This window comes from Streptomyces sp. NPDC005805 (genome assembly GCF_040630445.1).
Lineage (GTDB): Bacteria > Actinomycetota > Actinomycetes > Streptomycetales > Streptomycetaceae > Streptomyces.
This window is the reverse complement of record NZ_JBEXXN010000008.1, coordinates 55,482-113,152: the sequence shown is the minus strand read 5'-3', so window position 1 is coordinate 113,152 and position 57,671 is coordinate 55,482. Positions and strand designations below refer to the sequence as shown.

44 protein-coding genes and 2 tRNA genes (2 of these 46 cut by a window edge) are annotated in these 57,671 nt (G+C 74.6%); 9 read left to right on the top strand and 37 right to left on the bottom strand.

The features are described from left to right. Window positions 1–1,162, bottom strand: the 5' portion of a protein-coding gene (xylA, locus tag ABZ457_RS07350; RefSeq protein WP_359154878.1) for a xylose isomerase. 11 nt of this gene lie to the left of the window's left edge; only the first 1,162 of its 1,173 coding nucleotides appear in the window; its start codon is at window positions 1,160–1,162; its stop codon lies off the left edge, out of view. 181 nt (window positions 1,163–1,343) lie between these two features. On the opposite strand from xylA, the gene xylB reads away from it, so the two are divergent. Then, window positions 1,344–2,846, top strand: coding sequence for a xylulokinase (xylB, locus tag ABZ457_RS07345; protein WP_359154876.1), 1,503 nt, complete (start codon window positions 1,344–1,346; stop codon window positions 2,844–2,846). Window positions 2,847–3,473: 627 nt separating this feature from the next. Here xylB and ABZ457_RS07340 read toward each other — a convergent pair. Continuing rightward, window positions 3,474–4,118 carry an ATP-binding protein gene (locus ABZ457_RS07340; RefSeq protein WP_359154874.1) on the bottom strand — a complete coding sequence of 215 codons (645 nt, stop codon included), beginning with the start codon at window positions 4,116–4,118 and terminating at the stop codon, window positions 3,474–3,476. A gap of 463 nt (window positions 4,119–4,581) precedes the next feature. Between ABZ457_RS07340 and ABZ457_RS07335 the strand changes: the two genes are divergently transcribed. Further along, complete coding sequence (locus ABZ457_RS07335) at window positions 4,582–7,959, top strand: LuxR C-terminal-related transcriptional regulator (RefSeq protein WP_359154872.1); 3,378 nt, start codon at window positions 4,582–4,584, stop codon at window positions 7,957–7,959. Window positions 7,960–8,318: 359 nt separating this feature from the next. Then, complete coding sequence (locus ABZ457_RS07330) at window positions 8,319–8,711, top strand: hypothetical protein (RefSeq protein ID WP_359154870.1); 393 nt, start codon at window positions 8,319–8,321, stop codon at window positions 8,709–8,711. Between the two features lie 34 nt (window positions 8,712–8,745). On the opposite strand, the gene ABZ457_RS07325 is transcribed toward ABZ457_RS07330, so the two are convergent. From ABZ457_RS07325 to ABZ457_RS07310, 4 genes are all read right to left on the bottom strand, one after another. Then, window positions 8,746–9,819, bottom strand: coding sequence for a putative sulfate exporter family transporter (locus ABZ457_RS07325; RefSeq protein WP_359154868.1), 1,074 nt, complete (start codon window positions 9,817–9,819; stop codon window positions 8,746–8,748). Continuing rightward, a complete protein-coding gene (locus ABZ457_RS07320) occupies window positions 9,819–10,391 on the bottom strand; it encodes a cysteine dioxygenase family protein (protein ID WP_359154866.1) in 573 nt (190 codons plus the stop codon). The genes ABZ457_RS07325 and ABZ457_RS07320 overlap by 1 nt, the downstream gene beginning before the upstream one ends. Window positions 10,392–10,545: 154 nt before the next feature. Then, a complete protein-coding gene (locus ABZ457_RS07315; protein ID WP_359154864.1) occupies window positions 10,546–11,451 on the bottom strand; it encodes a LysR family transcriptional regulator in 906 nt (301 codons plus the stop codon). A 95-nt stretch (window positions 11,452–11,546) separates the two neighbouring features. Beyond that, a complete protein-coding gene (locus tag ABZ457_RS07310) occupies window positions 11,547–12,362 on the bottom strand; it encodes an SAM-dependent methyltransferase (protein WP_359154862.1) in 816 nt (271 codons plus the stop codon). A gap of 172 nt (window positions 12,363–12,534) precedes the next feature. On the opposite strand from ABZ457_RS07310, the gene ABZ457_RS07305 reads away from it, so the two are divergent. Together ABZ457_RS07305 and ABZ457_RS07300 are read left to right on the top strand one after the other, a co-directional pair. After that, window positions 12,535–13,779 (top strand): SGNH/GDSL hydrolase family protein, encoded by a 1,245-nt coding sequence (locus ABZ457_RS07305; protein ID WP_359154860.1) that lies wholly within the window; start codon window positions 12,535–12,537, stop codon window positions 13,777–13,779. Window positions 13,780–13,793: 14 nt separating this feature from the next. Then, on the top strand, window positions 13,794–14,195 hold the full coding sequence (locus ABZ457_RS07300; protein WP_359154857.1) for a hypothetical protein: 402 nt from the start codon (window positions 13,794–13,796) through the stop codon (window positions 14,193–14,195). Between the two features lie 19 nt (window positions 14,196–14,214). On the opposite strand, the gene ABZ457_RS07295 is transcribed toward ABZ457_RS07300, so the two are convergent. The 6 genes from ABZ457_RS07295 to ABZ457_RS07270 all read right to left on the bottom strand — a co-directional run bounded on the left by ABZ457_RS07295 (window position 14,215) and on the right by ABZ457_RS07270 (window position 20,521). Next, window positions 14,215–14,640: a hypothetical protein gene (locus tag ABZ457_RS07295; protein WP_359154855.1), complete on the bottom strand. Its 426-nt coding sequence runs from the start codon at window positions 14,638–14,640 to the stop codon at window positions 14,215–14,217. A 96-nt stretch (window positions 14,641–14,736) separates the two neighbouring features. Then, complete coding sequence (locus ABZ457_RS07290; protein WP_359154853.1) at window positions 14,737–14,964, bottom strand: ATP-binding protein; 228 nt, start codon at window positions 14,962–14,964, stop codon at window positions 14,737–14,739. Between the two features lie 6 nt (window positions 14,965–14,970). Then, window positions 14,971–16,605: an alpha-amylase family glycosyl hydrolase gene (locus ABZ457_RS07285; protein ID WP_359154851.1), complete on the bottom strand. Its 1,635-nt coding sequence runs from the start codon at window positions 16,603–16,605 to the stop codon at window positions 14,971–14,973. Window positions 16,606–16,728: 123 nt separating this feature from the next. Further along, entirely contained in the window at window positions 16,729–17,979 is a 1,251-nt protein-coding gene (gene metX / locus ABZ457_RS07280; RefSeq protein ID WP_359154848.1) for a homoserine O-acetyltransferase, read from the bottom strand. After that, window positions 17,980–19,341, bottom strand: a complete 1,362-nt coding sequence (locus tag ABZ457_RS07275) for a bifunctional o-acetylhomoserine/o-acetylserine sulfhydrylase (protein WP_359154845.1) — start codon at window positions 19,339–19,341, stop codon at window positions 17,980–17,982. Window positions 19,342–19,843: 502 nt separating this feature from the next. Beyond that, the gene (locus ABZ457_RS07270) at window positions 19,844–20,521 is read right to left on the bottom strand and encodes a hypothetical protein (protein ID WP_359154843.1); all 678 of its coding nucleotides are present in this window, start codon (window positions 20,519–20,521) and stop codon (window positions 19,844–19,846) included. Between the two features lie 282 nt (window positions 20,522–20,803). On the opposite strand from ABZ457_RS07270, the gene ABZ457_RS07265 reads away from it, so the two are divergent. The 3 genes from ABZ457_RS07265 to ABZ457_RS07255 all read left to right on the top strand — a co-directional run bounded on the left by ABZ457_RS07265 (window position 20,804) and on the right by ABZ457_RS07255 (window position 24,647). Beyond that, window positions 20,804–21,613: an N-formylglutamate amidohydrolase gene (locus tag ABZ457_RS07265; RefSeq protein WP_359154841.1), complete on the top strand. Its 810-nt coding sequence runs from the start codon at window positions 20,804–20,806 to the stop codon at window positions 21,611–21,613. Window positions 21,614–21,901: 288 nt separating this feature from the next. Continuing rightward, window positions 21,902–23,752, top strand: a complete 1,851-nt coding sequence (locus ABZ457_RS07260) for a S8 family serine peptidase (RefSeq protein ID WP_359154839.1) — start codon at window positions 21,902–21,904, stop codon at window positions 23,750–23,752. Window positions 23,753–24,131: 379 nt separating this feature from the next. Continuing rightward, window positions 24,132–24,647: an NUDIX domain-containing protein gene (locus ABZ457_RS07255; protein WP_359154837.1), complete on the top strand. Its 516-nt coding sequence runs from the start codon at window positions 24,132–24,134 to the stop codon at window positions 24,645–24,647. On the opposite strand, the gene ABZ457_RS07250 is transcribed toward ABZ457_RS07255, so the two are convergent. The 9 genes from ABZ457_RS07250 to ABZ457_RS07210 form a co-directional block, all read right to left on the bottom strand. Next, window positions 24,648–26,714 (bottom strand): iron ABC transporter permease, encoded by a 2,067-nt coding sequence (locus ABZ457_RS07250; protein ID WP_359154835.1) that lies wholly within the window; start codon window positions 26,712–26,714, stop codon window positions 24,648–24,650. 4 nt (window positions 26,715–26,718) lie between these two features. Continuing rightward, window positions 26,719–27,699 carry an iron-siderophore ABC transporter substrate-binding protein gene (locus ABZ457_RS07245; RefSeq protein WP_359154833.1) on the bottom strand — a complete coding sequence of 327 codons (981 nt, stop codon included), beginning with the start codon at window positions 27,697–27,699 and terminating at the stop codon, window positions 26,719–26,721. Then, window positions 27,696–28,559, bottom strand: a complete 864-nt coding sequence (locus tag ABZ457_RS07240) for an ABC transporter ATP-binding protein (RefSeq protein WP_359154831.1) — start codon at window positions 28,557–28,559, stop codon at window positions 27,696–27,698. The genes ABZ457_RS07245 and ABZ457_RS07240 overlap by 4 nt, the downstream gene beginning before the upstream one ends. 181 nt (window positions 28,560–28,740) lie before the next feature. After that, window positions 28,741–28,857 (bottom strand) — tRNA-OTHER (locus ABZ457_RS07235). 515 nt (window positions 28,858–29,372) lie between these two features. Continuing rightward, window positions 29,373–30,362, bottom strand: coding sequence for a ribokinase (locus ABZ457_RS07230; protein ID WP_359154829.1), 990 nt, complete (start codon window positions 30,360–30,362; stop codon window positions 29,373–29,375). Beyond that, window positions 30,359–32,320 (bottom strand): substrate-binding domain-containing protein, encoded by a 1,962-nt coding sequence (locus tag ABZ457_RS07225; protein ID WP_359154827.1) that lies wholly within the window; start codon window positions 32,318–32,320, stop codon window positions 30,359–30,361. The genes ABZ457_RS07230 and ABZ457_RS07225 overlap by 4 nt, the downstream gene beginning before the upstream one ends. Then, complete coding sequence (locus ABZ457_RS07220) at window positions 32,310–33,920, bottom strand: sugar ABC transporter ATP-binding protein (RefSeq protein WP_359154825.1); 1,611 nt, start codon at window positions 33,918–33,920, stop codon at window positions 32,310–32,312. The genes ABZ457_RS07225 and ABZ457_RS07220 overlap by 11 nt, the downstream gene beginning before the upstream one ends. After that, complete coding sequence (locus ABZ457_RS07215) at window positions 33,917–34,966, bottom strand: LacI family DNA-binding transcriptional regulator (RefSeq protein ID WP_359154823.1); 1,050 nt, start codon at window positions 34,964–34,966, stop codon at window positions 33,917–33,919. The genes ABZ457_RS07220 and ABZ457_RS07215 overlap by 4 nt, the downstream gene beginning before the upstream one ends. 185 nt (window positions 34,967–35,151) lie before the next feature. Continuing rightward, window positions 35,152–35,239 (bottom strand) — tRNA-Leu (locus ABZ457_RS07210). Window positions 35,240–35,404: 165 nt separating this feature from the next. Here ABZ457_RS07210 and ABZ457_RS07205 point away from each other — a divergent pair. Then, window positions 35,405–36,715, top strand: a complete 1,311-nt coding sequence (locus tag ABZ457_RS07205) for a DUF2254 domain-containing protein (RefSeq protein WP_359154821.1) — start codon at window positions 35,405–35,407, stop codon at window positions 36,713–36,715. Between the two features lie 69 nt (window positions 36,716–36,784). Here ABZ457_RS07205 and ABZ457_RS07200 read toward each other — a convergent pair whose 3' ends face one another. From ABZ457_RS07200 to ABZ457_RS07125, 16 genes are all read right to left on the bottom strand, one after another. Beyond that, window positions 36,785–37,438, bottom strand: a complete 654-nt coding sequence (locus ABZ457_RS07200) for an HAD family acid phosphatase (RefSeq protein ID WP_359154819.1) — start codon at window positions 37,436–37,438, stop codon at window positions 36,785–36,787. 249 nt (window positions 37,439–37,687) lie between these two features. Continuing rightward, window positions 37,688–38,725, bottom strand: a complete 1,038-nt coding sequence (locus ABZ457_RS07195) for a sugar phosphate isomerase/epimerase (RefSeq protein WP_359154817.1) — start codon at window positions 38,723–38,725, stop codon at window positions 37,688–37,690. A gap of 34 nt (window positions 38,726–38,759) precedes the next feature. Then, window positions 38,760–40,148, bottom strand: coding sequence for a nucleotide pyrophosphatase/phosphodiesterase family protein (locus ABZ457_RS07190; RefSeq protein WP_359154815.1), 1,389 nt, complete (start codon window positions 40,146–40,148; stop codon window positions 38,760–38,762). Further along, the gene (gene eboE, locus ABZ457_RS07185; RefSeq protein WP_359154813.1) at window positions 40,145–41,347 is read right to left on the bottom strand and encodes a metabolite traffic protein EboE; all 1,203 of its coding nucleotides are present in this window, start codon (window positions 41,345–41,347) and stop codon (window positions 40,145–40,147) included. Before eboE ends, ABZ457_RS07190 begins: the two co-directional genes overlap by 4 nt. A gap of 12 nt (window positions 41,348–41,359) precedes the next feature. Further along, window positions 41,360–42,208, bottom strand: a complete 849-nt coding sequence (locus ABZ457_RS07180) for a TatD family hydrolase (protein WP_359154811.1) — start codon at window positions 42,206–42,208, stop codon at window positions 41,360–41,362. Further along, window positions 42,209–42,865, bottom strand: a complete 657-nt coding sequence (locus tag ABZ457_RS07175; RefSeq protein ID WP_359154809.1) for an EboA domain-containing protein — start codon at window positions 42,863–42,865, stop codon at window positions 42,209–42,211. Continuing rightward, window positions 42,862–43,758: a sugar phosphate isomerase/epimerase family protein gene (locus ABZ457_RS07170; RefSeq protein ID WP_359154807.1), complete on the bottom strand. Its 897-nt coding sequence runs from the start codon at window positions 43,756–43,758 to the stop codon at window positions 42,862–42,864. Before ABZ457_RS07170 ends, ABZ457_RS07175 begins: the two co-directional genes overlap by 4 nt. Next, the gene (locus tag ABZ457_RS07165) at window positions 43,755–44,888 is read right to left on the bottom strand and encodes an SCO3242 family prenyltransferase (protein WP_359154931.1); all 1,134 of its coding nucleotides are present in this window, start codon (window positions 44,886–44,888) and stop codon (window positions 43,755–43,757) included. The genes ABZ457_RS07170 and ABZ457_RS07165 overlap by 4 nt, the downstream gene beginning before the upstream one ends. A gap of 989 nt (window positions 44,889–45,877) precedes the next feature. Continuing rightward, on the bottom strand, window positions 45,878–47,017 hold the full coding sequence (locus ABZ457_RS07160) for an inositol-3-phosphate synthase (RefSeq protein WP_359154929.1): 1,140 nt from the start codon (window positions 47,015–47,017) through the stop codon (window positions 45,878–45,880). Window positions 47,018–47,237: 220 nt separating this feature from the next. Then, a complete protein-coding gene (locus ABZ457_RS07155; protein WP_359154805.1) occupies window positions 47,238–50,933 on the bottom strand; it encodes a ThuA domain-containing protein in 3,696 nt (1,231 codons plus the stop codon). Window positions 50,934–51,272: 339 nt separating this feature from the next. Continuing rightward, window positions 51,273–52,280: a sugar phosphate isomerase/epimerase family protein gene (locus ABZ457_RS07150; RefSeq protein ID WP_359154803.1), complete on the bottom strand. Its 1,008-nt coding sequence runs from the start codon at window positions 52,278–52,280 to the stop codon at window positions 51,273–51,275. Between the two features lie 12 nt (window positions 52,281–52,292). After that, complete coding sequence (locus tag ABZ457_RS07145) at window positions 52,293–53,537, bottom strand: Gfo/Idh/MocA family oxidoreductase (protein WP_359154801.1); 1,245 nt, start codon at window positions 53,535–53,537, stop codon at window positions 52,293–52,295. Window positions 53,538–53,639: 102 nt separating this feature from the next. Beyond that, window positions 53,640–54,689: a substrate-binding domain-containing protein gene (locus tag ABZ457_RS07140; RefSeq protein WP_359154799.1), complete on the bottom strand. Its 1,050-nt coding sequence runs from the start codon at window positions 54,687–54,689 to the stop codon at window positions 53,640–53,642. A gap of 84 nt (window positions 54,690–54,773) precedes the next feature. Beyond that, entirely contained in the window at window positions 54,774–55,808 is a 1,035-nt protein-coding gene (locus ABZ457_RS07135; protein ID WP_359154797.1) for an ABC transporter permease, read from the bottom strand. Continuing rightward, complete coding sequence (locus tag ABZ457_RS07130; RefSeq protein ID WP_359154795.1) at window positions 55,805–57,331, bottom strand: sugar ABC transporter ATP-binding protein; 1,527 nt, start codon at window positions 57,329–57,331, stop codon at window positions 55,805–55,807. Before ABZ457_RS07130 ends, ABZ457_RS07135 begins: the two co-directional genes overlap by 4 nt. A 310-nt stretch (window positions 57,332–57,641) precedes the next feature. After that, window positions 57,642–57,671, bottom strand: partial view of an ROK family transcriptional regulator gene (locus ABZ457_RS07125; protein WP_359154793.1) — the final stretch only. It continues 1,152 nt past the right edge of the window; only the last 30 of its 1,182 coding nucleotides appear in the window; its start codon lies beyond the right edge, outside the window — the gene reads right to left on this strand; its stop codon occupies window positions 57,642–57,644.

The following is a 57,671-nucleotide window of genomic DNA, read 5'->3' as shown; positions in this document are numbered from 1 at the left end:
TGCCGAGGAGGTGGTCCAGGGCGAGCTGGTCCAGCCGTTCGAAGGCCATGCCGCGCGCGGCCGCCGCGTCCGCGTCGAAGTCCTCGAACGCGCCCCGGTCCGCGAGGAGTCCGGAGAGCCCGTCCTCGGCGGTGGGCCGCGCCAGCTCGTCGAGGCGGGCCGCACGCAGCGCCTCGGTCACCTCCGGGTCGGCCCGGAAGGCGGCGGCGCGCTCCCTGAGGATCAGGTAGTTGCGCATACAGCCCGCCGCGGACTCCCACACCCCCGGCGCGTCCTCGGTGCGCGGCGGCTTGAAGTCGAAGTGGCGCGGCCCCGCGTACCCCGCCGTCTCCAGCAGGTCGACCAGCCAGAACGCGGACCGCAGATCCCCCGCGCCGAAGCGCAGGTCCTGGTCGTACTTGATGCCGTTCTGGCCGTTGAGGTCGATGTGGAAGAGCTTGCCGGCCCACAGCGCCTGGGCGATGGAGTGCGGGAAGTTGAGGCCCGCCATCTGCTCGTGGCCGACCTCCGGGTTCACCCCGTACAGCTCGGGCCGCTCCAGGCGCTCGATGAAGGCGAGGGCGTGGCCGACGGTGGGCAGCAGGATGTCGCCGCGCGGCTCGTTGGGCTTGGGCTCGATGGCGAAGCGGAGCTCGTAGCCCTGCTCGGTGACGTACTCGCCGAGCAGGTCGAACGCCTCCTTCATCCGGTCCAGGGCGAGGCGCACGTCCTTCGCGGCGCCCGACTCGGCGCCCTCCCGGCCGCCCCAGGCGACATACGTCCGCGCGCCCAGTTCGGCGGCGAGGTCGATGTTGCGGAGGGTCTTGCGGAGCGCGTAACGGCGCACATCACGGTCGTTCGCGGTGAAGCCGCCGTCCTTGAAGACAGGGTGGGTGAAGAGGTTGGTGGTCGCCATCGGCACCACGAGCCCGGTCTCGTCGAGGGCCCGCCGGAAGCGCTTGACGTGGGCGTCGCGTGCGGCCTCGTCCGCGCCGAAGGGGATCAGGTCGTCGTCGTGGAAGGTGACGCCGTACGCGCCCAGCCCGGCGAGGTGGCGGACCGACTCGGCCGGGTCCAGCGGGGGCCGGGTCGCGTCGCCGAAGGGGTCCCGCCCCTGCCAGCCGACGGTCCACAGACCGAAGCTGAACTTGTCGTCGGGGGTGGGGGTGAAGCGTTCCGTCATGACCGTGTCCGCCCTTGGCTCGGGTTTTGTTTGCTGACATTACTAATGATGCATGCCGGGGGCATCGGACAGAAGAGGTCCGGAGCCTGTTCTCGCCGGTGGCCGTGGCGTAATTTGTTCTCGATCCGGCCAAATATCGGCCCGCGGGACGGGCCGTGCCCCAGGAGCGAAAGGCGGAGCCATGCCGACGAACCCGGTCGTCATCGGGGTGGACAGTTCGACGCAGTCCACGAAGGCGGCGTTCACGGACGCCGTCACGGGCCGTCCGCTCGCCGTGGGCCGCGCCCCGCACCGGGTCTCCGGCGAGGGCGGGGCGCGCGAGAGCGACCCCGAGACCTGGTGGGCGGCCCTGCGGGAGGCCGTCGCCGGGGGGCTGCGGGAACTGGCCGCGTCGGGCGCGGGCCCGTCGGACGTCATCGGGATCGCGGTCGCCGGCCAGCAGCACGGTCTGGTCGTCCTGGACGGCAAGGGCGTCCCGCTGCGGCCCGCGCTGCTGTGGAACGACACCCGCTCCGCGCCGCAGGCCGCCGCCCTCACCGAGGCACTGGGCGGCCCGGACGCGTGGACGGCACGGACGGGGTCGGTGCCGGTCGCCTCCATGACCGCGGCCAAGTGGCAGTGGCTGCGGGAGAACGACCCGGCCGCGGCCGAGGCGGCGGCCGCCGTACGGCTCCCGCACGACTTCCTCACCGAACGTCTCGCGGGGGTGGCCGCCACGGACCCCGGGGACGCGTCCGGGACCTGCTGGTACTCGACGGCCGAGGGCGCCTGGGACGGCGGACTCCTCGATCTCACCGGCCTGGACGCGCGGCTGCTGCCGACCGTGGCGGAGACCGGCGGCACCCGGGTCGGCACCCTCACCCCGGCCGCGGCGGCCGAGCTGGGGTTGCCGGACGGGGTGGCCGTGGCGGCGGGCACGGGGGACAACATGGCCGCGGCGGTGGGGCTGGGGCTCGGCGGGGCGGGTCTGCTGAACCATCCGGCGCTCAGCCTCGGCACCTCGGGGACGGTCTTCGCGGCGACCCGCACCCGGCCCGCGTCGCCCGCGCTGGCGGGGTTCGCGGCGGCCGACGGCACCTACCTCCCGCTGGCCTGCACCCTCAACTGCACGCAGGCCGTGGACAAGGTCGCCGCGCTGCTGGGCCTGGACCGGGAGGCGGCCGAGGCGGGCGGCGAGCTGGTGGTCCTGCCGTACCTGGACGGCGAGCGCACCCCGGACCTGCCGGGCGCCGCCGGCCTGCTCACGGGCCTGCGGCACACCACGACCCGCCAGCAGATCCTGGGCGCGGCGTACGAGGGCGCGGTGGTGACGGTGCTGCGCGTGCTCGACGAGGTGCTGCGCGCCTGCGGCGAGGACCCGGCCGGCACGGACACGGCCGGTCGGCCGCTGCGGCTGGTGGGCGGGGGCGCGCGGGGCCGCCACTGGGTGGAGACGGTCCGCCGCCTCTCGGGCCGCCCGCTGATCCTCCCGTCGACCACGGAACTCGTCGCCCTGGGCGCGGCGGCGCTGGCGGCCTCGGCGGCGACGGGCGAGGACGCGGTGGGGCTGGCGGCGGGCTGGGGCGACAGCGGCCACGGGGGTCCGGGCGGCGCCACGGAACTGCCCGCCGTCCCGAGGGACACGGCGGCCTGGGACCGGATCTCGTCGGTCCTGGACCGGGCGACGGGGACGCTGCTGGGGTGAGACGAGCGGGTCGTGCGCCGGGCCCGGCGGGGGGCGCGGCCGGCGAGTCGGCGGGGGCGGAACGGGCCCGGGCCGAGCGTGTGCCGTCGGCAGCGGACTCGCGTCGGGGACGGGAGCGCAAAGCGCGGGCAGGGGCCGCGACCGGTGCGCGGCGCGGGCGGCCGTGCGCGTCAGGCGCGGGGCCCAGCGGGGGCGGGGCTGCGTATGCGGGCGGGGGCGAGGCGCGGGGCCCGGCGGGGGTTCCACCGCCGCCGGCCGGGCCCATGCCCTCGTGATCGGACGGGTGCGCCACCCGGTCGGTCACGAGGGTGCGCGGTCGGTCCTCCGCCCCGCCCCGGCGCCGGTCACGCGCGAGTGCCGCACGGCTCACCCCGTGCGGCGCGCCGCACGCACCGGCACCGGTCGGGGCGGAGGCTTTCGGTCCGCGCCCGGCTGCCGAGGCAGGGCGCGCACGCGGCGGCCCGACGGTCCCGAGCGGGGCGTCCGCCGGGCCGCCGCCGGGCGGCGGGGTCCGGCACGGGTCGCGGCCGGGGCCGCGTCACTCCGTGCCGAGGGGGCCGGGCGGGCTGTCACGTGATCGGGCCGCACGCGCGGGCCCCGGCGGGACCGGAGCCGCGGGGGCCGTTGTCACGGGCGCATTCCCAGGTCCAGATCCATGTCCATGTCCCGGTCGAGCTCCTCAAGCTCCAGCTCCGCCTCCACGTCGACGTCCACCAGGCCCTCGAACTCGTCGGGGGAGAGGTCGTCGTCCGTCTCCAGCGTCTCCGCCATCTCCAGATCCAGGTCGGGATCGAGGGCGGGGTCGAGCCCCAGGTCCGGATCGACCGGGCCGTCACCCTCGGGGTCGTCCGCGACCGCCGTCGCGGAGGAGTACCCGGAGCGGGACGCGCCCTCGGGCCGGCCGGGGCGGATCGGGATCTCGGCGAGGACCACGCTGCCCGTGTCGGTGCGGTGCGCGACTGTGCGGTGCGCGTACGCGTCGACCAGGCGGAGGCCCCTGCCGCAGGGCACATTGGCGTCCAGGGGCTCCTGGCGCCGGTCCAGACGGTCCTTCCAGCAGCCGCCGTCCATGACCTCGACCGTCACGGAGTCCTCCCGGACGGTGATCACGGTGGAGACCCAGGGGCTGCCGCTGTGCATGACCACGTTCGTCACCAGTTCGGTGACGATCACCGACAACGCCTCGTCCAGGTGGTCGGACAGTCGCCACCGGCGCGCGACCGCCCGGGCGAGGCGCCGTAGTTGCCGCGCGGCCTCCGGCGAGGCGGGCATCGCGCAGTGGGCCAGGCCCCGGAGACCCGAGGCTGGACCCGCCCGTTGCCGGGCCGGGTCCGAGGCACGTTCTATGGCAATCACTTGGGCTCCTGTTCGGTCGGGCGTCGTCGCCTCGACCAAGGTCCAGCGGCCGGGAGGCGGGGTACGTCTCACCGAGGGCCTGTTCTGTGGATCCTGCCGGGCTCGCGTGCCCTGGCACGCGAGCTCGCCGCGTTGTCGTCGGTCGCCTACGCTCCGCGTGGACTCCCTCCTCCGCCTTGCGATCACACGCGCCAGACCCCGCTCACTGATCCGGCCCGACCCACAGAACAGGCCCGGCCGTCGACAGCCATGCAGATCTTCTGCGGCAGCTCAACATTGCTGTCCGCGCCGTATCCCTTCAATCAGGGACACTGAAACCCGTATACGTAAAGAATCGAAATGCCCCGGAACCTCCCAGGAGAGTGATTCGGTGGACACGGTGAGTGATGCCGAAGGAGACCGCTGGCTGTCCCAGGTGCTCGCGCGGGACGCCCCCGGCGCCGACGACGCGGACGACGCGTACCGCGCCGACGAGGCCGCGCTGCTGCTCGTCGAGGGCGCGGCCGGCACGGGACGGTCGCGGCTGGCGCGACGGCTGCTGGCGGCGGCCGAGGCGGGGGGCGCGCGGACGGTGACGGTGACGTGCACGCCGTTCGGCGCGTCGGTCACCGCAGGGCCCGGGCCCGGCCCGCGGGCCCTGCCGACCGGGCGCGCGCCGCAGGGGGGCGGGGCGGCGGCCGGGGGCCGCCCACCGGCGCCCGGGGGCGGCGCTTCCGCCCGGGCCGGCTCCGGGGCCCGTTCCGTACCGGCCGCGGCAGGTACGGGCGACGGTCAGGGCGTCCGCGCCACGGTGCCGGACCGGGGTGCCGGTGGGGCCGGAGCCCCGCCGTCCGCAGCCACCGGTACGGGCCAGGCGCCCGGCGCGGGGGGACGCGAGACCCGGACCGCCGGCGGCGCGTCCGCTCCGCCCTCGGCCGGGGGCACCGCCACCGGCGCGCCCCCGCCCGCCGACCGGCCGGACACCCGGGCCGCTCCCGGCGCTCCCCCGGCGGGCTCCCCCGGCCACTCCGACACCGGACCCGCCCCCGGAACCCCTGGCCCCCGGCCCACCACCGGGACCACCCCCTCCCCTGCCGCCCGGCCCGCCCCCGGCACCGCCGCGACCCTGCCCGCCGGGCGGCCCGACACCCGGCCCGTCCCCGCCGAGGACCGGGCCGACGCCCCCGCCGGGGCCCATGAACCCGCCGCACCCCCCGCGCTCGCCGCGGACACCCCGCCCCCGCTCACCGGTGCCGCCCTGCGCGAGGCCCTTGCCGTGCGGCTCGCGGCCGCCCGGGAGGGCCGGGGCGGGGGCGGGACGGACGCCGCGCTCCTCGTCGTCGAGGACGTGCACCTCGCCGACCGCGCCGCGCTGGACCTGCTGCGCCGGCTGCTCGCCGACCCGCCCGCCCGGCTCGCCGTCGTCCTGACCTACCGTCCCGAGGAACTCCGCGAGCCCGGGCTCGCCCTGGGCAGGGGGGCCGCCCTGCCCGCCGGGCTAGCGGTACGGCGACTGCGGCTCGCGCCGTTCGACGCCGGGCAGGTGCGGGCCCTCGTCGAGGAGGAGCTGGGCCCCGACTGCGGCCCGGCCGACCTCTTCACCCGCATCGCCCACGGCTCGGGCGGCGTCCCGCAGATCGTCGTCGATCTGGTGCGGCTGCTGCGGGAGACCGGCGAGCCCCGGGAGCGGTACACGGCCCGGGACCTGGAGGCGGTCGGCGTGCCGCCGCGTCTGGCGCAGCTGGCCCTCGCCCGCACCGCCGCCCTGTCCGCGCAGGTCCGCCCGGTCGCGTGGGCGGCGGCGGTGCTGGGCGAGCCCGTGGAGGCCGAGGAGCTGACGGCGGTCGCCGGGCTGAGCGGCGAGTCCGGCACCCGGGCCCTGGTGTCGGCGCTGCGCACGGGCGTGCTGACGGAGGACGCGTCCGGCCGGTACGGGTTCTTCGTACCGCTGGCCGCGACGGCGGTGTACGACGAGGTGCCCGGACCGGTGCGACGGCAGCTGCACCGCAGTGCCGCGCACGTCCTCGGGCACCGGCGTCCGGTGCCGTGGCCCGCCCTCGCCCGGCACCGGCGGCACGGCGGCGAGGTGCGCGGCTGGCTCCACGCGGTGGAGCAGGCCGCCCAGGAGAGCGCCGCGGCGGGCGATCACCAGGCGGCGGTCGATCTGCTGGAGCAGACCCTGTCCCGGCCGACCGTCCCGCTGAGCGCCCGGGCCCGGCTCGCGCCGCTGCTGGCGCACAGCGCGGTGCTCGGGCTGCGCTCGGAGCAGACGGTGACCGTGCTGCGGCAGATCCTCGACGAGCAGTCCCTGCCCGCCGCCGTGCGCGGCCAGATCCGGCTGGACCTCGGGCTGCTGCTCTGCAACCAGGCCGTGGCCGGGGTGCAGGGCTGGCTGGAGCTCCAGCGGGCCGTGGAGGAACTCCAGGAGAAGCCGGTGATGGCCGCGCGGGCCATGGCGGCGCTCGCCATGCCGCTGCTGTCGACCGTGCCGCTGGAGCGCAACCTCCACTGGCTGGAGCGAGCGGAGAAGGCGGGCGCGGACAGCGGCGACGAGGAGGCGCGCACGGCCGTGGCCGCCAACCGGGTCGGCACGCTGATGTACGTGGGCGATCCGGCGGCCTGGCAGGCGCTGGAGGCCCTGCCGCGGGACACCACCGACCCGACGTACCAGCAGCATGTGGCCCGTGGGCTGTGCAACGCGGCGGACGGCGCGCTGTGGCTGGGCGAGCTGGGCCCCGCCCGTGAACTCCTCGCCGAGGGGCTTGAGTTGGCGACCCGCAGCGGTGCCGCCTATGTGGAGGAGGGCGCGCGCGGCACGCGCCTGCTGCTGGACTGGGCCGAGGGCGAATGGGCCGATCTGCCGTCCCGGGCACGGGCGTTCACCGCCGAAGCGGAGACCATGCCGGGCATGGCGGTGGACGGCCGGATCGTCCTCGGCATGCTCGCCCTCTCCAAGGGCGAGTGGCAGCAGGCGACGGCCTGGCTCACGGGCGAGGGCCCGCGCGACGCGAACGGCTCCGCGGTGCCCCATCTGGCCGCCGCCTCCGGCGCGTTGATCCGGATGGCCCTGGTCCGCGACGACGTCGAGTCCGCCGTGGGCGAGGCGTCCGGCGCCTGGGACCGGGTGCGGGACAAGGGCGTATGGGTGTGGGCTGCGGAACTCGCGCCGTGGGCCGTGGAGGCGACCCTGCGCGCGGGCCGGCACGCCACGGCGCGGAACATGATCGGCGAGTACGCGGCCGGGCTGGAGGGCCGCCAGGCCCCGGCCTCCGACGCGGCGCTGCTGTGGTGCCGGGCCCTGCTCGCCGAGGCGGAGGGCGAGCACACGCGGGCGGCCGAGCTGTTCCGGAAGTCGGCCCTCGTCTACGCGGGGCTGCCGCGCCCGTACGCGGTCGTCCTGGCCACGGAGGGCGCGGCCCGGTGCCTGCTCGCCGCGGGCGGGGACACCGGGACGGCGGTGGCCGAACTGACCTCCTGCGTCGAGCGGTTGACCGAACTGGGCGCGGTCTGGGACGCGGCCCGGGTGCGGGCCCTGCTGCGCGCGCATCAGCCGGCCGCCGAGGGCCACCGCCCGCGCGGGCGCCCCAGTTACGGGGACCGGCTGTCGCCGCGCGAGCAGGAGGTGGCGGACCTGGCGGCGACCGGCCTCACCAACAAGGAGATCGCCGCCACGCTGCATCTCTCGCCGCGCACGGTGGAGCAGCATGTCGCCCGGGCGCGGCGCAAGCTGGAGTCGCAGTCCGGGCAGACGCTGCCGCGCGGGCGGGGCAGGCGGTAGGCACCGAAGTCCCCTGCGCGGCGGCCGGGTTGGGCCCCTTGGGCGGGCCCGGGTTTGTTTGCGTATCCGTAAACGCGGACCACGGATAGGCAGGCGTGGCCCCGGGCCCCTACCGTCCTGCCGGTGCCCGGGGTTCCGGCCCCGGCGGCCGCCGTGTCGGACCCCCCACACCGACGGCGACACGGCCGCCCTCCGCCACTCCGGCGGCGCGGTGGTACGGCCGCGGGGGGCCGGTCTCCGGGCACGCGCCGAGGCACCCGGCGGGCGCTCCCCCGCCCGCCGGGGCGCGGGCCCCGAGTTCTCCCGCGCGGGCAGCCCCGTGGATCGTGCGGCCCGGTGCGCTGATAGGTTCATCGGCCATGCGATCACGCGAGTACGACCTGGACTTCCGCGACCGGGCCACCCGCAGACGCTCCTGGGGTGCCGGTCTGCTCGCCCTGGCGGGCCTGCTGTGGGTGTGGTGCGCCGTCCTGCTGCTCACGCCGTACCAGGCCGAGGAGCCGGGGGACGACGATCCGGTGTCCTGCGAGTCGCGGCTGCTGACGGACGGCGGTACGGCCAACCAGGGCGTGCGGAGCGGCACCTACTGCGCGGCCGAACGCGACTGGCCGGAGGCCCTGTTCGTGCTCGGGTTGTCGTTCCCGGTGGCGCTCGCCGGCACGGGCCTGTTCACGGCCGGGACGGTGGCCCGCCAGATGAGCGCCCACGCCGAGGCGATGCGCGAACTGGACACCCTGGCCGACCGTTCCTGAGCCCCCTGCCGCCGCCGGTGCCGGGTCTGGGCCGTCAGCCACCCAGCAGCACCACGCCCCCGTACGACAGCCCGGCCACGACCACCCACGCGCACAGGCCGAGCAGGGCCACCCGGCCGCCGGTGCGGGCCAGGACGGGCAGGCGCACGGCGCTGCCGAGGGCGAACAGGGCCGCCGCCAGGAGCAGTTCCCGGGCCACGTCCGCGACGCCGAGGGCCGCGGCGGGCAGCAGCCCGCTGCTGCGGACGGCCACCGCGCACAGGAATCCGGCGACGAACAGCGGCACCAGCGGAACCCGCCGCCGGCCGGCCCCGGTTCCGCCCGGACCGGCCGGGGTGGTCGCCCGGCGGCGTACCGACAGGGCGACGGCCGCGACCACCGGTGCCAGCAGCGCGACCCGCATCAGCTTCACCATGACGGCCTCGTCGAGCGCGTCCGCACCGGCGGTACGGGCCGTGGCGACGACCTGGCCGACGTCGTGCACGCTCGCGCCGACCCAGCGCCCGAACGCCGCGTCCCCGAGCCCCAACGGCCCCTGGAGCAGCGGGAGTACGGTGATGGCGAGGGTGCCGCACAGGGTCACCAGGGCGACGGCGGTCGCGGCGTCGCGTTCGTCGCTGTCGCGGGACTCGGCGACGGCGCCGATCGCGGAGGCGCCGCAGATCGCGTACCCGACGCCGATCAGCAGCGGCTGGTCGCCGGGCAGCCCGAGCCGGCGGCCGAGCCACCAGGTCCCGAGCAGGGTCGCGCCGACGACGACGGGCACGACCACGGCGGTCTCCCAGCCCAGACCGAGGATGTCGTCCAGGCCGAGACCGAGCCCGAGGAGCACGATCCCGATGCGCATCAGGCGCCGGGCGGCGAACGACAGACCCGGGCGGCCCGGTCCGGCCAGCGCGTGGCGCAGCCGCGGCAGATGGGCGGCCGTGATGCCGAGGACGACGGCGGCGGTGAGCAGCGGCACGGCGGGCAGGGCCCGGTGCACCAGCCAGGCGGCCGCCACTCCGCAGACGGCGAGCCCGAGCCCGGGCAGGAGGCCGCCACGCGGCGGGCGGGGGCGGGTGGACGGTGGGGTTCCGGTGGCGGCGGGTGCCGTCAGGAAGCCCATCAGCAGTCGGTCGGCAGGGCGTAGACGCGCCGGACGCTGGTGCCGAGGCGGGATATGTCCGCGCCGTACACATGCAGGGATATCGCCGTACCCGGCCCGGCGTTGCGCACCGCGTGGATGTCGCCGGGCGGCGCGAAGCCGCACACCTCGCCCCGGCCGTTGACGACGTCGGCGGTGGCGACGAGTCGGGCCGGGGAGTCGGGCCCGCCCGCGGGGACGAGCCGGTAGCGGCGTTCGTGCTCGGCCCCCTGGTGAACGCCGGTGGTGCACCAGGCGATGTGGTCGTGCACGGAGGTGGCCTGGCCGGGCAGCCACACCAGGGCGACCACGGAGAAGCTGCCGTCGTACTCGGCGTGCAGCAGGTGCTGGCGGTAGCGCTCGGGGTCGCCCTGGCACTGCTCGTCGGTCAGCAGGTCGGCGGCGCCGAGGTGTGGGGCGAGGGCCTCGCCGACGAGATGGGCGGTCGGGTCCGGGGGCAGTCCCCGGCCCACGGCCCGGCGGACGCCGTCGAGCAGCGCGGCGAGCCGGTCCGTGACGCGGGGCGCGGTGAAGGCGGTGGGGGCGATGGTCATAGGGGCAGCGTCGGGGCGGCCGTCCATCACGTCCAACGACGGTTTCTTTCCCGTTCCCAAGCCGCGCTTATAGTGCCGCCGGGCTGCCGGGCCGGTCCTCGCACCGCTCCCCGCGCCGGTCCTCGGCCGGGGTCTCGCCCCGGCCGCCCCCCGGCTAGCAGCCGGTCTTGTGGGCCGCCACCGTGCGCAGTTCCTCCAGCAGGAGCGCGGTGGCGGGGATGCGCAGATGCTCGCGGAGGACATAGGCGACGATCCGGCGGCGGGTGACCGGCTGGATGGGCCGTCCGACGACCTCGGGGTGGCGCAGGAAGTTCAGCACCAGCGAGGGGATCATCGACACGCCGAGACCCTCGGCGACGAGGCTCTGCACGGCCAGGTTGTCGTCGGTCATGAAGGCGATGTCGGGGACGAAGCCGGACTCGGCGCACTCATGGAGCAGATTGGCGCGGCAGCGCGGGCATCCGGCGATCCAGCGTTCGTCCGCCAGATCGGTGAGCCGCACCGCCCGCCGCCGGGCGAGCGGGTGCCGGGCGGGCAGCAGGACGACGAGCTGGTCCTCCAGCAGCGGTGTGCCGACCAGTTCCTCGGGCACCTCCTCGCGCAGCCCCGGGTAGCTGAACGCCAGGGAGAGGTCGCACTCGCCGCGTGCCAGCCGCCGCAGCGAGGCGGGCGGCTCGTCCTCCAGCAGGTCGACGCGTATGCCGGGGTGGGAGGCGGCGAGCCGGGCGAGGGCCTCGGGAACCAGGGTGGACACCGCACTCGGGAACGCGCACAGACGCACCCGTCCGGAGCGCAGCCGGGTGATCGCGTTGAGCTGCTCGCGGGCGGCCGCCATGGAGTCGAGGATGCTGCCCGCGTGCCGGGACAGCGCCTCGCCCGCCTCGGTGAGGCGCATCCCCCGTCCGACCCGCACGAACAGCGCCGAGCCGACGTCTCGTTCGAGGGCCTTCATCTGCTGGGTGACGGCGGGCTGGGTGTACCCGAGGGCGCGGGCGGCGGCCGAGTAGGACCCGGTCCTGACCACCTCGTGGAACGTCCTGATGTGCCGTGAATCGAACACCGGCGCATCATAGGCGCGTGCGGACCATAAGCGGACTTTGGGGGACGGGGGTGCTCGCCGTATACCCCCGCTGCGGGCCGGGCCCCGGGGCCGGGCTACGGCTTGCGGCCGACCGCCCCGTACAGCGAGATGACCGCGTGCGGGTCGACGACCTCGTCCACCGCCAGCTCCGGGTGCCAGCGCGTCAGCTGGACGACGCCGGGGTCGACCACGTCCAGCCCGTCGAAGAACCGGGTGACCTCGGCGTGGGTGCGCGGGGCGAGGGTGACACCGCCGGCGGCGTACATCTGCACCCCGCGCGTCACGGCCGCCGGGTCCAGGTCGGCGGTGAGCTGCGACAGGACGAGGTAGCTGCCGGACGGCAGGGCGGAGACGAGTTCGGCGACCAGGTCGTAGGGCCGGTCGTCGTCGCCGAGGAAGTGCGTGAGGGCGACGAGGGAGAGCGAGACGGGTGCGCCGAAGTCCAGTGTCTTACGGGCCTGTTCGAGGATGCGGCCCGGCTCGCGCACATCGGCCTGGACGTAGTCCGTGACCCCTTCGGGGGTGCTGCGGAGCAGGGCCTCGGCGTGGGTGAGGACGATGGGGTCGTTGTCGGTGTAGACGATCCGCGCCTCGGGGGCGACGGACTGGGCGATCTGGTGGAGGTTCGGCTCGGTGGGGATGCCGGTGCCGATGTCGAGGTACTGGAGGATGCCGGCCTCGCGGGCGAGCCAGCGGGTGACCCGCTGCATGAACCAGCGGTTGGTCCGGGCGACGTGCCGGGCGGTCCCGTCCACGCCCATGATCTTGCGGCCGAGTTCCTCGTCGACGGGGTAGTTGTCCTTCCCGCCGAGATACCAGTCGTACACGCGCGCCGGATGCGGCCTGCTGGTGTCGATCCGCGCGGAGGCGGCCGGCTCGGTCCCGGTCATGGTCCCACTCCCTCACTGCTGGACGCACTCACTGATGGACGCACCGCGCCGGACACCGGCGTGGTGACGCCGCTCGTACCGTCGGCACCGTTCGCACGGTGATCCTTTCAGCCCGGGCCGCGCCCGGCAACCAACTGCCGCTCCACCGGCCCCACTTACCCGAAGGCTGGCCATGCCCGGACCCTGCTTCCGCCGTCTGTTCCCTCCCCTGTCCGGCGCGCTGGCCGCCGTCCTCGTCCTGGCGGGCGCGGGCGCCTCGGCCGGGACCGGCGTCCCGGCGGCCCAGGTCGTGACCTGGGCGGCGAGCCCGGACCGCCTCGCCGCCTCGTCCGTGCCGGACCTGACCCACCGCCTGATCGTCCGGGTGAGCGCGGGCGGCAGCGCGCTGCGGGTGCGCGTCACCAACGCGTTCGGGGAGGCGGCGCTGACCCTGGGCAGCGCGTACGCAGGCGAACGGGCCGACGGCGCCGCGCTCGTCCCCGGCACCAACCGCCCGCTGACCTTCGCGGGCCTGCGCTCGGTGACCGTGCCGCCGGGCCGGTGGGTGTACAGCGACCCGGTGCCGATGACCGTCCGGCCGGGCGCGGACCTCGCGGTCAGCCTCCATGTCCGGGACACGCCGGGCACGGTGACGGGCCACCGGCGGGCCCTCCAGACCTCGTACACCGCGCCCGCGGGCGACCACGCGGCCGAGGAGTCGGCCGCGCCCTTCACCCACATCCTCGGCACCTGGCCCCATCTGGACGCGGTCGTGGTCGACGCCCCCACCGGGACCGGCGCGGTCGCGGCCCTGGGCGACTCCATCACCGACGGCCTCTCCTCAACCCCGGACACCAACCGCCGCTGGCCCGACCTCCTCGCGGCCCGCCTCCGCGCCGAGGGCGCCACTTCGGTCAAGGGCGTGGCGAACGCGGGGATCTCGGGCAACCGGGTCCTGGCCGACGGCACGGGCGAGAGCGCGGTGAAGCGGCTGGACCGGGACGTCCTCGGCCACCGCGGCCTGCGGTCGCTGATCCTCTTCGAGGGCGTCAACGACATCAAGTCGGCCGCCCCGCCCACGGCGGACCAACTGATGGCGGGCTACCGGGACATCGTGACCCGCGCCCACGCGGCCGGCGTGTGCGTCATCGGCGCGACGATCCTGCCGTACGAGGGCTGGCCCGCCTGGACCCCGGCGGGCGAGGCCCTCCGCCAGGAGGTCAACACCCGCATCCGCGAGGACGCCCTCTTCGACGCGGTCGCCGACTTCGACGCGTCCCTCCGCGACCCCGCCCACCCCACCCGCCTGCACCCGTCCTTCGACGCGGGCGACCACCTCCACCCCAACGACACGGGGATGCGGGCGACGGCCGACGCGGTGGACGTGGGTGCGCTGGAGTGCGCGCGGGGGCCGGGCGGGGCCATGGCGCTTCGCTGATAGGTTCGCTGGTCGTGCAACCGAACCAACTCGACAACGAACTCAGCAACGGACTCGACATCGACTTCCGCATGCGCGCCCTGAAGATCCGCTCCTGGGGCATCGCCCTGCTGCTCGCCGCCGGAGCCCTCCTGACCTGGTGCGCCCTGATCCTGCTCACGCCGTACAGCCCGGGGTCCGGTTCAAGCCGCGACTGCGAGGCTCGGCTCTTCACCGACGAGGGCTCCACCCGCGACGACCTCCTGAACGGCGACCGGTGCGCGGACATACGCGACTGGCCGGAGGCCGTGGCCCTGCTGGGCCTCTCCGTCCCGGCCGCCACGGCCGGGGCGGCGATGTTCGCGTCGGGCACGGCGAACTTCCGTATGAGCCTGCACCTCCAGGCGATCCGCGAACGGGACGCGGCGGCGCGCTGACGTCGTCCGTGACCGGCCGTCACCGGCCGTGGAGGAAGTACCGCGCCGGTACGAAGACCTCGTGCCCGGTGGCGAACCGGACGCGCACCCCGTCGGCCGTCCAGGTCGTCGCCTCGACCCCCTCGGCGGCCGTGGTGCTGTCGACGCCGACCCAGTGGCCGTAGGACAGCCCGGGGTCCCTACCGATCACCAGCCGGTAGGAGCTGCGCCCGGACAGGGTGTGCTCGTGTACCAGCCCCAGGTGGTGCGCCGACTCGTCCTCGTACGCCACCGACGCCGGGGCGCTGTTCCGGAACGTCACCTCGGACCGCGGCCACCACAGGACGGCCGTGCACACGACCGTCAGCAGGATTCCGACGCCCACCCCGAACAGCACCGGCCCGGTCCGGCCCGCCCGCCGGGTGCGGGGGTCTCGGCCGGTCGGAGCGGGCTCGGGCGTGCTCATGCGGTTCTCCTGCGGACGTCGGTGACGGGCCGCCGTGCGGGCCCGCCGCCGAGGAGGACGCAGGACCGGGCCGCGCGGTTGGTCGGCCGTCCTCCCCTACAACACCCGCACCGGCCGGATCACCGCCCACACGGTCTTGCGGGCGGGCGGCTGCGGGCCGACGTCCACGCCCCAGTCGTCCGCGAGGGCGCCCACGATCATCAGCCCGCGCCCGCCCTCCTTCGTCCCGGCGTCCTCCGGGTCGGGTGCCGACGCCGGGAGTCGTCCGGCGCGGGCGTCGGTGACCGGCAGGTCGGCCAGGGCTTCGTGCGGTACGCCGCCCACGGCTGATCAGGCTTCGAGGGCGAAGACGCCCCAGCCGTGCCCCGCGGCCCGCACGCGGCCGTCCGGGGCGACGTGGACGCCGGACGACTCGACCGGGTGGGCATCGGTCGCGCCCGGCAGGGTCGTTTCGGCCTCGGTGCGGCGCGGGTTGACGACCACGAGGTAGCGCTCGCCGCGGACGTAGGCCAGCGGGTAGCCGTCGTGGAGGACGCGGACCGTGCCGCCCGGGCCCAGTTCGGGGATGGCCTTGCGCAGCGCGATCAGGCGGCGGACCAGGTGGAGGAGGGAGTCCGGGTCGCGGCGCTGGGCGGCGACCGTCGGGCGGTCCGGGGACGGGTCGACGGGGAGGTAGAGGTCGGCGGGCGGGGCGGTGGAGAAGCCCGCGTTGGGGCCGTCGTCCCACTGCATCGGCGTGCGGGAACCGGCCCGGTTGTAGCGGGGGCCGAGGACGCTGCCCTCGTGGTCCGGGAGGCCGGGGACGTAGCGCATGCCGATCTCGTCGCCGTAGTAGACCGCCGGGAGGGTCGGCCAGGTGAGCTGGAAGGCGAAGGCGGCCGGGAGCTGTTCGGCCGTGCGGGGGCCGGAGGCGAGGCGGGTGAAGTCGTGGTTGGCGGTCGGCAGGGAGATGTAGCCGGTGCGGCCGGAGGCGGCGATCGCGTCGGCGGCCGCCCGCCAGCCCGCGAGGAAGGTGCGCGCGTCGCCCGCCCCCTCGGCGCCGAAGTAGGGCTCCAGCGGGGACCACTGCTCGTTGACGGTGCCGGAGTTGTTGTTCCAGAGGGAGCGCAGCGCGAGGCCGTCGTCGTCGCTGCCGAACTGGAGGAGGAAGTCGGCGTGGAAGCCGGCCGGGACGGACACCGCCGGGTCGCCCCACTCCGACAACAGGGCGGCCCGGGGGTGCGCGGTGTCCAGCCAGGCGCGCAGCTCGCGCCAGAGCCGGGTGGTCTCCGTGTGGCCGGGGTCGTCCTTGACGAGGGAGGCGGCCATGTCGACGCGGAAGCCGCTGAGGCCGAGGCCGAGCCAGTGGTCCATGATCGCGCGCAGCGCCCGGCGGTTGGCGCGCGGGCCCTCCGCGTCGACGGGCTGCCGCCAGGGTTCGGTCGGATCGGTGCGCGCGTAGCCGAAGTTGAGGGCGGGCTGGCTGGGGAAGAAGTTGGGCCGGTACCAGCCGGGCCGGGTACCGGGGGACGGTTCGAAGCCGTGGGGGCGGGTCCCGGTGCCGGCCCAGATGTAGCGCTGGTCGCCGGGGTCGTCGGCGGACCGGAGGAACCAGGGGTGCCGGTCGGAGGTGTGGCCCGCGACCAGGTCGAGCAGGACACGGATGCCCCGGCGGCGGGCGCTGTCCACGAGCCGGACGAGGTCCTCGTCGGTGCCGTAGCGCGGGGCGACGGTGTAGTAGTCGGAGACGTCGTAGCCGGCGTCCCGGAAGGGTGAGGCGAAGCAGGGGTTGAGCCAGACGGTGTTGACGCCGAGCCAGACGAGGTGGTCGAGGCGGGCCTCGATCCCGGCGAAGTCGCCGATGCCGTCGCCGTTCCCGTCGGCGAAGGACTGCGGGTAGATCTGGTACAGGACGGCGTCCGCGAGCCAGGCGGTGGCGGGCCGGTCGTCGTCGGCGGCGGGCTCGGGGCGGGGCGCCTGGGTCATGGGGGCCGTTCCTTCCGGGTGACGGGGGCGGGGACCGGGGCGGGCGGTCCGGGCGGGTGCCGAACGATGCCTTCCCGCCGCGCCGCCGGTCCACCCCGGTCCACCCCGGTCCACCCCGACGCCCTACCCCGTGCCCGGGCCCAGCAGCTCCCGCACCAGCTCCCCGACCTGCTCCGTCTCGATCAGGAAGCCGTCGTGGCCGTACGGGGAGGCGAGGATGCGGGCGCGGTCCGCCGAGGGGATGCCGGCGGCGAGTTCCGTCTGCTGGGCGGGCGGGTAGAGGCGGTCGGTGTCGATGCCCGCGACCAGGGTGCGGGCGCGGACCCGGCGCAGCGCGGCCCGGACGCCGCCCCGGCCGCGCCCCACGTCATGGGTGTTCATCGCCTCCGCGAGGGTGACATAGCTGCCCGCGTCGAAGCGCCGTACCAGCTTGGCGGCCTGGTGGTCGAGGTAGGACTCGACGCCGTAGCGGCCGCCGCGCCAGGGGTCCTCGCCGCCCTGTGGCTCCCGGCCGAAGCGGGCCTGGAGTTCGGGCTCGCTGCGGTAGGTGACATGGGCGATCCGGCGGGCGAGGCCCAGGCCGGTGTGCGGTCCGCCGCCCGGTCCGGCGTCGTGGTAGTCGCCGCCGCGCCAGTGCGGGTCGGACCGGATCGCGTGGACCTGGGCGGAGGCCCAGGCGATCTGCTCGGCGCTCGCGGCGGCCGGGCAGGCGAGGAGGAGCAGGGCGTCCAGCCGCTCGGGGAGGGTCACCGCCCACTCCAGGGCGCGCATCCCGCCCATGGACCCGCCGACGACCAACGCCCAGCGGTCGACGCCGAGTTCATCGGCGAGTCCGGCCTCGGCCAGGACCTGGTCGCGCTGGGTGAGGAAGGGGAACGCGCTTCCCCAGGACCGCCCGCCGGGCCCGGGCGCCGTGGCGGAACCGGCGGCCGCGCCCGGCCCGGGCACCGCCCGCACGCCCGGGACCGAGCCGGGGAGCGGCGCCGCGCCGAGCCTCGGGGAAGACGGCCCGGTGCTGCCCTGGCAGCCGCCGAGGACGTTGGGCGCGACGACGAACCAGCGGTCGGTGTCCAGCGCGCGGCCGGGCCCGATCAGCGCGTCCCACCAGCCGGGGGTGGGGTGGCCGGGCCCGGCGGGGCCGGCCGCGTGGCTGTCGCCGGTGAGAGCGTGCAGGACGAGCACCGCGTTGGACCGGTCGGGCGCGAGGTGCCCCCAGGTCTCGAACACCAGCCGGACGCCCGGCAGTTCACCGCCCGCCTCCAGCGGCAGCGCCGCCGCGCGGTGGTGCCACCGCCGGCGCCCGGGCGGGTCGCCCTCCCGCCAGGCGCCGGTGGCCGGTGGCGGGAGGGCGACCCGGGAGATGGCCGGCTGCACTCAGGCCGCCGCCTTCGCGGCCCGGAAACCCGCCTCCAGGTCGGCCTTCAGGTCGGCGAGGTTCTCCAGCCCGACCGACAGCCGCACCAGCCCGGGCGCGGTGCCCGTCGCCGCCAGCTGGTCCTCGTCGAGCTGGCTGTGGGTGGTGGACGCGGGGTGGATGATCAGGCTCCGCACATCGCCGATGTTCGCGAGGTGGCTGAACAGCTCCACCGCGTCCACGAACCGCTTGCCCGCCTCGACGCCGTCGCGCAGCTCGAAGGAGAGGACCGCGCCCGCGCCGTGCGGGAGGTAGCGCTGTGCGGTCTCGTGCCAGCGGCTGGAGGCGAGGCCCGGGTAGTGGACGGCGGCGACCTCGTCGCGCTGCTCCAGCCACTCGGCGAGGGCCCGCGCGTTCGCCGAGTGGCGCTCGATCCGCAGGCTCAGCGTCTCGACGCCCTGGAGCAGCAGGAACGCGGAGTGCGGGGCGATGGCGGGGCCGAGGTCGCGCAGCAGCTGGACCCGGAGCTTGATCGCGAAGGCGCCGGGGCCGAGGTCGGGCCAGTAGCGCAGGCCGTGGTAGCTCGGGTCCGGCTCGTGGAAGTCGGGGAAGCGGTCGGCGTGCGCGCCGAAGTCGAAGGTGCCGGCGTCCACGACGACACCGCCGATGGTGGTGCCGTGCCCGCCGAGGAACTTGGTCGCCGAGTGCACCACGATGTCGGCCCCGTGCTCGATGGGCCGCAGCAGGTACGGGGTGGGCACGGTGTTGTCCACGATCAGCGGGACACCGGCCTCGTGGGCGGCGTCGGCGACCGCGCGGACGTCGAGGACGTTGCCGCGCGGGTTGCCGAGGGTCTCGGCGAACAGGGCCTTGGTGTGGGGCCGGATCGCGGCCCGCCAGGCGTCGGGGTCGTCCGGGTCGTCGACGAAGGACACCTCGATGCCGAACCTGGGGAGGGTGTGGCGGAAGAGGTTGTAGGTGCCGCCGTAGATGGAGGCGCTGGAGACGATGTGGTCCCCGGCGCTCGCCAGGGTCAGCAGGGCCAGGGTCTCGGCGGCCTGGCCGGAGGCGAGGGCGACGGCGGCGGCCCCGCCCTCCAGGGCGGCGATCCGCTGCTCGAAGGCGTCCTGGGTGGGGTTGTGGATGCGGGTGTAGATATTGCCGGGTTCGGCGAGCGAGAACAGGTCGGCGGCGTGCGCGGTGTCGCGGAAGACGAAGGACGTCGTCTGGTAGATCGGCACGGCCCGGGCCCCGGTGGTGGGGTCGGGGGTGGTGCCGGCGTGGATCTGCTTGGTCTCGAAGGACCAGGCGGAGGTGTCGGGTCCGGTGGGCTCGTCCTCCGGGGTGTGGCCGGCGGTGACGGCGTCGAGGGGCTGGCTCATGGTTCTCCGTAAGTTGTCAGGCGGCCCGGCGGCGCGCGGGGGCGGCCGGGCGGTGCGCGGTGCTGCGGGTACGGGGGTGCGGGGGTGCGGGGCGGCGGCCCCGTGGAAGGGGGCTCGCGGCGGGGCAGGAGCGGGGCGACGACGCCGTCCGGGACCGCGCCGGGGTGCGTGAAGTCGCGCTCGGGCGGAGGTGGTTCCGTCGCGGAGGGCGGTTCCGTCAGGAGAGGGTGGCCGACCGGATCAACCGGTCCGGCCGGCCGACATCGGCGGGCGTCGCGTCAGCTCGCGCCGGTACAACCCGTGGTGGTCACGCGCACGTAGTCGACGTGGCGGCGGATCACGAGGACGGTCATGGGGCCACCAAACCACACGACGGAGGCCACGCACCAGAGCCACCCGCACGGTTCCCCCCGCCGGGTGGCAAGGTCAACGCGGGGGCAACACGGTGGCCATGCGGGGTCACCCCGGCGCAACGCGGCGGCCATGCGACGTCAGCACGGCATCAGCGCGGGGCCGCCGTCGTCTTGACGGTGAACAGCGGCCGCTCCAGCCCGTCGGAGAACTCCAGGAGGCCGTCCTGCTCGTCGGACACCGCGAAGAGGACCGTGCCCTCGACGAACTCCCCCGGGCGCGGGTGGGGTTCACTGATCAGGTTCTCCTCCGTGAACCCGAGGTCCACGCAGTTGCCGCTGGTCTCCAGGTCCGCCTGCTTGGTCTCGCCGTCCTGCCCGGTCCAGCGCGCGCGGCTCAGCGGGCCGGTGTCGAACTCGGCGTCGCCCGTGTTCCGCACGCGGAACTCCAGGCAGACGAAGGTCGTGCCGGGGTCTGCCACGATCGGTTCCAGGTACTCGCCCTGGGCGATGCGGTCCGCCTGCCGCAGGCGGTTGAGCGTGACCTCGGCCGAGGTGGCGGGTTCGTCGAGGACGTCGTTGGCCGGGACCGAGACGGGCAGGGTCTTCGTCTCCCTCAGCTCCGGGACCTCCCCGGCCGGGGTGCTCGCCACCGCCGGCGCCGCGCGCTCCCGTTCGGCCGCCGCGCTCACACTCTGTGACGGCGGGCCGTCGCCGCCGGCGCCCGCGCCGCAGCCCGCGAGAAGCACCGCCGACGCGACGGCCACGGACGCGACCACCGCACGCCCCCTGGGATACGGGGCTGCGCCCCCGCTGACACGACCGCTCATGGCGCGACTCCTTCGGAAGGGTCTGCTCACCAGCTTCCGCCCGGGCGGCCCGGTCCGCAGGTCGGTGACCCTCCGTGCCCGGGACGCGGCCGGTCAGCCGGACCGTCCCGCGCGCCCCGGAACCGGCCCCCGGCCGGAGGACCACCCAGCAGTCCAGGCGCAGCGCGGTGTGGGCGGTGCCCCGGACGCAGATCGGCGATCCAGGTGATTACCTGTCACCGCCGTGTGCCGCCCGGCTACCGTTGCACGTCCCGAGTACGCGCCACCGGGAGGACACCTCGTATGGCCGACGACACCCCCGCCTTCCGGCTGCTCCCCGGGGCCGCCCGCTCCCCCGTGATCCTTCATGTGCCGCACGCCTCACGGGAGATACCGCCGGACGTGCGGCGCGGCATCGTGCTGGACGACGAGGCGCTGGAGCGGGAGCTGGACCACATCACGGACGCGCACACGGACCGGATCGCCGCCGGGGCCGCGGCGCACGCGATCGTCACGCCCTGGCGGTTCGTCAACGGGCGCTCGCGGCTGGTCGTGGACCCGGAGCGGTTCCCCGACGAGCGGGAGGAGATGCTCGCCGCCGGCATGGGCGCGGTGTACACGCGCTCCACGCACAAGGAGCGGCTGCGGGCCGAGGGCTTCGACCCGAAGGAGCTGATCGCGCGCTGCTTCGAGCCGTACGCGCAGGCGGTGGCGGAGGCGGTCGACGCGCGGCTGGAGGCGGTCGGGCGGTGCGTGGTGATCGACGTCCACTCGTATCCGACCGGGGCGCTGCCGTACGAGCTGCACGGGGACGGGCCCCGGCCGCCGGTCTGCCTGGGCACGGACCCGTTCCACACCCCGCCGGAGCTGGCGGACGCGGCCCGGCGGGCGTTCGCAAGCTTCGGCGGGACGGGGCTGGACAGCCCGTTCGCGGGGACGTACGTCCCGCTGCGGCACTACGGGCGGGACCGGCGGGTCTCCGCGCTGATGGTGGAGATCCGGCGGGACGTCTACATGTCCGAGCCGGGCGGTCCCGCGGGGCCGGGGCGGGAGGCCCTGGCCGAGGCGCTGGGCGGACTGGTCGACGCGGCGGGGCGGGCGGCGGCCGGCTGACGCTGCGCGGGGCGGGGCGGGGCGGGGCGGCTGACGGTGCGCGGGGCGGGCGGTGCGCGGGGCGGGCGGACGGCTGACGGTGCGCGGGGCGGCGGCGGTGTATCCGGATGCCCACCGGCCCCGGCACCACCCCACAAATCCGGAGGGCCGTCCCCCACTTGCCCCTGCCGGGCGATTCGCGCGTTTTCGGCTCTTCCCTTGTCATGACCTCTTCTGAGATCTTGCGTCGACCCATTCGACCCACGGCCCGGTCGGCGCCACCAGCGCTCCGGGCTCTCGGAGGATGCAGTGACAACCCCCCGCATATCCGGGCGTCGTCTCAGACGCTCGTTCCTCGCCGTCGCCGCCCTCGGCACGGCCGTGGCCCTGGCCACTCCCGCCGGTGCCGCCGGCACCGCCCGTACCGCTCCCGCGGCGCAGGACGGCACCGAGCCCCGGTCCGCCGTCGCGGCCCGGACCGCCGAGGCCCCCGCGGCCGCTCCGGCGGCCACGGCCGCCTGGGTCGCCGGGACCCGCGCGTACCTGGTGATCGGCGCCCCCGGCGACACCTCGGCGCTGCGCACCGCGGTGACCGCCAACGGCGGTTCCGTGTACGCCCGGTACGACGCGATCGGCGTGGTCGTCGCGCACTCCGCCTCGGCCGGTTTCGCGGCCGCGGTGCGCGCGGTCAGCGGCGTCCAGCAGGTGGGCGCCACCCGTACCTCGGACGTCCCGGCCGACGCGTACGCGCCCACGATCCCGACCGCCCCCGCGCAGACCCCGACGACCCTCACCGAGACCGCCCGCTGGGACATGACCCGGATCAACGCGGACAAGGCGTGGGCCGTGAACCCGGGTTCGGCGTCCGTCACCGTGGGTGTGCTCGACACCGGCGTGGACGACCAGCACCAGGACATCGCGCCCAACTTCGACGCGGCGAACTCGGCCTCCTGCGCCTACGGCAAGGCGGACGCCCGCACCGGCGCCTGGCGCGACATCGGTACGCACGGCACCCATGTGGCGGGCACCGTGGCCGCCGCGAAGAACGGCAAGGGCGTGGTCGGCGTCGCGCCCGGTGTGAAGATCGCCTCGGTGCGCATCGCGGAGCCGGGCAGCAGCCTGTTCTTCGCCGAGAACACCATCTGCGGTTTCATGTGGGCCGGTGACCGGGGCTTCGAGGTCACCAACAACAGCTACTACACCGACCCGTGGATGTTCAACTGCCCGGACGACCCGGACCAGGCGGCCATCATCGAGGGCGTCCGGCGGGCCCAGGCGTACGCGGAGGGCAAGGGCTCCCTCCAGGTCGCGGCGGCGGGCAACTCCAACTACGACCTGGCGAACAAGCGGACGGACAGCTCCAGTCCGAACGACTCCACGCCCGTCTCCCGCACCATCACCAACGCCTGCATCGACATCCCCACCGAGCTGCCGGGTGTGGTGACGGTGGCCGCGATGGGCAACGGGAACATCAAGGCCTCGTACTCCAACTTCGGCCGGGACATCATCGACGTCGCGGCCCCGGGCGGTGACGGCGCCTCGGGCGTCTACTCGACGCTGCCCGGCGGCAAGTACGGGAACATGAACGGCACGTCGATGGCCTCGCCGCACGTGGCGGGCGTCGCCGCGCTGCTCGCGAGCGCCAACCCGGGCGCCACCCCGGCCCAGCTCCGGACCGCCCTGGCCGCCCAGTCCACGGACATCGCCTGCCCCTCGGACAGCCGCTGCACGGGCACCACGGCGAAGAACGCGTTCTTCGGTGAGGGCCAGGTCGACGCGCTGAAGGCGGTCGACGGGGGCACCACCCCGCCGCCCGGCAAGTTCTTCGAGAACACGGCGGACGTGACCATCGTCGACAACGCAACGGTGGAGTCCTCCCTCACGGTCAGCGGGGTGACGGGCAACGCCCCGGCCGCGCTGAAGGTCGGCGTGGACATCAAGCACACCTACCGCGGCGACCTGGTGATCTCCCTGGTCGCCCCGGACGGCTCGGTGTACCTCCTGGAGGACTTCCCCAACGGGGACAGCGCCGACGACGTGGTGAAGACGTACACGGTGAACGCCTCCTCGGAGACCGCGGCCGGCGTCTGGAAGCTGCGGGTGCGGGACAACGCGACCCGCGACACGGGCCGCATCGACGCCTGGAACCTCACGTTCTAGGGAGTGTCCGGAACGTCGCGCCGTTCGCCCGGAGGGCGGGTTCGCGGCGTCCGGTGCGTGCGATCGCAAGGCGGAGGAGGGGGACAATGGCGGAGCCATGGCCCCTGACGACAACGCGGCGAGGGTGCGTGCCGGGCGTCGTGGACCAGGCGAGACGTTCCGGACACGACCTAGAACTCCGCGTCCCCCGGTGGGGGCGGGCGGTCCCGCCCCCACCGGTCACGGCTCAGCCGGGCAGGCCCGTAACGGGCCTGCCCGGCTTCCGTGTTGTCGGCGAGGGTCCGCGCCATCGGGCATGATCGGCCGCGGTGCACCGGGCGTCCCGGGTGCGCCTCGTCGTCCGGGTCGGACGAGTCGTCCGAGCGGTGGAGGTACGCGTATGACCGGCCAAGAGCCCCTGTCGCCCCAGCGGCCCGAGCGGGCCTCCCCCGCGCCCAACGGGCTGATCGGCGTCGGGGTGGTGGTGCGGGACGCGGCCGGGCGGGTGCTGCTCGGGCTGGGGCACGACGGGCGCTGGGAGCTGCCCGGCGGCAAGGTGGACGCCGGGGAGCGCTTCGAGGAGGCCGCGGCCCGGGAGTTGGCCGAGGAGACCGGCCTGGTCGCGGACCCGGCGGACGTCAGGATCGGCGCGGTGCTCCTGGACGGCGAGCACGGCATGGCCCGGGTCACGGGCGCGGCCCTGGTCGAACGCGTCACCGGGGAGGCGTCCGTGCGCGAGCCGGACAAGATCGTGCGCTGGGAGTGGTTCCCGGCCACCGGCTCCGGGGCGCTCGCCCCGGGGCCGGTGTTCCCGCCGTCGGCGGCGGTGCTGCGCAGCTGGGGCCGCCCGGCCCCGGCGGAACCGGACGGCGCCCCGGTCTTCCACCGGCTGGCGGTGGAAGAGGCGGAGGCGTAGTCAGCGCCGGGTGCGCACCAGCAGGTACAGGAAGTACGGCGTGCCGATCACCGCCGTCATCAGGCCCGCGCCGAGCTGGGCGGGCGCGATGACGGTACGGCCCAGCAGGTCCGCCGTGCCCACCAGCGCGGCGCCCAGCAGCATCGCGACCGGCACCACCCGGATGTGCCGCCGGCCCACCAGGGCCCGGGCCGCGTGCGGTGCGACGAGGCCGACGAAGACGATCGTCCCGGCGGCGGCCACGGCGGTGGCGCTGAGCAGGACGCCCGCCGCGAGGAAGAGGAACCGGGTGCGGCCGAGGCCGATCCCGAGGAGCCTCGGGGTGTGCTCGTCCAGGGACACCAGGTCCAGTTCGGTGCGCAGGGCGATCGCCACGGCCGCGCTCAGCACGAGCACACCCAGCAGGGGCAGCGCGTCGGGGAAGGTGCGCCCGTAGGTGGAGCCGGAGAGCCAGGTCAGGGCCTTGGTCGCGTTGAACGGGTCGGTGAGCACGATGAGCAGGCTGATGATCGCCGTCGTGCCGGTGGCCACGCCGATGCCGACGAGGACGACGCGGTTCTGCTGGAAGCCGCCGCGTGCGGAGAGCCCGAAGACGAAGACGGCGGCGAGCGCGGCGCCCGCGAAGGCGGCGCCGGTGATGCCCCAGGAGCCGGCCAGCGGCACGGTGGTGACGAAGGCGACCGCGCCGAGCGCGGCGCCGCCGGAGACGCCCATGACGCCCGGTTCCGCGAGCGGGTTGCGGGTGGCGGCCTGGATCAGGGTGCCCGCGAGGGCGAGGGCCGCGCCCGCGAGGAGGGCGGCGGTGACCCGGGGCACCCGGGTGTCCAGGACGAAGGAGACCGAGCGGACGGCCCTGCCCTGGAGCCAGTTGACGACGTCGCCGAGCAGCAGCTTGCTGTCGCCGAGCAGCACGCCCGCGACCGCCACTCCGGCGACCGCGGCCACCAGCACCACCAGGGTGGCGACGAACCTGCGGCGGCTGCGGATGCGCAGCTTGTCCGCCTCGGCCGCCGCTCCGGCGTCCCGGGAGCGGACCGCCGTCACCACGAGGAACACGGCGCCGACGATGCTGGTGACCACCCCGGTCGGGACGGCGACGGACCGGTCCGAGCTGACCAGGGCGCGCAGCAGTACGTCCGCGCCGAGGACCAGGCCCGCACCGGCCAGCCCGGCGACGGGTATCGCGGTGCGGGCGCGGGTGAAGCCGCGGAACCGGCGGGCGAGGGGGCGGATCAGGGCGGGGGCGACCAGGCCGACGAAGCCGATCGGTCCGGCGAGGGTGACGGAGGCCGCGGAGAGCAGCGCGGCGAGGGTGACCACGATGACGCGGGTGGCGCGGACGGGGACGCCGAGGCCGCGGGCCGCGTCGTCGCCGAGGGCCAGCGCGTCGATCCGGCGGGCCGTCAGCAGCAGTCCGACCAGGCCGACCAGGGCGAGCGGGAGCATCTGGAGCACGCCGCTGAAGCCGTTCTGGCCGATGCTGCCCTGGTTCCACTGGTAGAGGCCCTCGGTCTGTTCGGGGAACAGGAGGAGGAGCCCTTCGGTGGCGGAGGCGAGTCCGAGCATCAGGGCGGTGCCGGCGAGGACGAGCCGGACGGTGCCGGCGCCCAAACCGGAGAGGCCGAGGACGACGGCGGCGGCCGCGAGCCCGCCGATGAGGGCGACACCGGAGGAGGCGAGGAAGGGCAGCGAGACGCCGGTGACGGCGACCAGGGCGAGCGCCAGGTACGAACCGGCGTTCACGGCCAGGGTGTCGGGCGAGGCGAGGACGTTGCGGCTGATGGTCTGGAGGGCCGCGCCGGCCATGCCGAGGGCGAGGCCGACGAGGACCCCGGCGGTCATCCGGGGCAGCCGGGAGGCGATGACGACGGAGGCGTCACCGGGTTCGGCGCGGCCGGTGAGGGCTTTGAGGATCTCAGGCGCGCCGACCGCGGCGGTGCCCTGGGTGATGTCCACCAGGGCGAGCGCCGTGACCAGGAGCACGAGCACGGCCGTCACCGCGGCCGCGCCCGCCCGGGCGGTGGTCTTCTCGGGACGGGTGGCGGGAGTGGTTGCGGTGACGGCCATGGGGCTACTTCGTGAGCGCCTTGACGACGGCGTCGATGTACGCCTCCATCGACTGCGGACCGCCGAACATCCAGATGCCGTCGGGGAGTCGGTGGACGTCGCCCTTCTTCACGAAGGAGAGGGACTTCCAGACGGCGTTGTCGGCGAGCTCCTTGCCGAACGGGTCGCTGGAGGCGTCCTTGCCGTTGCCGATGTAGGCGAAGTGGGTGCCGGCCGGCAGGGCGGTGAGGCCCTCGACGTCGGTGGCGCCGAGGCCGTAGGCGGGGTCGCCCTTGACCTTCCAGACGTTCTTCAGGCCGATCTTCTCGTTGACCGCGCCGAGCAGGGAGGTGGCGGTGTACGGGCGGACGGAGACCTGGTTGGACTGGACGTAGCCGTCGGCGAAGGCGAAGGACGCCCCGTCCAGGCCGGCGTCGGCGAGGGCCTTCTTGCCGTCCGCGAGCTTGGTCTCGAAGGACTTCTTCGCCTTCTCGGCCGCCTCGGTGGTGCCGGTGGCCTTGGCGATGAGGTCCAGGTTCTCCAGCATCCGGCCGATCTGGTCCTTGCCGTCGGCGGAGGTGACGGTGAGGACGGGGGCGACCTTGCGGAGCTGCTTGACGGCGGGGGCGGGCAGGTCGCTGGTGGCCACGATCAGGTCGGGGCTCAGGGAGGCGACGGTGTCCATGCTGGGCTCGCCGCGGGTGCCGATGTCCTTGGGCTGGTTCTTCAGCGGGACGGTGGTGTCCCAGGCGGAGTAGCCCTTGACGTCGGCGACGCCGACCGGGTCGACGCCGAGGGTGACGAGCGTCTCGACGACGTTCCACTCGGTGCCGACGACCTTCTTGGCGGGGCCGTCGAGTTCGACCTTGGCGCCGGTCGAGTCGGTGAGCGTGATGCTCTCGGTGCCCTTGTCCGCGGACTCCTTGGCGGGCTCGGTGGTGCCGCAGGCGGTCAGGGCGAGGGCAGCGGCGGCGGTGGCCGCCACGGTGGCGAGGAGGCGTCTCATGACGGGGTGCTGAGCCTTTCGGTTCGGGTGTGGTGGCGGCCTATCGCGCGGGTGCGCAGGCGGCCCGTGAGGGGGTCGGTGGCGACCTCGATCCTGATGCCGTAGGTGGCGGTCAGGCGCTCGGACGTCAGCACCTCCTCCGGTTCGCCGTCGGCGACGACGCGCCCCTCTTCGAGGAGCACGATCCGGTCGGCGACGGCGGCCGCCTGGTCGAGGTCGTGCAGGACGACGCCCACGGCGATCCCGTGGTCGTCGGCCAGGTCGCGGACGAGGTCGAGGAGTTCGACCTGGTAGCGCAGGTCGAGGTAGGTGGTGGGCTCGTCGAGGAGGAGGACCCCGGTCTCCTGGGCGAGGCAGCCGGCGAGCCAGACGCGCTGCAGCTGCCCGCCGGAGAGGTGCTCGGCGCCGCGTTCCGCGAGGTCCTCGACACCGGTCAGGCGCAGGGCCCGGTCCACGGCGGCCCGGCCGCCCGGGTCCGTGCGGCCCCAGCGGCCACGGTAGGGGTAGCGGCCGAACTCGACCACGTCCCGCACGGTCAGACCGCTGGGCGTGGGGCGGCCCTGGGTGAGCAGGGCGACGCGGCGGGCGAACTCGCGGGGGGTGAGGGTGAGACCGTCGGTGTCCTCGTCGATGGTGAGGGTGGCGGTCCGGGGGCGCTGGAGGCGGGCGAGGGTGCGCAGCAGCGTCGACTTGCCGCTGCCGTTGGGCCCCACGAGGACGGTCACCCGGCCGGGGCGCAGGGTCAGGGCCGCGTCGTGCACCACGTCGGTGCCGTCGTAGGCCACGGTCACGCCGGTGGCCGAGAATATGTGGCCGTGCAGGTGGGGCGCGTCCGCCGTCGCTTCTTCTCCAGAACTCACGGAGAGGAGGTTAGCCTAACCTTATCGAGGCTGTTCACCGGGGGCGGGCGCTCGGGACGGCCGCCCGCGGCGCGGCTCTCCCCGGCGCCGGCGCCCGGGGCGCCCGGGTGCCCGCCACCCCCGCCGTGACCGAAAACCGCCCCCGGGGCGGGTGTTGCGGGGGGTGCGTGCGGGCCGGCCGCGGCACCGACGGGATTCGAACCCGCGGAAGGTGGGGGCAGGTCCGCCCCGTCCCCTCAGTCGCCGCCCGGGGGACCTCCCGGACGGCGATCGCAATGGGCCGCTCTGCCACGGTGCCGCGGCCTGCGGGACCGCGCGGTCCCGGTCCGGCGAGGGTAGCGGCGGGCGGGCGCGGCGGGCCACGGATTACGCGGCCCCGCGGCCGGTGTTCCGGTCGCGGGGGCGCGGCCGGGTGTTCCGGTCGCGGGGGCGCGGCCGGGTGTTCCGGGCACGGGCCGCACGGTCGGGTGTTCCGGGCACGGGCAGCGCCCGGAGCCGGTGTTGCCTCTCGCGGGCCGGGTCCTGCGGCGGGCGCGGGCCGGGCGCGCGGCCGGGCGCGGAGCCGCCTGTGCTCCGGCCGGTGTTGCCTCCCGCAGGCCGGGCGCGCGGCCGGTCTCGCGGGCCGGGCCCGGAGCCGGTGTTGCCTCTCGCGGGCCGGGTCCTGCGGCGGGCGCGTGCCGGGCGCGCGGCCGGTCTCGTGGGCCGGGCGCGGAGCCGCCTGTGCGCCGGCCGGGCGCGCCGCCGGTGTTCCGGCCGGGCGCGCCGCCGGTGTTCCGGCCGGGCACGCGGCCGGCGCTCCGGGCCCGGGCCCGCTCAGGGGGTGGCGGGTGGGAGTTCGTCCGCCGTGGGGAAGGACTGCTGGGCGCCGGGGCGGGTGACCGCCGCCGCGCCGACCCGCACCGCGAAGCGCGCGGCCGTGGCCAGGTCCTCGCCGAGGCCGAGCCGCCAGGCGAGCGCGGCGGTGAACGCGTCGCCCGCGCCCGTGGTGTCCACGGCGCGCACCCGGGGGCTCGGGACGCGTTCGCCGCCCGCCGGGCCCGCGACCAGGGCCCCGGCCGCGCCCAGGGTGACGACGACGGAACGCGGGCCGAGGGCCAGCAGCCCGCGCGCCCAGTCCTCGGGACCGGGGCCCGGGCCGGAGCCGGGCACTTGGGGGCCGGGGCCCGGGCCACCGCTGCCCCCGACGCCGCCCCCGAGGAGGACGCGCGCCTCGTGCTCGTTGAGGACAAGCGGGTCGCAGACGGCGAGGACGTCCGGCGGCAGGGCGGCCGGCGGGGACGGGTTGAGGACGAGCCGGGTCCCGGCCGGCAGCGCGCGGGCGACCTCCGCGACCGTCTCCGGCGGGATCTCCAGCTGGACGGAGACCACCCGGGCCCGGGCAAGCAGCCCGCCCGCCGCCCGTACATCCGCCGGCCGCAGCCGCGCGTTGGCGCCGGGCGAGACCACGATGCTGTTGTCGCCGGAGGGATCGACGGTGATCAGGGCGACGCCCGTCGGCGCCCCGCCGGTGAGCACCGCCGAGGTGTCGACCCCGGCCGCGCGCTGGGACTCCAGCAGCAGCCGCCCGTGCGCGTCGTCGCCGACCCGGGCCAGGAGGGCCGTGCGCGCACCGAGCCGGGCGGCGGCGACCGCCTGGTTGGCGCCCTTGCCGCCCGGGTGGACGACCAGGTCGGAACCGAGGACGGTCTCCCCCGGCCCGGGCCGCCGGTCCACCGCGACCACCAGGTCCGCGTTGGCGGACCCGACGACCAGCAGCTCGGTGCCGTGCCCTGCCCGCTCCCCCGTGCCCGCCGCCTCGCTCACCGGAAGTCCCCCGCGTTCTTCTGCGTCACGACCTTGACCGGCACCTTCACCGTGCTCTCCACATCCTTGCCCTCCGCCGCGCGCACGGCGTTGCGGACGGCGATCCGGCCGAGTTCGGCGGGTTGCTGGGCGATCGACGCGTACAGGGTGCCCGCCTCCACCGCGCTGATCCCGTCCGGGGTGCCGTCGAAGCCGACCACGGCCACCTCCTTCCCGGCCTTCGCGCCCAGCGCCTTGGCCGCGCCGAGGGCCATCTCGTCGTTCTCGGCGAACACCCCGTCCACGTCCGGGTGGGACTGGAGGAGGTTGGTCATCACGTCCAGGCCCTTGGTCCGGTCGAAGTCGGCGGGCTGGCGGGCCACCACCTCGATGCCCGGGTACGCCCTGATGCCCTCCGCGAACCCCGCCCCGCGCTCCCGGCTGGCGGAGGTGCCCGCCGTGCCCTGGAGGACGACGACCTGCCCCTTGCCGCCGAGCCGTTCGGCGAGGGCCTTCGCGGCCAGCCTGCCGCCGGCTGTGTTGTCGGAGGCGACCAGGGCGGCGGTCTCGGCGTTGTTGACGCCCCGGTCGGCGGCGATCACCGGGATGCCGGCCTTGTCCGCTCCGCGTACGGCCGGGGCCACCGCGTCCGAGTCGACGGGGTTGACCACCACCGCCTTCACTCCCGAACCGGTGAAGTTCTGGAGCTGGTTGGCCTGCTGGGAGGCGTCGTTCTGGGCGTCGGTGACGGTGAGGTCGATGCCCGCGGCCTTCGCCTCGGCCTCGGCGCCCTGCCGCATCTGCACGAAGAAGGGGTTGTTGAGGGTGGAGAGCGACATGCCCACCCTGGTCGTCGTCGAAGACGAACCCGGGTTCAGCAGGGACACGGCCCCGACGGCGGCCGCCGCGACCACGGCGGCGAGGCCGAGTTGCAGCGCCCCGCGCCGTCGCCCGCCGGGCGTGCCGGACGAGGAGCCGGCGCCGCCCGTGGCGCCGCCGGTGGCCCCGGCGCGGCGGCGGGCGGTGTCCAGCAGCACCGCGAGGGCGATGACGACGCCGATCACGACCTGCTGCCAGAAGGCGGACACGGACAGCAGGTTGAGCCCGTTGCGCAGCACGGCCAGGATCAGCGCGCCGATCAGGGTGCCGGACGCCTTGCCGACCCCGCCCGCGAGGCTGGCGCCGCCGATGACCACGGCCGCGATGGCGTCGAGTTCGTAGCCCTGGGCGGCCTGCGGCTGCGCGGAGACCAGCCGGGAGGCGAGGACGATGCCCGCGACGGCGGCGAACAGGCCGGAGAGGGCGTAGATGACCAGCTTCTGCCGCTGGACGCGCAGTCCGGACAGCCGCGCGGCCTCCTCGTTGCCGCCGATGGCGTACATGGAGCGGCCGATGTAGGTGCGGGAGAGGACGACCCAGGCGATCAGGCCCATGCCGGCCATCACCAGGACCGGGACGGGCAGCCGGCCGCCGAGGGTGTCGCCGAGGACGGAGACGGACTCGGGGAAGGCGATGGGGCTGCCCTGCGAGATGACCAGGGAGAGCCCGCGGCCGACGGAGAGCATCGCGAGGGTGGCGATGAACGGCGGCAGCTTGCCGTAGGAGATCAGCGCTCCGTTGACCAGGCCGCAGGCGAGGCCGGTGACGACCGCCAGGATCACGGCGAGCCAGACGGGCACGCCCTCGCTGGTCGCCGTCCAGGCCAGCACGGTCGCGGAGAGCGCGGCGACCGAGCCGACGGAGAGGTCGATGCCGGCCGAGACGATGACGAAGGTGACACCGAAGGCGAGGATCGCGGTGACGGCGGCCTGGACGCCGACGTTGAGGAGGTTCTGCGTGGTCAGGAAGTCGCCGGAGAGCAGGGACATGGCGACCAGCAGGACCACGAGGGCGGTCAGGGCGCCGTTGTCGAGGAGTGTCCGGCGCAGGTTCCGGGCGCCGCCGGCACCCGCGGCCTTCGGTTGCGTGTCAGTGGCCACGGGGGCCCTCCTTCATGTCCTTCGTGTCGTTCGCGGCGGGGTCGTTCGGGGCGGGGCCGGGCGCATCGGAGCCGGCTGCGTCGAGGCCGGGCGCATCGGGGCGGGTCACGGACGCGGCGCCCACCGCGAGGGCCATCACGGCGTCCTGGGTGGCGTCCTCGGCGCGGAGTTCACCGGCGATGCGGCCCTGCGCCATGACCAGGACGCGGTCGCTCATGCCGAGGACCTCGGGCAGGTCGCTGGAGATCATCAGCACCGCGTGCCCGGCGGCGGTCAGCTCGTTGACCAGCTCGTAGATCTCCACCTTCGCGCCGACGTCGATCCCGCGCGTCGGCTCGTCGAGGATGAGGACCCGGGTGTCGGCGAGGAGCCACTTGCCGATGACGACCTTCTGCTGGTTGCCGCCGGACAGGGTGCGCACCCGCTGTTCCGGGCCGGCCATCCGCACCCCGAGCTGACCGGCGATCCGCGCGGCGGCGGTGCGCTGTCCGGCGAGGTCGACGAAGCCCGCGCGGGTGGCCGAACGCAGCGTCACCAGACCGAGGTTCTCCCGCACGGATGCGTCCAGGAGGAGCCCCTGCCCCTTGCGGTCCTCGGGGACGAGCCCGAGCCCGGCGCGCATCGCGGCGACCACGTCGTGCCCGGGGAGGGTCCGGCCGAGGACGTCGACGGTGCCGGTGTCGTAGGGGTCGGCGCCGAACACGGCGCGGGCGACCTCGGTGCGTCCGGCGCCGACCAGCCCGGCGATACCGACGACCTCACCGGCCCGGACGTCGAAGCCGATGTCGTGGAAGACGCCGTTCCGGGTGAGCCCGCGGACGGAGAGCAGGACCTCGCCCTCGTCCGGGCGGCGGCGCGGGTACTGCCGCTCGATGCTCCGGCCGACCATCAGGCGCACGAGTTCGTCCTCGGGCGTGCTCGCGGGCACCTGCGCGACGGAGCGGCCGTCGCGCAGCACGGTGACCCGGTCGCCGAGAGCCGCGATCTCCTCCAGGTGGTGGGTGATGAAGACGATGCCCGTGCCGTCCGCGCGCAGCTGCCGCACGATCGCGAACAGCTTCTCCACCTCCTCGGAGGTGAGGACGGCGGTGGGCTCGTCCATGATCAGGATCCGGGCGTCCAGGCTGAGGGCCTTGGCGATCTCGACCATCTGGAGCCGGGCGATGCCCAGTTCACGGACGAGCGCGCGCGGGGACACGTCGACGCCGACGCGGTCGAGCAGGGCCGCGGCCTCGGATTCCATGCGCCGGCGGTCGATGATGCCGAAGCGGCGGGGCTGGCGGCCGAGGAAGATGTTCTCGGCGACCGTCAGATCGGGCACCAGGGTGAACTCCTGGTGGATGGTGGCGATGCCGAGCCGTTCGGCGTCCTGCGCGCCGCCGATGCGCACCTCCCGGCCCTCGGCGAGGATCCGCCCGGCGTCGGGGCGATGGGCCCCGGAGAGAATCTTGATGAGGGTGCTCTTGCCGGCGCCGTTCTCGCCGAGGAGGACGTGCACCTCGCCGCGGCGGAGGTCGAAGTCGACGGAGTCGAGGGCGACGACACCGGGGAAGGTCTTGCGTACTCCTTCGACGCGCAGCAACTCGTGGTGGCCGCTCACACGGTGCTCCTCTGCTGTGCGGGGTCGCGGTCGGGGTGGTCGGGGGCGGGGTGTGGGGGTTCGCCGCAGGAGCGGCGGACGACCAGCCGGGCGGGGAGGGTGACCGACTGCGGGGGTCTGCCCTCGATCAGGTCGACGACGGCGCGCACCGCGGCCCGCGCGAGCTCGGCCACCGGCTGGGCGACGGCGGTGACGGGCGGGTCGGTGTGCAGGAACCAGGGGATGTCGTCGAAGGCGGCGAGCCCGATGTCGTCGGGGACGCGCAGGCCGCGGGCCCGGATCGCGTCGAGGGCACCGAGGGCCATCAGATTGTCGGTGGCGAACACGGTCTCGGGCGGCTCGGGCAGGTCGAGGAACCGCTCGGTGGCGCGCCGGCCGCTGTCGGCCTGGAAGTCGCCCTGGCCGATGTACTCGGCGGGCAGCGGGATCCCGTGGGCGCGCAGGGCGGCGTGGAAGGCGTCCACCCGTTCCCGCCCGGTGGTCGTGGCGGCGGGCCCGGCGATGATCGCGACCCGGCGGCGGCCGAGGGCGTGCAGATGCGCGACGAGGTCGCGGATCGCGTCGGTGCCGTCGGCCCGGACCACGGGGACGTCGACGCCGGGCACCCAGCGGTCGACGAAGACCACGGGGGTCGCGCCACGGGCGGCGTCCAGGGTGACGGGCGAGGGCCCGTCGGCCGGGGACACCAGGAGCCCGTCGATCCGCCGGTCGAGCAGGGTGCGCACATGGGCGTCCTGGAGGTCGGGGCGCTCGTCGGCGTTCCCGATGATCACGCTGTAGCCCAGCGCCCGGGCCTCCTCCTCGACGAACCGGGCCAGTTCGGTGAAGTAGGGGTTCATCACATCGCTGATGACCAGCCCGAGGGTCCGCGTCTGGTCGGTCCGCAGCGACCGGGCGACGGCGTTGGGCCGGTAGCCCAGCTTCTCCACGGCGGCGAGCACGCGGGCCCGGGCGTCGGGGCTGACGGACGGATGCCCGTTGAGCACCCGCGAGACGGTGGCGACGGAGACGCCCGCCTGTGCGGCGACGTCCTTGATGCCGGCCATACCGGACCACCTCTCGCTCGTGGAAACGATTACAAGGACGCATGGAATCGATTACACGCCCGGAACGCAAGGGTCCGGGCGGGGAGCGAGATCAGATCGTGACGGGGTGGCTCAGATGAGCGCACAGAGGCAGCGGGGCCGGATCCCAAAAACGCAAAAAACCCCACATGAAGTGGGGTCTCAGCTGGTGTCCGAGGGGGGACTTGAACCCCCACGCCCGATAAAGGGCACTAGCACCTCAAGCTAGCGCGTCTGCCATTCCGCCACCCGGACCAGGTGATCGGCCGCGGTCTCCCGCGGCGACATGGACAACAATACCAGGGGTTCGAGGTGCCCCTCACCCACATATTGCGTGGTCAGCGGCTTCCCCGACACCCGCGGCGGCGCCACCGCGCTGCGTGCCCGCGCGTACGCCCAGCGTGAGGCTAGCGTCGGGACGTGAGCTCACGCACCTACCTCCGGCCCCGCCCGCTCTCGCCGCTGCGCGAGCATCTGCGGGACACCTTCTGGTTCGCCCCGACCTTCTCCCTCGCCCTCGTCGTGGTGGTCTGGCTGGCGGCCGACTCCGTGGACACCCTGCTCCTCGACGCCCTCCGGGACGACGGGGACTTCGCCTCGGTGCGCGCCCTCCAGTCCTGGGCCGAGGACGCCAAGGTGATCGTGACGACCATCGCGTCGGCGATGATGACGTTCATCGGTGTCGTCTTCAGCATCTCGCTGGTCGCCGTCCAGATGGCCGCGGGCAACTTCAGCCCGCGGGTCGTGCGCATCTTCATCCGCAGCCGGACCAGCAAGCTCACCTTCTCGGTGTTCCTGTCGACCTTCGTGCTGTCGCTGCTCGTCCTCGGCAGCTACGACAGCGAGACCAACCCTCGCCGGGTCGCCTCGGTGCCGTTCGTGCAGAGCGGTGTCACGCTGCTGATGATGCTGCTCAGCCTGCTGCTGTTCATCGCCTATGTGACGCAGACCCTGCAGCTCATGAAGGTGGGGCCGGTGGTGGACCGGATCACCCGGGAGGCGATGGGTGTGCTGGACCGGGTACCGGCGCAGGAACCCGACCTGGCCGCGCTCCCTCCGGAGGTCGCCCGGCTCGGGCACCGGGGTCGGTCGGGGACCCTGCGGGACGTGCACGTCGCCCGGCTGGTGCGGGCGGCCCGCCGCAAGGGGGTGGTGCTGCGGCTGATCCCGCGCGTCGGGGACTTCGTGGTGCCGGGGACGCCGGTCCTGGCGGTCCACGGGGAGCGGGAGGCGGTGCCGTCGCCGACGATCCTGCGCTCGGCCGTGTCCATCGGCGTGGAGCGCACCTTCCACCGGGATCTCGGTTTCGGGCTGCGGCAGTTGTCCGACATCGGGCTGCGGGCCATGTCGGCGGCGGTCAACGACCCCACCACGGCGGTGCAGTGCATCGACCGGATCGTGCAGTTCCTCGCGGCCGTGTCGCACCGGCCGCTGGGCGCGCTGCACCACCGGGACCGCAGGGGCGCGGTGCGGCTGGTGCAGGACGGGCCGGGGTGGGGTGATCTGGTCGACCTCGGGTTCGCGGAGATCCGGCGGCACGCGGTCCGTGATCCGCAGGTGTCCCGGCGGCTGATGGCCGGGTTCGACGATCTGCTGCGTTTTGTGCCGCCGGAGCGGCGGGAGCCCTTGGAACGCCACCGGGCACTGCTGGTGCAGGCCGTGGAGCGGACCGTGCCGGAGGCCGTGGACCGGGCGTTCGCCCTGGAGCCGGACCGGCAGGGCATCGGCTGACGGGGCACCCCGCGCGGGCGGGACGGGCGGGTGCCACGGGCGCGGGGTGACCGCGCCCGTGGCGGCGTGTCAGGACAACTGGCCGTTGTAGTCGGGCAGCTTGAAGGTGCGCTCGGCGTGGCCGCCGACGATGTCCGTGGTGTTGTTGCCGATGTTCGCGATGATCTTGTAGCCCTTGGCCTCGATCTCGCGGCGCTTCTCCGTCTTGTAGGCGCTGACCTCGGCGAACAGGTCGGGCAGGTCCCGCACGTAGAGCCCGTCGACGGGGTAGCCGGCCTTCTTGAGGTTCCAGTCGGTGAGGGAGTAGATGATGCCCGGGCGGGCGGTCACGAAGAACACCGTCACACCGCGCGAGTCGGCGTAGCGGGCGAGGTCGCGGACGCCGGTGACGGCCGGGGTGGGCAGCTCCCAGAAGGGGTGGAAGTGCGTCTCCAGGGCGGTGTTGTCGATGTCGAGGACGATCGCCTGCCGCTCCTTGCCGGCGTTCGCGGTGCGCGCCTCCAGGTAGGGGCGGGCCTCGGCGACGACGGCGGCCACGTCCCGCTTCCAGGTCGCGTAGTCGACGCCGGCCGCGGCCGCGGCCGCGGGGGCGGGGGCGGGGGCGGGGGTCCGCCGGTCGGGCGCCGTCTCCGCGGCGGCCGCGGCGGTGACCGGGCCCGCGACGAGGACGGCGGACGCGGCGAGCGCCGCGGCGGTGCGCATGGTCGTTGCGCGTGCATGCATGGGGGGTCTCCTGGTGTGGAACCTGCTCATGGCCCGCTCGCCTGGTCGAACGAACGGGTTGTCATGCTCGCGCTTAATGATGGACGGAAGGCGTCGTGAGGACTACTGGTCGGTAGCGAGATTTTCGGCGAACCGTTCACCGCGGGTGAGCGAACGCCCCGGCGGGCCGTGGCCGCCGGGGCGTTCGTGAGGGCGCCGGGTGCGGGTCGGGGGTGTTGGCCCCCTCGCCTCACCCGGCCGCGCGCCGGGTCAGCAGTCGCGCTCGCGCAGCGCGTGCAGATGGGCGCTGGACTTGCGGGCGAACGCGAAGGACTCCACCGGGTTGTCGTGCTCGGCCTGCCAGTGGTGGTCGCTCCGCCCGCCGCGGGTCCTGGTCACGGCGGAGATGAAGCGCTGGTAGTCGATGTCGCCGTCCCCGACGTCGACCATCCGGTAGCCGTCCCGGGTGGAGGCGTCGTGCTCGCCGTCCTTGACGTGGAAGAGCGGGTAGCGGTCGGGCTGCTTGAGCACGTACTTCAGCGGGTCCAGCGGCGCGGGGGTGCCGTCCACGCGCTTGCCGAAACGGAACTGCGCCGCATGGGCCCAGTAGATGTCCATCTCCAGGAACACCAGGTCCGGGTCGGTCTCCTTCAGGAGCACGTCGTAGAGCCGCACCTCGGGGCGGTCGGTCGCGAAGGAGAACTCCTCGGCGTGGTTGTGCTGGTAGAACTTCATCCCGCGCTTGCGCGCCTCGGCGCCGTAGTGGTTGAAGTCCTCGGCGCAGCGCTTCCAGCCGTCGGCCGTGGCGCCGTAGCGCCAGGGGCCGGAGGCGGTGCCGATGTGCTTGAGGCCGAGGGCCTGGGCGTCATCGAGCACCTTGTCCAGGTTCTGCGCGAAGCTGTACGCGTTCGGGTTGCCGTCGTCGTAGTAGTTGACGTGGCTGCCGATGGGCTTGAGGCCGTGGTCGCGGGCGAGCCGTCGCAGCTGATCCAGGGTGATCGGTCCTGCGGAGCCCTGGGTGTAGCCGGCGAACTCGACCTCGTCGTAGCCGTAGAGCTCCAGCTCGGCGAAGACCTTGGCGAAGCCGAGGGTGGAGACCTTGTCGCGCAGCGAGTAGAGCTGGATGCCGAGCCGGCCCGGGGGCAGGACCGGGCGGCCCCGGCCCCGGCCGTGGGCGGCGGCCGGGGAGGCGGCCGCGCCGAGGCCGAGGAGGGCGGCGGCGCCCGCGCCCGCGGTGACGCCGAGCATGTTCCGTCTGCTGAGGCGGTGCGAGAGTTCGGGATCGTTCGCCTTGCTGTTGCGGCTCACTGTGGATAACTCCTCGTTGTCAGTGGGGTGTGGTTCAGTGGAGACCAGCCAGTTGAAGGAGCAGGGACTTCACATCGGTGGCCGCGACGCGGCCTGTTATCGCACGGGGGGTGGAGCACAGAATGAGCGGACCTTCTTCGTCGCTCGCCGGGAGGCGGCCGTGGCTGCCCCGAATAGGCGAGGGATCCAGGGGCACCACCGCGAGGCGGTAGCGCATGCCGAGCTTCTTGCGGGCCACGGCCCCGGCGGCCTTGAGCCGCACATAGGGGTCCTTCGGGTCCATGAAGAGTTCGACGGGGTCGTAGCCGGGTTTGCGGTGGATCTCGACGAGCTGCGCGAAGTCGGGGGCGCGTGCGTCGTCCAGCCAGTAGTAGTAGGTGAACCAGGCGTCGGGGTCGGCCACGGCGACGAGTTCGCCCGAGCGGGGGTGGTCCAGGCCGGCGGCCTTCTTCCCCTCGTCGTCGAGGAGTTGGTCGACGCCGGGCAGGTCCGCGAGGGCCTCGCGGGTGGCGTCCAGGTCCTCGGGGCGGCGCACGTAGACATGGGCGAGCTGGTGGTCGGCCACGGCGAAGGCGCGTGAGGCCATCGGGTCGAGGTACTCCATGCCGTCCTGGGTGTGCACCTCCAGGAGTCCGGCGCGGCGCAGGGCCCGGTTGATGTCGACCGGGCGGCTGACGGGGGTGATGCCGTACTCGGACAGGGCGACGACGGTGCGCCCCTGTGCCCGGGCGTCGTCGAGGAGCGGTCCGACGACGGCGTCCAGGTCGGCGGCGGCCCGGTGCGAGCGCGGGTCGTCGGGGCCGTAGCGCTGCAGGTCGTAGTCGAGGTGGGGCAGGTAGCAGAGGGTCAGGTCGGGGTCGCGGGTGCGCATGATGTGGCGGGTGGCGTCGGCGATCCAGCGGCTGGAGACGATGTCGGCTGTGGGGCCCCAGAAGTGGAAGAGGGGGAAGGTGCCGAATTTCTCGGTGAGTTCGTCGTGGAGGGCCGGGGGCCGGGTGTAGCAGTCGGGTTCCTTGCGGCCGTCGGCGTAGTAGACGGGCCGGGGGGTGACGGTGATGTCGGTGTCGGCGCCCATCGCGTACCACCAGCAGATGTTGGCGACGGTGTAGCCGGGGTGGGCGCGGCGGGCGGCGTCCCAGATCTTGTCGCCGGAGACGAGGCCGTTGTGCTGGCGCCACAGGAGGACGTCGCCCAGCTCGCGGAAGTACCAGCCGTTGGCGACGATGCCGTGCTCGGAGGGGGGTGCGCCGGTGAGGAAGGTGGACTGGGCGGCGCAGGTGACGGCGGGGAGCACGGTGGTCAGGGGCGCCCGGGAGCCTTCGGCGGCGAGGGCGGCCAGGCGGGGCATGTGCTCCAGGAGCCGGGGGGTGAGGCCGACGACGTCCAGGACCAGCAGGGGGGTGGGGCGGGCGGGGTCGGTCATGGGAGTTCCTTGAGGCCGAGATCGGTCAGCAGGTCGCGGGCCAGGGTGAGTTCGGCGGCGATGCCGTCGGCGAGCTGGGTGCGGTTGCGGGGGCGCAGCTCGGGCGGGAGGGCCTGCCAGGTGTAGGTCTCGACCTCCAGGTGGCGGGTGAGGGGCGCGGGGCCGCCCACCAGGTGGGCCAGGGTGTCCCGGAGTACGGAGAGGGTGGAGGTCAGGGGCGCGGCGGGCGGGGCGTGCAGGGGGACGTGGAAGTGGGCGCGCCAGGGGGCGGTGTCGGGGAGGGCGCCTGCGGTCAGGGCCTCGTCGAGGTCGTCGGTGCCGAGCAGTCGGGCGGCTGCGGGGGTCTGTCCCGCCCGGAGGGGGCGGGCGAGGGTGCGGGTCTGGTGGAGGAAGCGGGGTTCGGCGAAGGCGGCGAGGGCCGCGCGGACCTCGGGCAGGTGCGGGTGTTCGGCGTGCAGGGCCGCGGAGAGCTGGCTCTTGGGGATGGTGACGCCGGCCGCGGCGAGTGCGGCCAGGGCGGTTCCGGGTTCTTCGAAGGAGGTGGCGAGATGGCAGGTGTCGAGGCAGAGGCCGATGCGGTGCGGGGCGCCGACGGCGGTGAGCGGGGCGATCGCGTCGGCGGTGGTCTCCACGGTGCAGCCCGGTTCGGGTTCCAGGGCGATCCGGACGGACTTCCCGGTCAGTTCCTCCAGGGCGTCCAACCGCCGGGCGAGGGTGGTCAGGGCGGTGCGCGCGATCTCGGCCTGCTCGGGTCCGAAGCCGGTCCGCCAGGCGAGCGGCAGGGTGGAGACGCTGCCCTCGGTCACGTCGTCGGGCAGCAGGGCGGCGAGGAGGCGGGCGAGGTCGGTGGTGTGGGCGAGGCGTTCGGGGTCGGTCCAGTCCGGTGTGTAGACGCGGTACTTGACCTCCTCGGCGCCGAAGCCCTCGTAGGGGAAGCCGTTGAGGGTGAAGACCTCCAGTCCGCGGCGGTCGAGTTCGGCGCGCAGGCCGCGCAGGGCGGCGGGGTCGGTGACCAGGGCGCGGGCGGCGGCCCTGGCGAGCCAGAGGCCGATGCCGAGGCGGTCCCGGCCGAGGCGGCGGCGCACGGGTTCGCAGTGGTCGCGGAGCTGGGCGAGGACGCCTTCGAGGGTCTCGGCGGGGTGCACGTTGGTGCAGTAGGAGAGGTGGACGAGGGATCCGTCCGGGTGGCGGAAGCGCATGACCCGCTCCTCTCATTCCCCGCCGCGGAGGATGGAGTTGCCCTCGTGGAGGCCGTCCGGGGCGGGCACGTCGAGCTGGAGCCGGCCGCTGAGCCCGTAGAAGGCGACGGGGTTGCGCCACAGGACCTGGTCCACGTCGTCCTCGTCGAAGCCCGCGGCGAGCATCGCGTCGCCGACCTTGCGGGTCTTCAGGGGGTCGCTGCGGCCCCAGTCGGCGGCCGAGTTGACGAGCACCTTCTCCGTCCCGTGGGTCCGCAGGACGGAGACCATGCGGTCCTCGTCCATCTTGGTGTCGGGGTAGATGGAGAAGCCGAGCCAGCAGCCGCTGTCGCGGGCGGGGCCGACGGTGGTCTCGTTGAGGTGGTCCAGCAGCACCCGCTCCGGGGGCAGGTGGGACTCGCGGATCACGTCCACGGTCCGGTGCAGGCCGGCGAGTTTGTCCCGGTGCGGGGTGTGCACCAGGGCGGGCAGCCCGTGGTCGGCGGCGAGCTGGAGCTGGGCGGCGAGGGCGGTGTCCTCGGCGGGGGTCATGGAGTCGTAGCCGATCTCGCCGACGGCCACCACGGAGTCCTTGACGAGATAGCGCGGCAGGGCGTCCAGGACGGGTGTGCAGCGCGGGTCGTTGGCCTCCTTGGGGTTGAGGGCGAGGGTGCAGTGGTGGGCGATGCCGTACTGGGCGGCGCGGAAGGGCTCCCAGCCGAGGAGGGCGTCGAAGTAGTCGAAGAAGCTGGCCGGGGAGGTGCGGGGCTGGCCGAGCCAGAACGCCGGCTCCACCAGGGCGCGCACGCCCGCCGCGTACATCGCCTCGTAGTCGTCGGTGGTGCGGGAGGTCATATGGATGTGGGGGTCGAAGATACGCATTCAGGACTCCTCGGACGGGCCCTCGGGCCGCGTGGTCGTCGTCTCGCCGGTCAGTGCCAGGGCGCGTCTCAGGTCGTGGGGGACGTCCCGGCCGGCGGCGGTGCGTTCGGCGGCGTAGTCGGTGAGCATGCGGCCGAGTTCGGTGTCCCCGGCGGCGCGCCGGGCGAGGTCGGCGACGGCTTCCAGGGGCACCCCGGTGAACAGGCACTTCAGGACGGCGTGCCGCCAGGCGTGCCGGTCGAGGTGGGTCGCCGCGTAGGGGCCGACGGCGGCGGCGACGAGCCGGGTGTCGTTGGTGCGCAGCGCGTCGTCGACGAGCGGGAGGGCGCCCGGTCCGGGGACGAGGGCGGGCAGGGCGAGCAGCACGGCGCGGCGTTCGGCGGCGCTGCCGTGCTGGTAGAGACGGGTCAGGGTCTCCAGGTCGGCGCGGGCCTCGCCGAGCAGCAGGGCGCGGGCGGCATCGGCGTGCTCCTGGCCGCAGTACCGCCCGGCCGCGGCGAAGCGCAGCTCCCAGGTGTGCGCGATGTACGCGGAGGGCGCGGCGGGGGTCGCCGCGGCGGCCGCGGCCTCGGTGAGTGCGTCGCCGAGCCAGGTGCGGGCGGCCGGGGTGAGGCGGGCTTCGAGGGCGGCGCGTCCGGGCCCGGGGGTGCTGGTCATGATCCGGCGCCTCCCTGTCCCCTGGCGGCGGCGGTCTTGGCTGCGGCGGTCCGGAGGAAGTCGATGGAGCGGGCCGCCTGTTCGGGCCCGGCGTGCGAGTGGCGCGGCAGCTCGACCACGGTGAGCCCCCGGTATCCGGTGGCCGCGAGGGCCTCCAGGACGGGCGGGAAGTCGATCTCCCCGTCCCCGAACGGCAGATGCTCGTGCACACCCCGGCGCATGTCCTCGATCTGGACGTGCCGCAGCCAGGGCCCCGCCGCACGGACGCAGTCGGCCGGGGAGGCGGGCTCCAGGCACTGGCAGTGGCCGATGTCGAGGGTCAGACCGAGGGGGGTGGGGTTGCCGAGGGCGGTGCGCAGGTGGTGGAAGTCGTCGAGGGTGGCCAGCAGATGGCCGGGTTCGGGTTCGACGGCGAGGGGCACTCCGGCGGCCGCGGCGGCGTCGATGACGGGCCAGAGGGCTTCTTCGAGGCGCTTCCAGGCGGTGTCCGGGCCGGTGCCGGGCGGGGTGGTGCCGCTGAAGCAGTGCACGGCGCCCGCGCCGAGGTCGGCGGCGGTGCGCACGGCGGTGAGCAGCAGTCCGGTGCGGGCGGCCCGGGCGTCCGGGTCGGGGTCGAGAAGGGAGGGGCCGTGCTTGCGGCGGGGGTCGAGGACGTAGCGCCCGCCGGTCTCCACGGCGACGCCGAGGCCGAGTTCGCCGAGCCGGCGGGCCACCCGGGCGGTGCGGGCGGCGAGGTCGGGGGCGAGGGGGTCGAGGTGCATATGGTCGAGGGTCAGACCGACCCCGTCGTAGCCGAGGTCGGCGAGCAGGCCGAGGGCGTCGTCGAGCCGGAGGTCGGTGAGCCCGTTGGTGCCGTAGCCGAGGCGGAGCGGGGTGGTGGGTGCGGTGCTCACGTGAGGCTCACCTTTCGTGCGAGGCGGCGCGCGGCCGGTGCGAGCCCGGCCACGACGAGCGCGGAGCCCGTCGCGCCGGCCCGCGCGGCCAGCGCCGCCTGGAGCGGGATCATCGCCCGGATGCCCCCGCCGACGGCGCGCTGCGTGAGCTCCGGGGACGGGTTGAGGGCGGCGTGCAGCAGGGGACGGCCGGCGGTCCGCAGATACGCGGCGGCGAGCAGCACGGGGGCGGCGGGGGCGGCCGGGCGGGCCGCGGTGACCGGGACCGGGGCGCCATCTTGTCGGACCGGTCCGCCCGGGCGGGCGGTGGCGACGGCCAGAGCGGCGGCCGTGGCCAGGGCGGCGAGCGGCGCGAGCGTGGAGCCGCCCTGGGTCTCGTGGCGCGACACGGAGGTGACGGCGAGGGTGTGCGCGGCGAGCGCCCCCGCGGCGGGGCCCGCGCTGCGCACGGCGCGCAGCGCGGCGGCGACCCCGGAGGTCGGGCGCCCGGGCTCCCAGGGCCCCAGGCCGCCCCGCCCGACCGGAGCGGCGGCCTGGGTGGCGCCCCCGTCCGTCGAGCGGGCGCCGCCTCCCACGGCAGGGACGGCGGGCGCGGTGCCGAAGGGGACGCCGTGCGGACCGGCCGCGCCGCCCGAGGTACGAGCGCGGGCCGCGCCGGGGGCATCCGTGGGCGGGCGTCCCGGCACCCGGCTCCGGGACGGGCCGCCCGGCCGGGGCGAGGTGGCCGCGACAGTGGCCGTGGCGCCGAGGAGGAGGTCCAGCCCGCGGGCCGCGCCCATGGCGACCGGGCCGGCGGCGGTGTGCTTCAGGCGCAGGTCGTACGCCCAGACCGTTGCCGACAACGCTGTCGCGACGGCCAGCGCGGGGCGTCCGGCCCGCGCGGCGAGGGCGAGCCCGGCAGCGGTGAGCACCCCGGCCGCGGCGAGCGCCGCACCCTGGCGGACGCGGCCCGAGGGGATGGGCCGGTGGGGTCGCTCGACGGCGTCCTCGTCCCGGTCGGCCCAGTCGTTGAGCGCCATGCCCGCCTCGTAGAGACAGAGGGAGGCGCCGATCGCGTACGCGGTCCCCCGATTGGGGCGCGCCCCGGCGGCGGCCGCACCGGCGAGAGCGTCCCCGGGCACGGAGAACAGCGCGGACACACGCAGCAGTTCGCCCCACGCCCGCAGCCGGGCCCGCCCGCGGGCGCGGGGCGCGGCGGGGGCGCCGGCCCCGGCGGGAACGGTCCCGGAACACGGGGCGGCCGAGTCGGCGGCGCCGCCGGGCCCGCCCGGACCCGTGCCGGCCCGAGCGGACTCGCTCCCGAAGCGCTCCGCACCCAAGCCGGGTGCGGGCCCCGTCCCGGCGCCGTGGGCAGCGGACGTGCCTGCCCGCAGGGGGTCGCTCCCGTCGCAGGGCGACGCCGGTCCGTCCCCGGCCGCGTCCGGCCGCCGCCCCGGCCTTCCGCCTGCGGCGGACGAACCCTCCGGGCGGCGGGGGTCCGGGCTCGCGTCCGGGCGGACGGCCGCCGGCCCGGCGGGTCGAGCAGCAGGCGTCGGCACGTGCGCAGGCGCGGCGCCGGCCGATGACCCCGCGCCCGGCCCCGTGGGTTGCCGGGCAACCCGCGCGGCGGCGGGCGGCTGCGCGCGGCCCGGTGCGTCACCGGCCGAGCCGCCCACGGCGATCCCCGCCCCCGCCGGGCGCGGCACGCCCTGGGCCGGGATGCCCGGGACGCCCACGGCGGGCCCAGCACCGGCGTCCGCCGCGCCACGGCCCGCCCCCGAACCGCTGCCGGCGGCAGGCCCGCTGGCCCGGAGGTGGCTCCTCCCATCAGCGGGCGACGCCGGTCCGTCCCCGGCCGCAGCCTGTCGCCGAGCGGATGCGCCCACGACCGCCGAGCTGCCCGGAACGGCCCCCGGGCCGGAGGCGGGCGTGCCCGCGCGGGGTGGGCCCGCGGCCGTGGGTCCGGGTGCCGCCGCGCCAGGGCGCGGCGCGCCCTGGGTCGGGAGGCCCGGGACGCCCGCGGCGGGCCCAGCACCGGCGTCCGCCGCGCCACGGCCCGCCGCCCCGGTGGGCCCCATGTCCTCCCGGCCGGGCCCGGGGCGGCCGAGGGGCGGGGTGAGTCGGGTGATGAGGGTGCGGATCATCGGGGGGACTCCTCGCGGAGGCGGGCCGCGAAGGCGAGGAGGGCGGTGAACTGGTCGGGGAGGCCCGCCGGGCCGCCGTCGTCCGGGTCCTTGAAGTAGAAGCCGAGTTCGGGGAGGGGGCCGGAGATGCCCACCGCGTGGGCCCGCGCGACCAGGCGGGCCAGGTCGAGGACGAGGGGTGCCGCGAGGGCGGAGTCGCAGCCCTGCCAGATGGTCTGGAGGACCATCCGGGAGCCGAGGAAGCCGTCGAAGGCGATGTGGTCCCACGCGGTCTTCCAGTCCCCCAGCGCCGGGACGTCGTCGATGTGCACCTCGCCCTCGGGGGTGTGCCCGAGGGTGTCGGCGAGGACGCGCTCCTTGCCGGCGTTCTTCGCCGCGGCGGCCGCCGGGTCCGCCAGGGCCGCGCCGTCCCCGCCGCCCAGGAGGTTGCTGCCGGACCAGGCCCGCACGTCGAGTGCGCGCTGCACGAACATCGGCGCGAGGACGGAGCGCAGCAGGGTCTGCCCGGTCTTGCCGTCACGGCCGGCGTGGGGAAGTCCGCCGGCCGCGACGGCGTCGGTGAGGGCCGCGGTGCGCAGCCCGGTGGAGGGGGTGAAGTTGACGTAGGGGCAGCCGGTGCGCACGGCCGCGGCCGCGTAGAGGGAGCTGGGCGGCAGGCGCTCGGCGTCCGGGCCCGGGAGGGGTTCGGTGGAGGAGACGTTCACGACCACGACGCGGGCCAGGTGGTGGCGCGCGCGGAAGGAGGTGAGGTCGGTGGCGAAGGCGGCGATCAGCTCCTCGTCGGTGCGGGTGTCCCCGGGGAGCGGTCCGCCGGTCCGTATCTCCGCGTCCGCGGCGGTGAGTTCGGCGGCGACGGCGGTGGCGAGGCCGTGCGGGAGGACGCCCGCTCCGGTGAGGTGCTCGGCGCGCTTGGGCAGCGGGCAGTCGGTGACGTCGTGCCCGCCGAAGACGAGGGAGGCGAGGGCGGGCAGTCCGGCGCCGGTGAACGGCGGTGTCTCGGTGACCATGCCGGTCGGTGGGTGGAGTCCCGCGGTGACGGCCGCGCAGCCGGCGACGGCGGTGGTGGCCACGGAGCCGCGGGCCCCGACGAACCAGACCCCGGTCCGTTCGGGACGGCCCGGCCCGGCCCCGTGCACGCCGGAGGACTCGCGCGCCCCCGAGACCCCGTCCACACGCGCGGCCCCGTCCGCCACGGCACCGGACTCGTGCGCCGCCGCACGCCCGGCGGTCTCCCTCGCGTTCCCGTCGTTCACGGGCTGCCTCCCTGCCGATCGGTTGTTCAGGTGGGGTGGAGGACGGCGGGCGGGGGTACGGCGCCTCCCCGCCCGCCGCCGGCTCATGGGCGGCCCCGGTGACCTACGAGGGCAGCTCCCTCAGCCGGATGTCCCGGAAGGACACCTGGTCGTCGGCCCCGTGGTTCTGGAGGCCGATGTAGCCGTCCTTGAGGCTGCGGACCGGGTCGGTGTTGGTGAAGTCGTTGATCTTCACCCCGTTGAGGAAGACCCGCAGGCGTTCGCCGTCGACGCGGATCTCGTAGCTGTTCCACTGCCCCGGCGGTCGCAGGACCTGGTCACGGGCCTTGATATCGGCCGACTTGAAGCCGTAGACGGCCCCGGTGGTGCGGTCGGCCGCGTCGGTCGCGTCGATCTGGACCTCGTAGCCGTTGTTCACGGCCGACCAGGGGTCGTCCGAGGCGGGGAAGCCGACGAAGATCCCGGAGTTGTCGTCGCCCTCCAACTTCCAGTCGAGGGTGAGGGAGTACGAGCCGAGTTCCTTGGCCTGGTACCACAGCATGCCCATGCCGCCCTCGGTTCGCAGTTCGCCGTCGACGACGTTGAACTTCCCCGGTCCGGCCTGCTTCCAGCCGTCCAGCGTCTCCCCGTTGAAGATCGGCCGGTATCCGCTCTTCGGCTTGCAGTCGGCCTTGACCTGGCCGGTGGCGTAGCGCAGGCCGCCCAGCAGGTGCTGGCGGAAGGCCGGTTCGGCGTAGGACTCCTTGGTGTGCCCGCCGCCGGTGTAGAAGGAGCGGCCGCCCTCGTAGGTCTGGCACCAGGCGATCGGGTGGTCGCCCTTCATGGTGCCGCCCTCGTAGGTGGTCTCGTCCAGGGTGGCGAGAACGCGCGCCTGCTCACGGGGGTTGGTGCGGTAGTTGTACCACTCGTCGGTGCGCTCCCAGGGGCCGTCCACATGGGCGGTCGCCGGGTGGTCGTGGTCCTCGACGCGGACGGTGGCCTTCTGGATGTGCGGGTGGGAGTCGAAGTAGGCGCCGACGAGGCCGCCGTAGAACTCCCAGTCGTACTCGGTGTCGGCCGCCGCGTGGACGCCCATGTATCCGCCGCCGCCGGCCACGTAGTTCTCGAACGCCTTCTGCTGCTCGGCGTCGAGGACGTCACCGGTGGTGGAGAGGAAGACGACGGCGTCGTAGCGGGCGAGGTTGCCGGTGGTGAACTGGCCCGCGGCCTCGGTCGCGTCGACGGTGATGCCGCTGCCGGCGCCGAGTTCCTTCAGAGCGGCGATACCGCTCGGGATGGAGTCGTGGCGGAAGCCGGCCGTCTTGGAGAAGACCAGGACGCGCTTGGCGGACCGGTCCACGGGGGTGGCCGAGAAGGTGAAGTCGTCGAGGTCGAAGAGGGCCCCGGCACCGCCCTTGAAGACCAGGAACAGTTCGGTGGTCTTCCCGTTGACGTTCCGCAGCGGGATCTCGACGTCCTGGAAGGTCTCCCAGCCGCCGGTCACGGGCACGGGCGCCGAGCCGAGGAGGGTGCCGTTCGCGGATCCGGTGCGGACCTCCAGGAAGCCGCCCGCGCCGCCGGAGGAGATGCGCGCGGTGAGCTTCTTGCTGCCGGCCAGGTTGTACGGCGAGAAGGAGATCCAGTCGCCGTTGTCGATGTCGCCGACGGTCTTGCCGCCGTTGGCCGGGGCCTTGTCGTAGATCCGGACGCCGGAGGAGGCGTCGAAGTGCTCGGCCTGGCGGTGGCGAGGCTGGAGCTGGGCCTGGTCGTGCGTGGTGAGCGGGGCCTGGCCGCCGCCTCCGCCGTCGGTGTACTCGGCGTCGAAGACGCCGAAGATGTTGGCGTTGGGGTCGTGGCCGCCGTCGGAGGAGGTCTTGATGGTGCCCTCGCAGCCGTTGGCCGAGGTGATCGGGTGGCCGTGGCTGTCGTGGCCGAGGATGTAGCTGACCTTGACCTTGGCGCAGTCGATCTGCCCGTCCTCGGGGTCGGTGACCCTCACCTTGAACGGGATCTCGTCACCGAAGTCGAACAGGGTTCCCTCGGCGGGCAGTTCCAGGGTCACCTTGGGGGCCGTGTTGCCGACGACGACGCGGACACTGGCGGAGCCGGTGCGGCCGGTCGGGTCCTCGGCGGTGACGGTGGCGGTGTAGGTGCCGTTGGCGCGGTAGGTGTGGGTGGGGTTGGCGGCGGTGGAGCTGTTGCCGTCGCCGAAGTCCCAGCGGTAGGTCAGCTCGTCGCCGTCCGCGTCGGTGGTGCCGGCGGAGGAGAAGGCGACCTTCAGGGGCGCCTTGCCGGAGGTCTTGCCGGCGCTCGCCTCGGCGACCGGGGAGCGTCCGCCGGTGGCGTTCTCGATGCGGTAGAGGCCGGAGTTCTCGTCGCCGCCGAACCAGGCGGTGCCGTAGTCCAGGACGTAGAGGGCTCCGTCGGGCCCGAAGGCCATGTCCATGATCTGGGTGCCGGTCCAGGGGACCGGGTTGATCGACTGGACGGTGCCGTCCTCGCCCTGCTCGACGCGCTTGATCCAGCGGCGGCCGAACTCACCGGCGAAGAAGTCGCCGTCGTATTCGGCGGGGAAGGCCACCGGGGAGTCGGACTCGGGGTCGTGGCGGTAGACCGGTCCGCCCATCGGGGACTCGGAGCCGCTGCCGAACTCGGGCACGGAGCCGCCGTCGTAGGGGATCCACGCGGGCTGCGACGGGGGCAGTTCGGTCAGGCCGGTGTTGTGCGGGGAGTCGTTGACCGGCTTGGCGCAGTCGAAGGTCCCGCCGGAGGTCTTGGTGGCGAAGTCGTAGTCGACGTACGGGTCGTTGTCGCCGGTGCAGAACGGCCAGCCGTAGTTGCCCGGTCCGGTGACCCGGGCGAACTCGACCTGGCCGGCGGGGCCGCGCCTGGGGTCGGCGGTGCCGGCGTCCGGTCCGTAGTCGCCGACGTAGGCGATGCCGGTCTTCTTGTCGACGCTGAAGCGGAACGGGTTGCGGAAGCCCATGGCGTAGATCTCGGGCCGGGTCTTCTCGGTGCCCGGGGCGAAGAGGTTCCCCTCCGGGACGGTGTAGGAGCCGTCCTCGGCGACCTTGATGCGCAGGATCTTGCCGCGCAGGTCGTTGGTGTTGCCGGAGGTGCGGCGGGCGTCGTACGCGGGGTTGCGGCCCTCGCGGTCGTCGATGGGCGTGAAGCCGTCGGAGGCGAAGGGGTTGGAGTCGTCGCCGGTGGAGAGGTAGAGGTTCCCCTCGGCGTCGAAGTCGATGTCACCGCCGACGTGGCAGCAGATGCCGCGGGTGGCGGGGATGTCCAGGACCTTCTTCTCGCTGGCGTTGTCCAGGGTGCCGTCGTCGTTGAGGACGAAGCGGGAGAGCCGGTTGACGCCCTCGAACTTCGCGAAGTCCTCGGCACTGCCCTGGTCGGGCGCGTCGCCGGAGGGGGTGTCCATCGGGGGCGCGTAGTAGAGGTAGATGGCGCGGTTCTCCTCGAAGGCGGGGTCGAGGGCGACGCCCTGGAGTCCCTCCTCGTCATGGGAGTAGACCGGCACGGTGCCGACGACGCGGGTCTCGCCGCCGGCGTCCGTCATGCGCAGCTCGCCGTTGCGGGAGGTGTGCAGGACGCTGCGGTCGGGGAGGACCGCGAGGGACATCGGCTCGCCGGTCTCCTCCGCGCCCTTGGCGAGGGTGACCTGCTGGAACTCGGGTTCCGCGGCGGCGGCCGCCGCTTCGGGGTCCGCGGCCTGGGCCGCGGTCGGCGCGGTGAGGGCGAGGGAGGTCGCCGCGAGGAGACCTCCGGTGAGGAGCGCGAGAGCCTTGCGGGCTCGTGGCCGTTTTCTGTGCACGAATGTCCTCCGGTAGTGGCCGGTCGAACGGGCGGGTTGCCGTGGAGCGCTGGGGGTGTCCCCGTGTGCCGCGCTCGCCTCTCGCGGTGCGGGCCGTGGCCGCCGGGGCGGACGCGGCCGGGCCGCCGTGGGCTCGGTGCCGTGGAACCGGAGTGCGCCGTCACTCCCGCACCACCTGTGTCGTGTACGCGTGAAGGGACGGTATCCGGGTTCGTCCGGCTCGGAAAGCCCTTGCGCAGAAGGGAAGTTGAACTTTTTCCCGAAGCAGGACAAAGCCGTGCCGGGGCATGCCGGACCGGCCCGGCGGCTACTCCCCCGCCGGGCCTGGACCTGCGCGTTCTACTGTTCGCCGCCCGAGAAGGCGGCGTCGAAGGAGGCGCTCGGCGGGTCGAAGTCGTACTTCTTCAGGTAGGCAAGCGCTTGTGGCGCGCCGGTGAGCCGGTCCATCCCGGCGTCCTCCCACTCCACGGAGATGGGCCCCTCGTAGCCGATGGAGCGCAGCATCCGGAAGACGTCCTCCCAGGGCACGTCGCCGTGTCCGGCGGAGACGAAGTCCCAGCCGCGCCGCGGGTCGCCCCAGGGGAGGTGGGAGCCGAGGCGCCCGTTGCGGCCGTCGAGGCGCTTGCGGGCCTCCTTGCAGTCGACGTGGTAGATCCGGTCCCGGAAGTCGTAGAGGAAGCCGACCGGGTCGAGGTCCTGCCAGACGAAGTGGCTGGGGTCGAAGTTGAGCCCGAAGGCCGGCCGGTGGTCCACCGCCGCCAGGGCCCGCTGGGTGGTCCAGTAGTCGTAGGCGATCTCGCTGGGATGGACCTCGTGGGCGAAGCGGACGCCCTCGGTGTCGAAGACGTCCAGGATCGGGTTCCAGCGTTCCGCGAAGTCCTCGTAGCCGCGCTCGATCATCCGCTCGGGGACGGGCGGGAACATGGCGACGAGGTGCCAGATGGAGGAGCCGGTGAAGCCGACGACGGTGTCGACGCCGAAGGCGGCGGCCGCCCGGGCGGTGTCCTTCAGCTCGGCCGCGGCCCGCTGCCGGACCCCTTCGGCCTCCCCGTCGCCCCAGATCCGGGCGGGCAGGATGCCCTGGTGGCGTTCGTCGATCGGATGGTCGCAGACGGCCTGGCCGACGAGGTGGTTGGAGATCGCCCAGCACCTCAGGCCGTACTTCTCCAGCAGGGCGTGCCGGCCGTCCAGGTAGGACGGGTCGGCGAGGGCCTTGTCGACCTCGAAGTGGTCGCCCCAGCAGGCGAGTTCCAGGCCGTCGTAGCCGAACTCGCGGGCCAGGCGGCACACCTCCTCCAGCGGCAGATCGGCCCACTGACCGGTGAACAGCGTGAACGGACGTGGCATCGGACCTCCTCCTCAGACCTGTGCCTGTGCGTGGGCCTGACCTTGTGCCGGTGTCGGTTCGGGCACCGGCACGGGCGTGTAGACGGCGTTCTTCCCGGCGCTCTCCTCCACCGCGGCGAGCACCCGCTGCACCTGGAGCCCGTCCGCGAACGAGGGCGCCGGCTGGGTGCCGGCGGCGATGGCCACCACCAGGTCGCGCGCCTGGTGCGCGAAGGTGTGCTCGTAGCCGAGGGCGTGGCCGGGCGGCCACCACGCCTCCAGATAGGGGTGGTCGGCCTCGGTGACCAGGATGCGGCGGAACCCGGCGGTGGCCGCGGGCTCGGCGTGGTCGTGGAACAGCAGCTCGTTGAGGCGTTCCAGGTCGAAGGCGAGGGAGCCGAGTTCGCCGTTGATCTCCAGCCGGAGGGCGTTCTTGCGGCCGGGCGCCATCCGGCTGGCCTCGAAGACGGCGAGGGCGCCGGAGGCGAGCCGGCCGGTGAAGACGGCGGCGTCGTCCACGGTGACGGGCCCCCGGCCGGTGCCGCCGGCCGCGCTCAGCCCCGCCGACGCGCCCGCGAGCAGCGGCCGCTCCCGCACGAAGGTCTCCAGTTGCGCGGAGACCCCCACCAGCGGCTCCCCGGCCAGGAACTGCGCGAGGTCCACGATGTGCGCGCCGAGGTCGCCCAGCGCCCCGGACCCGGCGTGCTCCCGCTCCAGCCGCCAGGTCAGCGGGAAGTCGGGGTCGACCAGCCAGTCCTGGAGGTAGGTCACCCGCACATGGCGCAGCGCGCCGATCCGTCCGTCGGCGATCAGCCGGCGGGCGTACGAGACGGCGGGGACGCGGCGGTAGTTGAAGCCGACCATCGCCAACTGACCGCGCTCCCGGGCGCGTTCGGCGGCGGCGGCCATCGCCTCGGCCTCGGCGACCGAGTTGGCGAGCGGCTTCTCGCACAGGACGTGCTTGCCCGCCTCCAGGGCGGCGATCGCGATCTCCGCATGGCTGTCGCCGGGGGTGCAGACGTCCACGAGCTGCACGTCGTCCCGGGCGACCAGGGCGCGCCAGTCGGTCTCGGCCGCCGCCCAGCCGTGCCGGGCGGCCGCGGCGCGGACCGCGTCCCGGTCCCGGCCGGCGATCGCGGCGAGGACCGGCCGCAGGGGCAGGTCGAAGACGCGGCCGGCGGTGCGCCACCCCTGCGAGTGCGCGGCGCCCATGAACGCGTACCCGATCATGCCCACGCCGAGTGTCGGCGGGGCCGCGCCACTGTCCCTCTGTTCCATACGGATCCTCCTCGTCGGTGTGCACGGTGGGGGCCGGGCCCGGTCCGGACGCCGGTGCGCCGCCGGGGCGTGGCGGCGTCCGGACGGGCCGCGCGGCGCCCGTCAGTTGAAGCCGGTGGGCAGGTACTCGTCGACGTTGTCCTTGGTGACGACGGCCGAGTAGAGGGTCAGCGAGGCCGGGATCTCCAGCTCGGCGAGCCCGCCCACCCCCTTGCCCTGGCCCAGCGCGCGGGCGAGGTCGATGGCGGAGGCGGCCATGGTCGGCGGGTAGAGGACGGTCGCCTTGAGGACGCTGTTGTCGGCCTTGATGGCGTCCATCGCGGACTTGGCGCCCGCGCCGCCGACCATCAGGAAGTCGTCCCGGCCGGCCTGTGCGATGGCGCGCAGCGCGCCGACGCCCTGGTCGTCGTCGTGGTTCCACAGCGCGTCGAACTTCGACTGGGCCTGGAGGAGTTGCGCCATCTTGGCCTGGCCGGACTCGACGGTGAAGTCGGCGGCCTGGCGGGCGACCTTGCGGATGTTGGGGTAGTTCTTCAGCGCGTCGTCGAAGCCTTTGGTGCGCTGCTTGGTCAGTTCGAGGTTGTCCAGCCCGGCGAGTTCGATGACGGTGGCGTTGGGCTTGTCCTTGAGCCGCTCGCCGATGAAGTTGCCCGCGTTGAGGCCCATGCCGTAGTTGTCGCCGCCGATCCAGCAGCGGTACGCCTGCGGGGAGGCGAAGATGCGGTCCAGGTTGACCACGGGGATGCCGGCGCGCATGGCCTGGAGGCCGACCTGGGTGAGCGCCTTGCCGTCGGCGGGCAGGATGACGAGGACGTCGACCTTCTTGTTGATCAGGGTCTGGACCTGGCCGATCTGGGCCGCGGTGTCGTTGGACCCCTCGGTGATCTCCAGGGTCACGTCCTCGTACTTCCCGGCGCGGGACTTGGCGTTCTGGTTGATGGCGTTGAGCCAGCCGTGGTCGGCCTGCGGGCCGGCGAAGCCGATGGTGACGGCCTTGCCGGGCTTGTCGTCGGCGACGGGCGCGTTGTCGGCCGCCTTCTCCTCGCTCTTGGCGGGCTCGTTGCTGGTGCAGGCGGTGAGCAGGGCGCCGGCGGAGACGGCCGCGGTCCCGAAGAGCAGTCCTCTGCGGCTGGGTGCGGGGATGTGTGGCATGGCGGATCAACCCTTCGACAAGGTGCGGGCGGTGCGGACGGAACGGGCTGGGGGGCGGGGTCCGGAACGGGAGGACGCGGCGGGTCAGCCCTCGCCGCCGCGCAGGGTGCGGCGCTGGACGAGGACGGCGGCGACGATGATCGCCCCCTTGGCGATCTGCTGGACCGCGGTCTCCAGGTTGTTCAGGGCGAAGATGTTGGTGATCGTCGTGAAGACGAGGACACCGAGGACGGAGCCGACGATGGTGCCCCGGCCGCCGCTGAGCAGGGTGCCGCCGATGATGGCCGCGGCGATGGCGTCCAGCTCGTAGAGGTTGCCGTTGGTGTTCTGGCCGGACCCGGCGAGGACGATGAGCATGAACGCGGCGATGCCGCAGCAGAGTCCGGAGAGCAGGTACAGATAGAGGCGCTGGCGGCGGACGTCGATACCGGCCAGGCGCGCGGCCTCGGCGTTGCCGCCGACGGCCACGGTACGGCGGCCGAAGGTGGTGCGGTTGAGCACCAGCCAGCCGACGGCGGTGACGGCGGCGAAGACCAGGACCAGCGGCGGGATGCCGAGGATGTAGGCGTCCCTGACCCCGAGGTCGAGGACCGACTCCACGGTGACGATCTGGGTGTTGCCGTCGGTGATCTGGAGCGCGAGCCCGCGCGCCGAGGCGAGCATGGCGAGGGTGGCGATGAACGGCACCATCCCGCCGTAGGCGATGAGCACGCCGTTGACCAGGCCGCAGCCGACGCCGACGATCACCGCGGTGAAGAGGATGCCCGCGAAGCCGTACTCCTGGGTGGCCACGGTGGTCGCCCACACGGAGGCGAGGGCGACGATCGCGCCGACGGAGAGGTCGATCCCGCCGCTGGTGATCACGAAGGTCATGCCGACGGTGACCACGCCGATGACGGACGCCTGGGTGAGGACGAGCTGGAGGTTGCTGGTCGCCAGGAACTCGTCGGGCTTGGTGATGCCGCCGACGGCGATCAGCACGGCGAGGACGCCCAGCAGGGAGAGGTTGCGCACGTCCAGGCGGAAGCCGAGCGCGGGTCGGGGGCTGCTCTTGTCCGGCGCGGCCGGGGCGGGGGCGGCCGGCGCGTCCTTCTGCGCCGGGGTGGCGGGCTGCGTCATGCCGTCGGGCTTCCTTCCATCACGAGGTCGAGTACGCGGTGTTCGTCGAGCTCCCGGGCGTCGTCCGCGGTGTGCACCACGCTGCCTTCGCGTAGCACCAGCACCCGGTCGGCCAGGCCGAGGACTTCGGGCACCTCGCTGGAGACGAGGAGGACGGCGAGTCCTTCGTCGGCCAGCCCGCGGATCACGGCGTACAGCTCGGCGCGGGCGCCGACGTCCACCCCTCGGGTGGGCTCGTCGAGGAGCAGCACCTTGCAGCCGCGCAGCAGCCAGCGGGCGAGGACCGCCTTCTGCTGGTTGCCGCCGGAGAGGGTGCGGATGGGGACGTCGGGGTTGTCGGGCCGCAGGGACAGCTCGCGGACCGCCTGGTGGGCCGCGGCCCGTTCGCGCCGCTGGTCGAGCCAGCCGCCGCGGGCGAAGCGGGCCAGGGTGGAGACGGTGACGTTGCGGGTCACGGACTCCAGCATCAGCAGGCCCTGGGCCTTGCGCTCCTCGGGGGCGAGCCCGATGCCGGCGCGCACGGCGGCGCGGACACTGCCGGGCCGCAGGGGCGTCCCGTCCACGAGGACGCGCCCGGCGTCGGCCCTGCGGGCGCCGTACACGGTCTCCAGGATCTCGCTCCGCCCGGAGCCGACGAGTCCGGCGAGCCCCACGATCTCACCGGGGCGCAGCTCCAGGTCGACGGGGGCGAACTCGCCCGCGCGGGTGAGCCCTTCGACCCTCAGCACGGGCTCGCGTTCACGCGCCGCGCCGGCCGGGGGCCGCTCGGGGAAGACGTACTCGACGTTGCGGCCGGTCATCAGGGCGACGACCTCGCGGGTCGGGGTGGACTCGGCGGGCAGTCCCCCGGCGACCGCGCGGCCGTCCTTGAGGACGGTGACCCGGTCGCCGATCCGGCGGATCTCCTCCAGGCGGTGGGAGATGTAGACGACGGCGACCCCGTCGGCGGTGAGGTCGCCGACGATCCGGAAGAGGTTGTCGACCTCGTCGGGGTCGAGGGCGGCGGAGGGCTCGTCCATGACGATCAGGCGGACCTCGTGGGAGAGGGCGCGGGCCATGGAGACGATCTGCTGCTGGGCGGCGGAGAGGTCGCCGACCAGCCGGGCCGGGTCGATCTCGCTGTGGCCGAGACGTTTCAGCAGCGCGGCGGCCGACTCCCGGGCCGCCCGGCCGCGGACGACGAAGCCTGCGGAGACGGGTTCATGGCCGAGGAAGACGTTCTCGGCGACGGACAGGCCCTCCACCAGGTCGAGTTCCTGGTAGATGGTCGCGATGCCGAGGCGCATGGCGGCGATCGGGGAGCCGAGGGAGACCGTCTCGCCGCGCCAGGTGATCTCGCCGCCGTCGGGCTGGTGGGCTCCGGCGAGGACCTTGATCAGGGTGGACTTGCCGGCGCCGTTCTGGCCGAGGAGGCAGTGGACTTCACCGGCCTGGACCTCCAGGTCCACGCCGTCCAGGGCGCGGACGCCCGGGAACGACTTGGTGATGCCGGACATGGTGAGCAGGGGTGGTTCTGGTGCCATGACGAATCCCCTCGGCGGGTGCGGGGTGTACGAGGGTGTACGAGGGTGTGCCCGGGGCGCCTCCGGCGGTGCGCCGGAGGCGTGCGGGACGGTGGTGCGCGTGGCGCACATGGTGTGCGGTGCGGGCGTGGTGTGCGTGGCAGGCGTGGCGTGCGGTACGGGCCGTGCGGGATGGTGCGCGTTACGGGCCGTGCTCGTGGAACCGGTGGTGCGGGTGGTGCTCTCCCGGCCCGGGCCCGGGCCGGTGGATCAGGAGATCAGGAACGGTTCAGAACGGTTCAGAACGGTTCAGGGGTGGCTCAGGGGTGGCTCAGGCCGGCGAGAAGAGGTGGTCGCTGAT

Bases quoted from the DNA above. Each gene is read 5' to 3' on its own strand.
- xylB (WP_359154876.1), top strand. From the start codon at position 1,344: ATGCCGACGAACCCGGTCGTCATCGGGGTGGACAGTTCGACGCAGTCC.
- ABZ457_RS07340 (WP_359154874.1), bottom strand. From the start codon at position 4,118: ATGCCCGCCTCGCCGGAGGCCGCGCGGCAACTACGGCGCCTCGCCCGG.
- ABZ457_RS07330 (WP_359154870.1), top strand. From the start codon at position 8,319: ATGCGATCACGCGAGTACGACCTGGACTTCCGCGACCGGGCCACCCGC.
- ABZ457_RS07325 (WP_359154868.1), bottom strand. From the start codon at position 9,819: ATGGGCTTCCTGACGGCACCCGCCGCCACCGGAACCCCACCGTCCACC.
- ABZ457_RS07320 (WP_359154866.1), bottom strand. From the start codon at position 10,391: ATGACCATCGCCCCCACCGCCTTCACCGCGCCCCGCGTCACGGACCGG.
- ABZ457_RS07310 (WP_359154862.1), bottom strand. From the start codon at position 12,362: ATGACCGGGACCGAGCCGGCCGCCTCCGCGCGGATCGACACCAGCAGG.
- ABZ457_RS07305 (WP_359154860.1), top strand. From the start codon at position 12,535: ATGCCCGGACCCTGCTTCCGCCGTCTGTTCCCTCCCCTGTCCGGCGCG.
- ABZ457_RS07295 (WP_359154855.1), bottom strand. From the start codon at position 14,640: ATGAGCACGCCCGAGCCCGCTCCGACCGGCCGAGACCCCCGCACCCGG.
- ABZ457_RS07285 (WP_359154851.1), bottom strand. From the start codon at position 16,605: ATGACCCAGGCGCCCCGCCCCGAGCCCGCCGCCGACGACGACCGGCCC.
- ABZ457_RS07275 (WP_359154845.1), bottom strand. From the start codon at position 19,341: ATGAGCCAGCCCCTCGACGCCGTCACCGCCGGCCACACCCCGGAGGAC.
- ABZ457_RS07270 (WP_359154843.1), bottom strand. From the start codon at position 20,521: ATGAGCGGTCGTGTCAGCGGGGGCGCAGCCCCGTATCCCAGGGGGCGT.
- ABZ457_RS07265 (WP_359154841.1), top strand. From the start codon at position 20,804: ATGGCCGACGACACCCCCGCCTTCCGGCTGCTCCCCGGGGCCGCCCGC.
- ABZ457_RS07255 (WP_359154837.1), top strand. From the start codon at position 24,132: ATGACCGGCCAAGAGCCCCTGTCGCCCCAGCGGCCCGAGCGGGCCTCC.
- ABZ457_RS07250 (WP_359154835.1), bottom strand. From the start codon at position 26,714: ATGGCCGTCACCGCAACCACTCCCGCCACCCGTCCCGAGAAGACCACC.
- ABZ457_RS07245 (WP_359154833.1), bottom strand. From the start codon at position 27,699: ATGAGACGCCTCCTCGCCACCGTGGCGGCCACCGCCGCCGCTGCCCTC.
- ABZ457_RS07215 (WP_359154823.1), bottom strand. From the start codon at position 34,966: ATGGCCGGCATCAAGGACGTCGCCGCACAGGCGGGCGTCTCCGTCGCC.
- ABZ457_RS07200 (WP_359154819.1), bottom strand. From the start codon at position 37,438: ATGCATGCACGCGCAACGACCATGCGCACCGCCGCGGCGCTCGCCGCG.
- ABZ457_RS07190 (WP_359154815.1), bottom strand. From the start codon at position 40,148: ATGACCGACCCCGCCCGCCCCACCCCCCTGCTGGTCCTGGACGTCGTC.
- eboE (WP_359154813.1), bottom strand. From the start codon at position 41,347: ATGCGCTTCCGCCACCCGGACGGATCCCTCGTCCACCTCTCCTACTGC.
- ABZ457_RS07180 (WP_359154811.1), bottom strand. From the start codon at position 42,208: ATGCGTATCTTCGACCCCCACATCCATATGACCTCCCGCACCACCGAC.
- ABZ457_RS07175 (WP_359154809.1), bottom strand. From the start codon at position 42,865: ATGACCAGCACCCCCGGGCCCGGACGCGCCGCCCTCGAAGCCCGCCTC.
- ABZ457_RS07150 (WP_359154803.1), bottom strand. From the start codon at position 52,280: ATGCCACGTCCGTTCACGCTGTTCACCGGTCAGTGGGCCGATCTGCCG.
- ABZ457_RS07145 (WP_359154801.1), bottom strand. From the start codon at position 53,537: ATGGAACAGAGGGACAGTGGCGCGGCCCCGCCGACACTCGGCGTGGGC.
- ABZ457_RS07140 (WP_359154799.1), bottom strand. From the start codon at position 54,689: ATGCCACACATCCCCGCACCCAGCCGCAGAGGACTGCTCTTCGGGACC.
- ABZ457_RS07135 (WP_359154797.1), bottom strand. From the start codon at position 55,808: ATGACGCAGCCCGCCACCCCGGCGCAGAAGGACGCGCCGGCCGCCCCC.
- ABZ457_RS07130 (WP_359154795.1), bottom strand. From the start codon at position 57,331: ATGGCACCAGAACCACCCCTGCTCACCATGTCCGGCATCACCAAGTCG.